A 57,671-nucleotide genomic window follows, 5' to 3' on the forward strand; every position below is an offset into this window, starting at 1 on the left:
TTCCCTTGCTCATCGTAGATGACATGGTCATACTCATGAAATAAGTACCTTTAGAAGAAGCTGGTTTCAGCTTCGCTAAAGTTTGAATTAATTCATTAGCATTCTCAGTAATTTTCTCTTTCGAGAAGGAAGCTTTACCAATACTAGCGTGAATAATCCCGAACTTGTCCACTTTAAAATCAATTTTACCTGATTTTACTTCTTGGACAGCTTTTCCAACATCAAGCGTAACAGTTCCTGATTTTGGATTCGGCATAAGGCCTCTTGGCCCTAGCACTTTACCTAACCGCCCTACTTTTGCCATAACAGTAGGCATGGTTACGATAACATCAATATCTGTCCAACCACCTTCGATTTTTTTGATAAAATCATCTAATCCAACGTAGTCAGCTCCAGCATCTTTAGCTTCCTGCTCTTTGTCAGGAGTAACTAAAGCTAAAACTTTAATATCTTTACCAGTACCATGTGGAAGTGCAACAACACCCCTTACCATTTGATCAGCTTTTCGAGGGTCAACTCCTAATCTTATGTCTAGGTCAACTGAAGCATCAAACTTGGTAGTTGTAATTTCTTTCACTAGAGAAGAAGCCTCAGCTAAAGCATAAGCTTTAGTCGGATCTATTTTCTCAGCTGCAATTTTTTGATTTTTAGTAAGCTTTGCCATTTTACCTATTTTTTAAGATTTCCAAGGAGCAGTTCCTGTAACTTTAATACCCATACTTCTTGCAGTACCTGCAACTTGACGCATGGCTGATTCAATTTTAAATGCATTTAAATCAGTCATCTTGGTTTCAGCGATTTCTTTCACTTGATCCCAAGTTACAGTACCAACCTTAATACGGTTTGGCTCAGCAGAACCTTTTTTCTTTTTAGAAGCATCTAATAAAAGTACCGGAGCTGGAGGAGTTTTAATTACAAAATCAAAAGACTTGTCTTTATAAATTGTAATTACTACTGGCAATACTTGCCCAGCTTTCTCTTGAGTTCTTCCATTAAATTGCTTACAGAACTCCATTATGTTCAGTCCTTTACTACCTAATGCAGGACCAACGGGAGGTGACGGGTTTGCTGCCCCTCCTTTAATCTGTAATTTCAGATATCCACTTATTTCCTTAGCCATCTTGCTATTCTGTTTTTTCTACTTGCATGTAATTCAATTCAACCGGAGTATTTCGTCCAAAGATTTTAACCATAACATTTAGTTTCTTTCTTTCTTCAAAAACCTCCTCTACGGATCCGGTGAAACCACTGAATGGTCCATCCATCACTTTCACTGATTCTCCTATTATATAAGGAGTGCTCAGTTTTTCATCCATCTCTTCAGTTTCATCAACCTTTCCGAGTATACGATTCACTTCATTTTGTCTTAAAGGAACCGGTTCTTTTTCATCACCTTGCCCACCAAGGAAACCAATTACTCCTGGAATACTAGTGATCACGTGATGCGCTTCTCCGTGAGAAATATCAGCTGATACAAAAACATACCCTGGAAAGAAATTCTTTTCCCTGACACGCTTTTTACCATTCCTCATTTCATATACCTTTTCTGTAGGAATGAGAATTTGAGGAATAAATTCTTCTATTTTTTGTCGAGCAATCTCGTTTTCAAGATAAGTTCTAATCTTCTTCTCTTGACCACTAATTACTCTTAAAACGTACCATTTATATTCTGACATTATCTCAATATATCTTAAATGCTAAAATGCATTATAAAACCACTCCATCGCATTATCAAATGCCAAATCAATAACACCAATCAAAAGGGCAAAAATCAAAGCACCAACCAACACCAAAATAGAACTATTTTGAAGTTTACTATAAGGTGGCCATGTTACTTTATATCGCATTTCTGACCACGAATCTTTTATGAATAAGCTTAATTTTTGCATCTTATTATATGTTAAAATTGCACGGGTGGAGGGACTCGAACCCCCAGCCAATGGTTTTGGAGACCACTACTCTACCAATTGAGCTACACCCGTATTTACCAATGCAACTCAAAATGGTCTGCAAAGGTAGATAAAAGTTTTATAAGAAACAAATGCGCTCCCAATATTTCGAGAGCGCATTGTTTAATTTATTACTATATCTTAAGTATTAGTCTAAGATTTCTGTTACCTGACCAGCACCTACTGTTCTACCACCTTCACGAATAGCGAAACGTAAACCTTTTTCACAAGCAACCTTATTGATCAATTTAACTTCGATCGTAACGTTATCACCAGGCATAACCATTTCTACGTTCTCAGGAAGTGTGATTTCACCAGTTACATCAGTAGTTCTCAAATAGAACTGTGGACGGTATCTGTTAAAGAATGGAGTGTGACGTCCACCTTCATCTTTAGAAAGAACGTAAACCTCAGCTTTGAAATGAGCATGTGGAGTTACAGAACCTGGCTTACAGATAATCATACCTCTTTTGATTTGAGCTTTTTCAATACCTCTTAACAAAAGACCAACGTTATCACCAGCTTCACCCCTATCTAATATTTTACGGAACATTTCAACACCAGTCACAGTAGACTTTAAGTTTTCAGCTCCCATACCGATTAAATCAACAGCATCTCCAGTGTTAGTCACACCTCTTTCGATTCTTCCTGTTGCAACAGTACCACGACCAGTAATAGAGAATACATCCTCAACTGGCATCAAGAAATCTTTGTCAGTTAAACGCTCTGGTAATGGAATATAATCATCAACAGCTTGCATTAACTCATCAATTTTAGCAACCCACTCAGCTTCACCGTTAAGTGCACCAAGAGCAGATCCTGAAATTACAGGAAGATCATCACCTGGGAAGTCATAGAAAGAAAGTAATTCTCTTACTTCCATCTCAACTAACTCTAATAACTCTTCATCGTCAACCAAATCTACTTTGTTTAAGAAAGCAACAACAGCAGGAACACCTACCTGACGAGCTAAAAGGATGTGCTCACGAGTTTGAGGCATTGGTCCATCAGTAGCGGCAACCACTAAGATAGCACCATCCATTTGTGCAGCACCAGTAACCATGTTTTTCACATAATCCGCGTGACCTGGACAGTCAACGTGTGCGTAGTGACGGTTAGCAGTAGCATACTCAACGTGAGAAGAGTTAATTGTAATACCCCTTTCTTTTTCTTCAGGAGCGTTATCAATTGATGAGAAGTCTCTCATCTCTGCAAATCCTTTATCAGACAATACTTTACAGATTGCAGCAGTTAATGTAGTTTTACCATGATCCACGTGACCGATAGTTCCGATATTCACGTGTGGTTTCGAACGGTCAAAGGTTTCTTTAGCCATATTTGAAAAATCCTCAGTTTAGTTAAAATTTATAATATATTTATTCAATAACACTGATTGAGCCAACGAGGGGATTTGAACCCCCGACCTCTTCCTTACCAAGGAAGCACTCTACCCCTGAGCTACATCGGCTTGAAATCATTCAGTGCCTTTACAGGCACATCCTAACAAAGGCAGTGACGTTTCCGTTCTGCCTTGATTTATCACCGAAATGCCTATTGTATTATTAGAGCGAGAGACGAGGTTCGAACTCGCGACCTGCAGCTTGGAAGGCTGCCGCTCTACCAACTGAGCTACTCTCGCTTGTTTGACAAAATACTCACTTATTTAAAAGTATTTATTTTAATCAAATGTAATCCTTCGCTAAAGCTTCGGATTACAAAGTGGGGGAAACAGGATTCGAACCTGTGAAGTCGTAGACAGCGGATTTACAGTCCGCCCCAGTTGGCCGCTTTGGTATTCCCCCATTGGTTTCAATAAGCATTTCCTAAATCCTTTTCGTTTTAGGAAGTGCAAAATTATATGGATTTTATATTTTATCAAACTTTACCGACAAAAAAGATTGCTTTTTTTTAATCTTAATTTTCAATCCTTCGCTATCTATTGTAAATCAGTTCTTTACATTTAAAATAAAATCCAGAAAAGTTTTTAAAATCAATCGCATTAGCTACATCGCATCAAACTTTTTAAATTTTGGTTCAATTCTCAGCCTCAAAGGTGAAAAAAAATCTGCGCAGACATACTAATTTTAAAACGAAATGTGTAAAATTTAATATGTGTTCCTATCTTCGTGCTAAATTTTAATTATGTACGAAATAAAATTCAGTCAATCCGATAAAGAATATCGACTGTCCACTAAAGACGGTAATATTTTCATAGACGATAAACAAGTTGATTGGGACATAAGTAAAACCGATCAGCAATCCTTCCACATTATTTATCACAATCAAACATTTAATGCTCATTTAGTAGAAATAGACTACGAAAGTAAAGTCTTTAAATTACAATTGAATGGGAAAATCATTGAGTTGGAATTGAAAGATAAAATGGATTTACTTTTGGAGGAAATGGGCATTAGTGATTTGGATCAAAACCAAATGAATGATGTGAAAGCTCCTATGCCAGGTTTAATCATTGATATTATGGTTGCTCCAGGTGATGAAGTTAAAAAAGGTGATCCTCTTTTAATATTGGAAGCCATGAAGATGGAAAATGTGATTAAGGCAGCGGGTGATGGGACAATCTCAGAAATTAAAGCCAATAAAGGTGACAGCGTAGAGAAAAATCAATTGATCATTCAATTCTAATTATAGAATACATAGAATTGATTTTTAAAATTTATAAATTAGACTTTTAACGGGACAGCAACAATTTAACTTATGAAATTCAAACGCATTCTATTGAAATTAAGTGGTGAGGCTCTTATGGGGGATGAAGGCTACGGTATTGACCCTAAACGACTTGCTCAATATGCAGAAGAAATAAAAAGAATACATGATCAGGGTGTTGAAATAGCTATTGTAATAGGTGGTGGAAATATTTTTAGAGGAATTCAAGCTGAGGGTGCAGGTATTGATAGAGTTCAAGGTGATTATATGGGAATGCTAGCTACTGTTATAAATGGAATGGCTGTTCAAGGTGTTTTAGAAAATCACGGCATGTTTACACGCTTAATGTCTGGGATTAATATGGACCAGGTATGTGAGCCCTTTATCAGAAGAAGAGCAATCAGACATTTAGAAAAAGGAAGAATAGTCATTTTTGGTGCTGGAATAGGAAATCCCTATTTCACTACAGATTCTACTGCAAGTTTAAGAGCTATTGAAATAGAAGCGGATGTTGTTTTAAAGGGCACAAGAGTGGATGGAGTTTATACATCTGACCCAGAGAAAAATGAAGATGCTGTAAGATATTCGAATATCACATTTCAAGAAGTTTATGAAAAAGGATTAAATGTGATGGATATGACAGCTTTCACGCTTTGTCAAGAAAACAATTTACCTATTATTGTATTTGACATGAATAAGGCTGGCAACTTATACGACCTTATAAATGGAGAAAATGTTGGAACATTGATAAATTCTGAAAAATAAAAAGAAATGGAAGAAATAGATTTAGTATTGGATGAAACAAAAGAGCTAATGGACAAAGCCATTCAGCACACGAAAAGTAATTTACAGAAAATTAGAGCAGGTAAAGCTTCCCCTGCAATGCTTGATGGATTAATGGTAGATTATTATAATAATGACACTCCTATTAGCCAAGTAGCTTCAATCAGTACACCAGATGCTCGTTCTATTATTATTAAACCATGGGAAAAGAATATAATTGGCGAAATAGAGCGTGCCATAATCAATAGCGATTTAGGATTCACTCCTCAAAACGATGGTGAAATTGTTAGAATTAACATTCCGCCATTGACTGAAGAAAGAAGAATTGCTTTATCCAAACAAGCAAAAAACGAGGCTGAGGATGGCAAAATTTCTATTCGTAATGCAAGAAAAGATGCTAACGACCAATTAAAGCAATTGCAAAAAGAGGGGATTTCGGAAGATGATGTTAAAAGAGGAGAAGATAAAGTTCAATCCTTAACTAATGATTACACTAAAAAAATTGATGAAATTCTTGAGCATAAAGAGAAAGAGATCATGACAGTATAATTGTCAAAATTTTCTACTTTCTTTAAAAAAAAGCTGTTTTAAAAGAATTATAAAGTGAATAATAGATATTTTTCTATTTTGACTTTTACTTTTGAAACAGCTTTTTTATTATCGGGCACCTAAATAATACCGCAAACTATTGATTCCTTTCAGCTATTGCACTAATTTGCCTTTTGTATGAATATTACCAATCCCAACGCCTTTTGGCTTCTTTTTCTAATCATTATCCCTATCCTGATTCACCTCTTTCAGTTTAGGAAATATAAAAGTTTAAAATTCAGTAACACCTTTTTTTTAAGCGCAGTAAATGAAGAGCAAAAGCGAAGCAGAAAATTAAAACATATCCTTATTTTAATTAGCAGGATTCTATTAATACTATTTCTGGTCTTTAGCATTGCAAAACCTTTTTGGAAAAGTGAGGCCATGAATTCTAATGTGAATTTACTGGTTTTGGATCAATCCGCTTCTAATACAGCTTATGCAGAAGGCAGTTCTAATCCAATAATAGAGGAGAATATGAGCTTCATTAATCAACTTTTTGAAAGCTATCCTCAATCATTGAAAGCAGTGGATCAATCTGGAAGTTCTTTAGAAGCCTACCAAGAAGTTGTGGTCAGAGAAAATGAATCAAAATTGAACTTGGATAGAATAATCAGAAAACACCCAACATCTGAAAAAATATTGTTGCTAAGCGATTTCCAAAAATCAGCCATAGACGAAAACATCTCCATTTTTTCAGACTCTTCCAGAGGATTTATTTTTATGCCTCCTTATCAGCAAAAACCCAACAATGTTTGGGTCGATTCATTATGGGTAGAACAAACAGATGATGGTGCTGGAAACGAACAACTAAAACTACAAATCAGCGCAATAGATGATGTTGATGATGTTAATATCGCATTGGAGAATGATGAGCAATTAATTGGTACGCAACAAATAGTATTAAATGATGGCGGACAAAAATCGGTAAGCTTTCCGATTAAAAGATTTTCATCTGACATGAGTTCTTCATTTCGCATTAATTTGGAAGCCGGGGATTTGGATTTTGATAATACTTTTTACTTTAGCCTACCAGAGCGAAGTAAATTAAAAATCTTATTACTCTCTAAAAACAATACTAACAGTCTTTTAAGCGCAGTATACGAAAATAAAGAGATGTTTGATTTTCGAAAAGAGTCATTGAATAATTTCGCATTTCAGGATCTGGATGAATATGATTTAGTTTTGGTAGAACTTGGGGATCAACTCAATAATTTTGCTGCAGGAGCTTTAAAAACTTATGCTGCATCCGGCAATAATTTAGTGGTAATTCCAACATCAAATTTTGACCAATATTCCTTTTTAGAGGATTTGGGGTTTTCCAATGTCTCTAATATTTCTCAAGCTAATAATAAGACCGTCAAACTTCAAAGCCCTGATTTACAAAACCCCTTTTTCAGGAATGTATTTAATAATATGAATGAGGATATTAGCATGCCTGAAGCCGTCATGTATTTAAAGTGGGAATCCGGACAGAAAATACTATCCTTTATCAATGGCTATCCTTATTTAGGTTTAACTGGAGTAAATGACAACATCTTTGTCTTTGCCTCTCCTTTCGATCAGGATTATACCAATTTCACACAACACGGAATTTTCTTGCCAGTTTTTTATAAAATTGCTTTCAGTGGCAAAAAAGAAAATCAAGCGCAATATTTCTTCTTAAATCAGGATGTAATCGAATTATCCAAAGCTGATATACCAGAAGGCACTGTAGTGAAATTGCAACAAGGAGAACAAGAATTAGTGCCAGACCAAAGAATAAGTGGCAATGAAATGCGCTTAATCTTGCCACAAGAAGATTTAAAATCTGGCTTTTATACTATCATCAATACCAAAACTGAAGAAAACTTGGGCGTATTAGCCTTAAACATCCCTAAAAAAGAAAGCGAAACAGGCTATTATACCACTTCTGAATTGCAATCACTTTTTCAAGATCAGGAAAATGTTGTAGTTTTAGATGAGTATGATTTTTCATCTATCAAAGATTATATTGATGAAACCAAAAACGGTTTTCCTTTGTGGAAATATTTCTTAGTATTAGCTTTGCTGAGTTTATTAGCTGAAGTTTTAATCATCCGCTTGCTTAAATAGATATGCGAACTTACATCAAGGCTGTCAAAATCATTAATCCTGCCTCTCAGTGGCACAATCAGTCCGTTAATTTATTGGTGGATGATGGTGTAATTACAGAAATCAATCCTTCCGAAAAAATAGATGCTGATATCGTTATAGAGGAAAAAGAACTGCATGCTTCCGCTTCATGGCTGGATATGCGCGTTTTTTCTGGGGAACCTGGTGAAGAATATAGAGAAGATTTTGAAAGTTTAGCGAATGTTTTGGAAGCAGGTGGATTTGGAAGTGCTTTATTAATGCCCAATACAAATCCTATCATTCAAAATAAAGCGGATATTAAAACGGTGATGTCCCGAAATAGTGGACAAGTTGTTCAAATTTTACCTTCGGCAGCCGTTACCATTAATTGTGATGGTGAGAATTTAAACGAGATGCTGGATGTTTACCATGCAGGTGCTATTGCCTTTACGGATGGCGCACAGCCTTTATGGAATAGTGATATCTTAGTGAAATCTTTGCAATATCTTCAAAAATTTGATGGTTTACTGATGACCATGCCACAAGATCACAAATTGGCTCTTTTCGGACAAATGAATGAAGGCATCGTCAGCACAGGTTTAGGCTTAAAAGGAATCCCACATTTGGCAGAGGAAATTATTATCCAGCGTGATTTAGAATTGTTGAAATATGCGGGCGGAAAGCTGCACTTTAGCTGTATCAGCAGTGCCAAGAGTGTCGAAATGATCAGGAATGCTAAGGCTGAAGGTTTAAATGTAACTTGCGATGTGAACATTCATCATTTAATACTAGATGATGAAAATTTGGAATCTTTTGACACTCATTATAAAGTTTTGCCTCCTTTAAGAACACAGAAAGATATTGAAGCTTTGATTTTAGGAGTGAATGACGGAACTATTGATGTAATCGTTTCTTCACATCAGCCTTACGATCAAGATCATAAAAAAATGGAGTTTGATTTGGCAGAATTTGGCATCATGGGTGCTCAAATTATGTATCCGATGTATCATAAATTCCTTGCTAATAAAATTGAGCTTTCAACATTTATCAATTGCATAGAAGCTAATCCTAAAAAGATATTGAACCTGCCACAGGCAAAAATAGAAAAAGGAGCTCCGGCCGATTTCACATTATTTTCTAATGATATGAAATGGGAATTTAATACTGAAAGTAATTTTTCTAAAAGTGATAATTCTCCATTTATGGGTCAAAGCTTTACAGCTAAGGCAATAGGGGTTTTTAAACACAGACACCAATATTTAGAATCAAAATTTACAAATTCCTGATATGAATTTATTAGTCAAAAGCCCTTTAAGGTTCAGCTTAATTGCCGCATTTTTTGTGATCCTGATGTTTTTCATCTTGATTATGTTAGATAAAAACCCGGTGATCTATTCCAGTAATATCATTTTTATTGGTCCGCTCCTGAGTTTATTTTTATTCTTTGCTATAAAGGTATTTCGAGATACAAATCCTGATGGATTGAGATTTTGGCAAGGCTTTTCAATAGGAATTTTATACACCTTATTTTTCACCCTATTTTATTCTATTGTATTGTGGTCAGATGCTACATTATTTGAAACTGATCATTTTGATGAATATAGAGCTATGATAATTGAAAAAATAATAGCCGGGAAAGATATGTTAGTGGACAAAATGGGCGAGCAAGGTTATCAGGATTATCTGAAATCAGGTGAATCATCGAATGCACGAATCATTGGTAGCTTAGCAGTTAATAATATTATAATTGGTGCATTAGTGACCCCTTTAATTTCCCTTTTCATGAGAACCAGTGAACCCAAAAGAGTATGAAGTATAATATAAGCATCGTTATACCGGTTTTTAATGAAGAGGAATCATTGCCTGAATTAACCGATTGGATTAATCGAGTGATGGCTATTCATCCATTATTGAGTTATGAAATATTGATGATTGATGATGGAAGTTCAGATGATTCATGGAATATCATTGAGGAGCTTTCTCAAAAACACATTCCGCTTAAAGGAATTAAATTTTCTAGAAATTACGGAAAATCAGCGGCACTTCATACGGGTTTCAAACATGCAAAGGGCGAGGTAGTCATCACTATGGATGCCGACATGCAAGATAGTCCTGAAGAAATCCCAGCTCTTTATGATATGGTGGTTAAAGATGGCTTTGATATTGTTTCCGGCTGGAAAAAGAAAAGACATGACCCTATTAGCAAAACCATCCCTTCTAAATTTTTCAATTTTGTGACCCGTAAAATTTCGGGAATCAAATTGCATGATTTTAATTGTGGTTTAAAAGCTTACCGCAGTAAAGTAGTAAAAAACATAGAAGTCTATGGTGAAATGCATCGTTATATACCTGTGATAGCCAAATGGAATGGCTTTAGGAAGATAGGCGAAAAAGTAGTGCAGCACAGAGCTAGGAAATACGGAGAGACGAAATACGGTTTAGAGCGATTTTTATATGGATTTTTAGATCTGCTATCCATTACATTTGTTTCCAAGTTCAAGAAAAGCCCCATGCATTTCTTTGGTGCTTTTGGAACCTTATCTTTTATAGCAGGATTTTTCATTACTATTTATATCATAGGCAGAAAATTCTATGAGATTCATTATAAATTGCCTGTTAGGGAAGTCACAGATCAGCCCTTGTTCTTTTTGGCTTTAGTGGCTTTAATAGTTGGGGTTCAGTTATTCTTGGCGGGATTTGTAGGGGAAATGATCACCATGAATTCTCCAAGGAAAATAGATTACATAGTGGATGAACAAACCGGATTCTGATGCGATTTTATTCCGTAGTTATCCCCATTTATAATCGTCCTGATGAAATTAAAGAGCTTTTAGAAAGCTTGACCCAGCAAACTTTTACAAATTTTGAGATCATTATAGTGGAAGATGGTTCTCAAATTAAGTGTGAGGAGATCTGCAATTCTTTTAAGGACAAGCTCAATATTCAATATTTCTATAAGGAAAACTCAGGACAAGGTTTTAGTAGAAATTTCGGCTTTGAGAAAGCAAAAGGAGATTACTATATCGTTTTTGATTCCGACTGCATCATTCCTAAAGATTATTTCGAAACAGTAGATCATTTCTTAAATGAAAATCCGCTTGATGCTTTTGGTGGACCTGATGCTGCTTTGGATAGTTTCACCATTGTGCAAAAAGCCATAAGTTATTCCATGACTTCTTTCTTTACCACAGGAGGAATAAGAGGCGGCAATAAGCAATTAGAGAAATTCCGTCCCAGGAGTTTCAATATGGGGATTTCAAAAGAAGTTTTTGAAAAAACCGGTGGCTATAACATCACCCGCATGGGAGAAGATATTGAGTTTAGCATCAGAATAGAAAAAGCAGGATTCAAAACGGGTTTAATTCCCAATGCGAAAGTTTACCATAAAAGAAGAACCAGACTAGATCAGTTTTACAAACAACTATTTTTCTTTGGAAGGGGTAGAATCAACATCTTTAGGTTTTATAAAAGTGAATTGAAAGCCGTTCATCTTTTGCCCGTGGCATTTGTATTAGCTTTATTTTTCTGGTTATCTACTGCCTTATGGCAATGGGAGTTATTTCAATTGGGAGCTGCTGTATTGGCGGTCTATTTTATATTGATAGGAATTGATGCCTTTATGAAAACCAAAAACTTCCTAGTGGCCTGGCTAAGTTTAATCACTTCCTTTATTCAGCTTTTTGCCTATGGAATGGGTTTTCTAAAAGAGAGCTTTGCTTATTTGAGGCAGCCTGAGCCTGAGGGGGTGAAAGCATAAGCTGGAAGCTCGCGCTAGCGAATGGGACAGCCAAAGGCTGTTTTTTTTTACCAACAAGTTTCTCTAAGACTTTCGCAAACGGCACAAAGGAAATAATCGAGATTATTTTACTCACCAGCTAGAGCGAGATCGGAAGCTATTTTCTTTCTCGTTTGCTGCAGTTATTTGTTAATCAATGGATTAGGTGAGGCTTTATACTTGAGTGAGGGTGGTGAGTAAGATGATAATTAATGTAAAAAATATCTTCATGCTATTCTGATATTGATTTATTTTTCCGCTCTTTTATTTTGGCATCTACGAACTCTATCATTTCCTCAATTTCACAAAGCTCTGAACCTGAGAATCCGAAAATTCTTTTTCTACCAGCCTTATCCTTAATATATACTCCTGAACCCCAATTCATAACAGAATCAATATTGATCTTCTCTATTTTAGATATTTCATATTGGTATTCTATAAATGGCAACATGACATTTATCAATATAATCTCTTTTTCATCGTAGGAGAATTTAAAGCATTTGGTAAATGTTAGGAATCTCATGAATAATAAACCAAAAAAAGCCATACCAAATGCGAAAAGTATTGATTTCCCTACATATAACGATATTGCAATACCAATAATGAATGATATAGCAGCTAAGAAATTAGTGCCATTTATTGAAGAATATGGAATGTGCTTCATCACTTTATTTTAAATTTATTGGACAAGAAAATGCCTAATATAAGAACTTTCAATCAAAATCGTTTTTTTACACCAATCCCAACCGCTGGTGCGAGCTTCCCAGCTCGTACCTAATTCCCCCACCAAAAATTTCAATCCCTTAAATCTTTCTTTATTTTTGACGTTATTGTTTTCTAAATCCATAGCCTTATGAAAAAAGTCATTATTGTTGTTTCAGTAATAGTACTGATAATTGCTCTTACTTTTGTCTACTTTTTTTACCTCCAGCCCATTAAGAAAAATAATCCTTTGATGGCTGTTCCGCCTGATGCGAGCATGATTTTTCAACTGGAAAACCCCTTTGAGGAATGGAATGAAATCACCGATAATAAAATCTGGAATTACTTAAAAACCAATCCCTATTTTAAAGAAATCGGACAGGAAATGGACAGCTTGACGGTTGATATGAAAAGCAATTCAAGCTTGTGGGAACTGGTAATGGATCGTCCTATGGTGATGTCTGTCCATAAAACCAGACCGAAAGACTATGATTTCCTTTATGTGATCGATTTACAGCGCGCAACTCAATTCGATTTTATCAAAAACTACATTAATGATTTTAGTGATGACATCGAAAAAGTATATACCAGAACCTATCAAGACCAAGAAATCCTAGAAATCAAATTCATTGACTCCCCTACTACTTATTACCTGTTTATCTATGACAATCTTTTAAGTGTTTCTTCTACTCATATTCTTGTCGAACAATCCATTGACCAGTTGAAAAAGCCCATTTTAATTCGGGATTTTGATTTTATTGATATCACAAAAGCCTTGGGCTCAAATGATATTAATATGTACATCAATTATCCTGCATTTTCTGATTATTTAAAAATATGGATGGATGATTCTGAAGATGAAAGTTCAGATATATTCAGTATTTTGAAATATAGCGGAATGTCGCTAGAAGCCACTGATAAAGTATTATCAGTAGAAGGATATACAAATGTGAAAAAAGACAAGCCAAATCTGCTTACAGCTTTAATGAATTCCGGTGAGGGAGAGATCGGTGTGGGCACCATAGTTCCGGATAATGCTTCCTATTTTATGAGTTTGGGTTTTGATGATGCAAAAGAATTCTACAAGCAAATGGAGGAAGTCTTAAAAATTAGCGAAGAGGGTGATTCCTATATGGAAAGCAAGCAGAAAATTGAAGACTATCTCGATATTTCCATAGAAGATGATTTTCTAAGTTGGATCGATAATGAAATAGCTTTAATTCAGTTGAACTCCAATAGCGATAAAAACAAGGTAGAATTAGCTGTCGCAATTAAACATAAAGATTTTGACGACACCAAAGAGCGATTGGGCTACATTGAACAGCAAATCCGAAAGAAAACTCCTGTGAAATTTAAAGGGATTACCTACAAAGGATATGACATTCAGTTTCTTTCTATTAAAGGATTTTTTAAGCTTATGTTTGGAAGTGCTTTTGAAGGAATTGACAAACCTTATTACACTATAATGGATGATTATGTGGTCTTTAGTAATTCCCCTCGAACTTTGGGCAAAATTATTTCATCAGTCGAAGAAAAAAGCACCTTGGATCACACCAAAGAATATGCTGATTTCATGGAGAATTTCGATTATGAATCCAGTTTATTCATTTACCTCAGTGCTAATGAACTTTTAAGCGATGCCGAAAGAATATTAGATGCCTCATCTTGGAAAGAATTAAAGCCACATCAGCCCTACTTTAAAAGTTTTCCGATGATTGGGATGCAAATTAAAGCGGATGGAGACTTGCTAAATCATCAAATCCAACTGAATTATTTAAACCACGAGCAAATAAGCAATTGGAATGATTTAGTAAAAGAAAGCGAATTTAAAGAAGAGGAAGTAGCTGATTCTACCGAAACGGAAGATGAGGATTTAATTTCAATAGAAAATATTTTACCTGAAGACCTGAATAGCAAAACCTTTATTGAATACTATGAAAATGAGCAGGTTAAATTTGAAGTATCCCTTAAAGATGGCTTAAAACATGGCAGATATTTTCAATATGATAGCCTTGGAAATATGGTGGTGAAAGGTCGCTATAGAAATGATGAGAAATCAGGCACTTGGCGTTTTTATGATAAAGATGGAGATTTAATTCGGAAGGAAAGGTTTTGATTTTTGATATAAACAAGGAATTCAAATACACTAAATAAATCCCAAACAAAACACCCTTTCAGGATATTTAAGGACATAATAATCTCTTTTGCATTAATGAATTCTGTATTATTTGTGTTCTCATGAGTTCTATTCAGGAGAAACTAAAATTCTTTTCTATCTTCAAGCAAAATTTTACGGCTTCATTATGATTTTAAATACCATTGACTGGGTAATCCTCATTGGATTTTTGCTTATTTCTTTAGGAATAGGATTTTGGACTTCCAGAAAAAATAAAAGTGCTTCCGAGTTTTTTGCAGCTGGCGGTAAAATGCCATGGTGGCTTTTAGGGGTTTCCATGGTCGCTACCACTTTTTCTACAGACACACCCAATTTAGTAACCGATATTGTCCGTCAAAATGGTGTTTCCGGAAACTGGGCTTGGTGGGCTTTTTTGCTCACGGGAATGCTTACCGTTTTCGTTTATGCTGGTCTATGGAAAAAATCAGGAGTATTAACCGATGTAGAATTTTATGAATTAAGATATTCTGGCAAAGCTGCACGATTCCTGAGAGGTTTTAGAGCTATTTATTTAGGCTTACTTTTCAATGTGATGATTATGGCTTCCGTGAGTTTAGCTGCTATAAAAATCGGAGGAGTATTATTAGGTTTAAGCCCTGTTCAAACAGTCGTAATAGCAGGAATCATAACCGTTATTTATAGTAGTTTGGGAGGATTAAGAGGTGTTTTATTTACAGACTTTCTGCAATTCTTTCTTTCTTTAGGAGGAGCTTTAGTTGCTGCTTATGTTGCATTAAATCACCCTATGGTGGGAGGATTAGATAATTTATTAACACATGAAAACGTAGTGGATAAGCTATCTTTTTTCCCTTCTTTCTCCAACCATGAAATGTGGGTTATGTTGTTGATTATTCCGCTACTAGTGCAATGGTGGAGCACTTGGTATCCTGGTGCTGAACCAGGCGGTGGTGGATATATTGCTCAGCGGATGTTTGCCGCTAAAAATGCGGATCATTCTATAAAAGCAGTGTTATTTTTCAATGTAGCGCATTACGCCATCCGTCCATGGCCTTGGATAATTGTAGCACTTTGTTCAATTATTGTTTTTCCTGATTTAGATAGTTTTGCAAAAGCTTTTCCAGCTGTAAACTCAGGAGTTGCCACGCATGATATGGGATATCCTGCTATGTTGACTTTTATTCCTGCAGGATTATTAGGCTTGGTGGTCACCTCATTAGTGGCTGCTTATATGAGTACAATTTCCACTCACTTGAATTGGGGTTCTTCTTATTTGGTAAATGATGTTTATAAAAGATTCATCAACCCTAAAGCTACCGAAGGAAAGCAAGTTTTATTGGGAAGGTTATTAACGGTGGTTTTAATGATTTTCAGTATGCTGATGGCACTAGTTTTAGAAAATGCCCTGCAAACCTTTGAAATTCTCTTGCAAATTGGTGCTGGTACTGGCTTAATTTACATTCTTAGATGGTTTTGGTGGAGAGTGAATGCTATAAGTGAAATAGTAGCCATGGTGGTCAGTTTCTTAATTGCGCTCTATTTTGCCTTTGCAGATCAGCCTTTTGGCTTTGAGGAATTATTATCTTGGCAAAAATTAATCATAGGAGTTAGCATTACAACAGTAAGTTGGGTAACAGCTAGTTTTCTGACACAAAAAACTACTGATGAACAATTAGCAAATTTCCTCAATAAAGTAAATCCTGGTGGCCCGGGTTGGAAGAAAATCATAGCAAGATTATCTGCAAAAGGTTTGATTCAGCCGAAAACTCAAAAATGGAAAGTTCCCACTGGTATTATTTGCATGATAGCCGGAAGCATGGGTGTTTATGGCTTTCTATTTAGTACTGGACTTTTTATTTATGGAGAAATATTAAAAGCAAGTGGTTTATTGCTATTTAGTATACTTTGTGGTTTTGTGATATTTAAACTTTATCCGAAAATTATCGCTGAGGATTAATCGGTTGCTTTCCAATTAAAATCTGGAAGAACATCTTAAAATCGGATGCCAAACTCCAAAGTGGATAAGTGAAAGTTGCAGGTTTGTTTTTTTCAAAAAAGAAATGACCTACCCAAGCAAATCCATAGCCCACTACTGGAATCAAGGCTAATCCCCAATAAGTTTGGGTGATTAATGCCCAAGCTAATACTCCAAAAAGCAAAGCAGTTCCTGTGAAATGCAGTTTCCTGCAAGTAGGATCTTGATGTTCACTTAGATAATACGGATAAAATTCTTTAAAGCTTTTGTATTTTCTCTCTGCCATGATTCAAATTATTTGCACATAATTTAGTCAAATAATAGAAATTTTAAAAATCACATATATACTTAAGCTTTTTGACTATCATATAACTAAAGGCTAATCATCCCTTTTAAAAATTCGGTTTAATAACTCCATATACTTTAATAAAAATATCCAAAGGAGTTTATCTTTCTAATATCACTACAGGCAATGTTAGCGGTTTGATCTTATTTTGTTTAAGATATCAGCTGTAATTATTCTATTTGTATAAGAATTAATTGTAAGCCTTACATTTCTTGCAGTATTTGTTATATAAATATTTTTACCAATTTTATGAAATTCTGACTCATCTGTTTCTTTGATGATTTCAAAAATCATTTTTTCAACTTTATCCTTTGACAGTTCTTTGTTGAGTTTCTTGTTAATTCTTTCATAAACAAGGTCAGTATAACAAACTTTAGATAAAATTTCTGCTTTATAATTGTTCACACCTTCTTTTTATTATTATTTATCTGTATTTATAGTTGAATAAATATCAATTTCCGAATTCGGTTTATTCCATTGAAATCTAAAATCATATTTTTCAAAGTGAATAAACCCTACATTCATTTGGTCTTCAATTTTCAAATTTGACTTTTGTAAAATGATTTTATAAATATCGTAAAGCGTTTGTTAAATGATTACTATCCTTTTAAAACTTTAGCCGCTTCTTTAGCAAAATAACTTAAAATCACATCTGCTCCAGCTCTTTTGATGCTCAATAAACTTTCCATCATGGTGGCTTCTCCATCAAGCCAACCTCTTTCTGCTGCTGCTTTTATCATACTGTATTCTCCACTTACATTATAAGCAGCTATTGGTAATTCATTATTTTCTTTAAGCAAATGAATGACATCCAAATAAGCTAAGGCTGGTTTCACCATCAAGAAATCTGCCCCTTCTTGTGCGTCCAGTTCCGCTTCAATTAAAGCTTCATATTTATTGGCAGGATTCATCTGATAGGTTTTCTTATCCCCTGATTTTGGGGCTGAATCCAATGCATCACGGAAAGGGCCATAAAATGCAGAAGCATATTTCGCACAATAGCTCATAATGGAGGTGTTTTCAAATCCATTATCATCCAAAACCTCACGGATATATTCCACTCTGCCATCCATCATATCGGAAGGTCCAATTATATCTATGCCAGTTTCAGCTTGAGCCAATGCCATATCCGCTAAAACATCTAAAGTTTCATCATTGAGGATATTACCATTTTCATCTACAATACCGTCATGCCCATCAGTGCTGTACGGATCCATGGCTACATCTGTCATAATGCAAGCTTCGGGAAATTTGGCTTTAATTTCTTTTAAGGCTTTCAAATAGAAAAAATTCTCGTCTGCACTCTTAGTCGCCATTTTATCTTTATGTTTCTCCTCCACCACAGGGAAAATATCAAAAGCTTTAATGCCTAATTTCAGACACTCTTCAATTTCTTTTAACATTAAATCTACTGTAAAACGATAGATTCCAGGCATACTGCTCACCTCTACTTTTTTATTTTGACCTTCCAGTAAGAATAATGGAAAGATAAAATCTTTGGTAGTTAATGTTGTTTCCTCCACCATTTCACGGATGGCTGCAGACTTACGATTTCTTCTCGGACGTATTAACATAAATATTGCTTTTTATTACCTCAAAGTTACGATTTTATGAAATGGAAATTGGAATCAGATTTGAAAAATCATATGATCACGAATATTTTTAGACAATAAAAAATAAAATCCCCTATATGACAGATTGTTTCTATTTTCCGATTTACCTTCTACTTTTGTGAAAGTTCTAAAAGTGAAAAATATGCGTTCATTAATAATCATCATTTCTGTTATGACAATCAGTGCTTGTCAGCAAATCTCTCAGGAAAAGACTTCAAGTGCTGATGAAAAACTTTCCATGCAATTAGGTAATGCTACGGTATGGTTTCAGCAATCTGCAGAAATGGAAGCTTCATTCCTTCAGGCTTATGACAAAGGCAAAATGCTATTGAAAATTAAAATGGACACACTTTCAAATTCTGGATTAAAGCCTGCAGTGGTTTTAGATTTGGACGAAACTGTTTTGGATAACAGTCCATATGAAGCAAGATTATTTTTAGAAGGTGAAAATTATGGTTCTGAAAGCTGGGAAAACTGGTGCAAGGAAGCCCAAGCTGATGCATTACCAGGTGCTGTAGATTTCCTAAATTTTGCTGATAGTTTAGGATTAAAAATATTTTATATTTCTAATAGAAAAATAGGTGTTTTCGAACCTACTTTGAAGAATTTGAAAATCCTAAAATTGCCTCAAGCTGAAAAAGACCATCTTTTATTACGTACTACTAAAAGTGACAAAACTGAAAGAAGGGTAATGGTAAAAGCTGACCATCAAATCTTATTATATGTAGGCGATAATTTAACAGATTACAGTCAAAAATTTGCAGAAAGAGATTCTGTTTTAGGTAAAGATTTGGTTAAAAAACATCAAAAAGAATTATTGCACAATTTCATTATGCTGCCTAACCCTATGTATGGCGAATGGGAGTCTGCGGTTTATGGAAATGATTTCTCTAAAACAGCAAAGGAAAAATTAGACTTGAGACAAAAAGTTTTGGATACTAAATTATGAATTTAATTTTTTAGAAGTCTAATACTTCTTTTAAAGTAACTAGATATGGTTCTAACAATAAATTCAACCCATATATAAAATAAATTTCTTCAAGTTAAGTAATTTTCATATTTTGTATAAATTTATTTACAAATATGGAGATTCGTTGTACTTTAATCATATTCCTCAACCTACTCTTTGCTATTCCAAGTGAGGCTTTTGCCCAAAATGAAAGCTGGGAAGAAGCAAAAAAGAAAAAAAGTGCCACACTAGATCTTCATTGGTTTGTTTCACAGCCATTTATTTACAAAGACAAATCAGAAAAATTAACAGGGCTAGAAGTGGAAATTTTTCAAGAATTCAAGAAATATGTAAAAGCAACTCATCAAGTAGAAATTAATCTAAATTGGGTAGAATCAAAAAGCTTTGGTAGTATCCTCAATGATATTGAAACCTCAAAAAAACCAAACTGCTTTGGAGTATCAGCCTTTTCTATAACAGAAGAACGCAAACAAAAACTTAAGTTCACGCAAGCCTATTTGTCTGATGTAGCAGTTTTAGTTTCAAGTGAAGGAACTCCAATAGTTCGGACACTGGAAGAAATCAACAATTTGATGAAGGGAATGACTGCTGTTACAATAGAAGGAACAACTTACGAAAAATTCTTATCTGATTTAAAGCAACAATTGAATCTCGATTTTCAAACTAAATATATTAGAAGTGATGAAAATATATTGGATGCCATAAGCAAAGCCGATAACCGTTTTGGCTTTATTGATCTCCCAATATATTTAATGCTAATAAAAAATGGAGGTAATTTAACAAGACAAAACTTCTTTACTGTTAAAGGTAATGGCTATGCTTTTATTATGCCAAAATCATCTGACTGGAATACTATATTTAATGACTTCTTGGGAGACCCTAAAACTAAAGCAAAGCTTGCAGATATAACTGCAAAATATATGGGATTAGAACTTTATAAATTCATGGAAGGAATATATGAAGAAGAAAATTTAAGGGCTTCCATCCTAACTAAGGAAAAAGAATTGCAATTAGAGCAATTGAGGAATACAAATCTTTTATTAGAAAAAGAAAAAAACACACAGCTAACATTTATCATTATTACGGTTATCACTTCCATTCTACTTGCCATCATTTTCATTCTGTTTTACAGGGAACAAAAAATCTCCAATCTCTTAAGTCGAAAGAATAAACAAATTGAGCACCAGCAACGGAGCATCCAAAGTAAAAATGAACAGCTATACAATCGTAATCTGCAGCTTACCAGTCTTAATGAAGAAAAGAATAATTTGGTAAAAATTTTAGCGCATGATCTTAGGTCACCAATCAATCAAATAACTGGCTTACTCGATATTTTAAAATTAAGCCATAAAAATTTTAATAATGAAGATGAAAACATAATTCATCAAGCTCAGGATTCAGCTCAAAGATTAAATCAAATGATAACCAAAATACTAGATTTCGATGCACTAGAAGGAAATCGAATGAAAGTAATGCGGGAAGAAATTGATGTTAGAGACCTTTTTGATAAAGTAGAGAAAGAATTAGAAGTTACTGCAATAAAAAAAGACACTAGAATTTATTATCAACTAAAGGAAAATATTCAATTTGAATCAGATCATTTATTCCTAACCCAGATATTAGAAAACATCATAGTAAATGCAATAAAATTTTCAGACCCTGCAAGCGAAATTTTTGTTTCCGCTGAAAAGAAAAAAGATAGAGTCCTATTTTCTATAAAAGATCAAGGACCAGGTTTAACAGAGGAAGATAAGTCACTTATTTTCAAGAAATTTCAGAAATTAAGTGCTCAACCAACAGCTGGGGAAAATTCAACTGGACTGGGATTATCTATCGTTAAAAAATATGTAGATTTATTGAATGGAGAGGTTTGGGTTGAATCAGAGAAAGGAAAAGGAAGCACTTTTTTTGTAGCGCTTCCTAATAATTAGATTCACACAGCATTATTTCCAAAATCACTTAAATATTTCCTGTGTCTGTATGCTTTGTATAGTTTATTGTCTATGTTCCTCTAGTACAGTTGCTAATTTAATCACCTTCTGCACAACATCATTATTGTCGGTAATTGGTGTGTAAATAGCGTTAAGCCGAACCTTTTTACCAGATGAGGAATACCTATCAAAAATACCTTTATTCAAATGGCCATTCCCTAAGTCCTTCCAAAAATTTTTATAATCTGCGCTTTGAGAATCTTCTTCTGACACAAATATCTTGTGGTGCTGCCCTTCTATACTACTCAAATCATACTCCATAGCTTTCAAGAAATTCTTATTAGCATCAATTATTCTACCTTCAGGAGTAAATTCAATCACCGCCATTAAACTTTGCAAACCTGCCAGCAAAGACTGACTTTCTGCACTTTGCTTCTCAATTTCCTTGCTCTTTCGCATTACCTCTTCTTGAGTGGCTTGCATTTCCTCCATATTTTGACGCATTTCCTCTTCTTGAGCTCTCATTTCCTCTGTCTGTTGCTGAGATTGCTCGTAAAGCTCAGTAGTTTTCTGATTGACTTTGGCAGTATTTAATGCAACCGCTATACTCTCTCCAGCTTTTTCCAAGAATTCTCTTTCATATTCCTTTAATATCCTAAAACTGGCCAATTCCATTATTCCTTCAATATACTCATCTCGTTTTACGGGCGTAATGACAATTGATCTAGGATTTGCGTCTCCTAATCCTGACTTAATATTGATATAATTTTCAGGTACTTCAGTTAAATAAATACTATCTTTTTCCTGATAAGATTGTCCTACTAAGCCTTCTCCGGGTTGAATTCTCTTATTGATCTTTTTTCTTCTATCGTAAGCATAACATCCTTCCAACTCCAAGAAAATATCATCTCCTTCTTCTTTTACTATGAAAAATCCACCTTGATTGAGTTTCATATACTTTACTAAAAACTCAATGACCTCGTAGGTTAAATCCTTCAAATTATTCCCATTATCTCTAATAATATTAGACAATTCTGCTAGTCCTTTATTGGTAAAACGTTCTTGTTCTTCACGTATAGCGCTTTTCTTTAAGCTTTCCTTCATATCTAATAAAGCACTACTTAGGGGATCGTTTTCATTTAATTCAAATTCTTTTTCATAATTGTTATTCGCAATTTCCTTGGCGAATAAAATGTTAGTCTGAGTGATTTTGGCTTGCTCTTCACTTTCTATTAACTTTTGAAATAGAAATTTCGAACGATTCCTACTGTAAACAGAATAGGAAGCAGCAATTAATACAGCTATTGCCACAAGACCAGCATGGAAAATAAAGGTTTGCAAATCCATATAATCAAGCTGGGTGAAATAAATGGTTTGGTAAACTTCATTATTATTTACAAATCCCAAATATTGGATATAAGCAAAAATTCCATGATGAATCACAATGAAGAGTGTTGCAGGAATAAAGACTTTAAAATTCTGATATGCCATTAAGACTATGACAGCAACAAAGGCAGTAAAGTGCATTTCAAATAAACCATGCATTTGATAAATAAATTGTGCCATGAAAATTGCCAAGACTAAACTACCAATATAATGGTGTACATAAGATCCTTTCAATAGAACCTTTATTCCAAAGTATAAGATCAAAGAAAGAGAACCTACTCCTAGCCCCACTAACCATGTATCATAAAAAAAGGCTAAGAACAAGCCAAATAGATAGTATCCACCAATCGTAATTTCTGTTACCATATCCGCCCTTTTATAAATTTCGTCAAAATAGGGCGTAAATTTCCCCTTAGAAATAGCTGTCATAAACTTAATAAGTTAAAAAATTTATCAATTCTTGTATTGGTATTACCATTGGCAGGCAATTCACATCCATATGCTATAGTAGCCAATTCAGGAAAGACTGGAGCCTCCTTACCTTCCACCATTGCAGAAAGAGCTAAACTTGCAAACTTTGTATTTTGAGTAGTGCAAAACCGTGCTTTGTTGTAATTACCGCTAAAGTATATTTGTTGGTTTTTGATTAATACTGCTTGAGGTGTGCTGTAAACACCTAATTGTTCTGCAATTGTGCCTTGTTTATCTAAGTGGATGTCAATTCCTAAATCATACTTCTCTCTAAAAGTTCGGATTTCACTTTCTTTTTTATCAATTGTTTCCAGAATTGCTAAAAATTTAACCTCTGACTCATATTGGATAACAAGATTCTGAAATTCCTTTATATTAAATCTTGAGCAAGGACAATCAAAATTGTAGAAATGAATGAAGAGTTGTTCATCAGCTTTAATTCCTAAAGAGGACAATAAATCAATTGATAAAGAATCTCCACTTTCAATATTAATATAATTTTTCGGGACTGGTGTTGGTTTTGAAAATCGCCATTCCTGATGCCAAAAAATAAACCCTATCCCTGTTAAAATGGATAAGATAAAGATAATCGAAAAAAATATTCTCATGTAATACTCCCCTATAATTTCCTAAACTAATACTTTTACGTCAATATTGTTTTAGAAAATACGAAATAAAATGAGGAATTGGATTTCAGAAAAGTTAATTAATATTTCTTTTTTGCATATGACATAAAAAAACTGTCAGGATTTAAATATTACCTATTTAAATCCTGACAGTTTAATCTCTTAAATTCTAAGTGTATTTTAGTAATTAATATTTATCAGGTCTTCCCTGTTGTCTGTCTTTAACTTTTTCTTTGGCTTTTCTCACATGCCTTTTGGCCACTTCATAGCAATCTTGTCCAGCTGATACAAAACTATCGCCTTCACCGGAAACAAAAATATCATTTCCTGGCAAAAAGACTTTTGCATCTACAGTTTTTTCTCCGTTTTCATTATTTGCATTTGATTTAAGATATAAATCTATGCCTACGATTTGGTCATTGTATTTTGACAGCTTACTGAACATCTCACGCATGTGGTCATTCAAATCTTGACTTATATTAAAATCTACGGGTTCTAAAGTAATATCCATTATGATAAGTTATTTTGGTACAAATCTGAAGTTTCAATGGTTTCGGCAATTTGTCTTAAATCAGGTAACAAATTAAAAACCTGTTGTTGACCAGTTTCTGCCTCTTGATTATAACGTGCATTACGGAATGCAACCAAAGGCTCAAGATTGATTTCGCCTGGCAGTTTTTGATTATTAGACAACTCCCGAGCGGCCTGCCCTATTTCCTGAAGATATTCAAAAACCGTTTCTTTTACAGGCTCATTTTTTCTGAAATCTTCATAGGTCATACCATCTGTCTGGGCATTAACTTGCGCTATATTATCTACTATCCTATTTAAATGTTGTATGGTTTCTTGTAATTGCATCATACTATATTAATCGATTACAAGTGGGTTTTGTTGCGGATTTATTAAATTAAGGTCGCTTCTGAGGAGCATTGTTTCGCTTTTTTGTTAGTTAATTACCATAATTTGACCCTTCTGGTGCCAAGGTAAAGCCAACTGTCAAGGTATTTACTGATTGTTAAATGATATTTATTGTCACTAATTATCTCAATTCTGAATAAAAGTTAAAATTTAAGACCTTTTAAATCCCATCGGGATGAACTTATGGTAACTCTAATAAAGTTCACTCTCAAGTTCCGTAGGAACGACCTTATGATTTCTTGAGAAGGTCTAATTCAATATGAATGGACAGAAGCTAGTTGGAAACACTTTACTATATTATTGATCTTCAAGTTGCTTTAATAATGCCATTGACTTCAAAATCAACCCTTCACAACTTCTTTTCTTTTCAAATTTTCGCAATTTTCAATAGTGCAATCTCCATAAAAAACCAAAGAGTGGTGCTTGATATCTGAGCCTAATGACTTTCCCACTCTCTTTTTAATATCTTCAATACTGGGGTCTAAAAACTCTTTGATTTTAAGGCAATTATTGCAAACCAAGTGATCATGATGCTCATAGGTTAATGCCGGTTCGTAAAGTGCGTTTTTATCCTTAAAATTATGCTTAACCACTAAGCCACATTCTACCAATAAATCAATAGAATTATAAACCGTGGCTCGAGAAATTGTATACTCCTTATTTCTCATCCTCAAGAAAAGGGTCTCTACATCTATATGTTCATCCTGAGGCAAATAATAAAGCTCCTCCAAAACCGAATAACGCTCTGCTGTTTTCCTTAAATGTTGGTCATTTAAATATTCATCTAATATATTTTTTGCACGCTGCAAAATTTCCTTCATCACCGGTGTAGACTTTGACATCCTATAGTTCTTTAAATAATAAAATCTAAGTTAAGTTTTGAATATGAAGTTTAAAATACAAAAGCTGTATTTTATTAAAGTTTAAAGCAATTCTAAACAAGAATTCCAGAATTAACTTGTAGGCTATTTACAAAAGTTCTTAAAATTTACTAGATTGACGAATGATTAATCTCAAGACGGTTCCTGACTTAGGTCATGTTTTTGGAGCTAGATAGCTATTACTTTTGAAAAATAAAATTAGCACTTAATGAGAATATCTACAGTAAAAGAACAAGACATAGATTGTCGCCATTGCGGAGAAAAATGTGACCAAGAACTTATTGAAAGTCACGGTCAAAATTTCTGTTGCGAGGGTTGCCGTATGGTCTATGAAATTTTACTGGAAAATGACCTTGATAATTTTTATTGTGTTGCTGAATCTCCTGGCATCAGTTCCAAAAAGAAAAAAACTCATGATTTCGAGTTTCTCAAAGATGAAGCATTTGCTAATAGCCTATTAGATTTCAAAAATGAAGAAATCAGTAAGATTAGATTTTACATTCCGGCCATTCACTGCAGTGCTTGTATTTGGCTGCTTGAGAAACTTTATAAACTTCATTCCGGTATTATCAGTAGTCGAGTAGATTTCAATAAGAAAACTGTCATTATCTCTTTCAAGCATCAGGAAATTTCATTGCTTGAATTAGTAAAATTATTAGATTCTATTGCTTATACACCTGATATTCAATTAGAAAATAAAAAATCCACTTCTTCTCCCTATAGAAGAATATGGTTGCAAATTGGAATCGCAGGCTTTGTTTTTGGAAATAGCATGCTGTTCAGTTTGCCAGAATATTTTGGACTAAATCTGTTCGATGATGACATTATTTCTAAAATATTCCCTTTTCTAAATGCTTTATTAGCACTGCCCATAGTGTTTTTTGCTGCACAAGATTATTTTAAATCTGCATGGGGTGCGATCAAACAGAAACAAATCAATATGGATGTCCCTATCAGCATTGGGATCTTCACATTATTCACCTATAGTTATTATATCATTTTTTTCCAGTCAGGCTTGGGTTATATCGACTCGCTTTCCGGACTGGTTTTTTTCCTACTACTAGGGAAATATTATCAGCAGAAAACTTTTGACCACTTAAGGTTTGATAGAGATATTCAATCTTTCTTCCCTTTATCAGTAACCAAAATAAAAGGACAGCATGAGGAACAAGTGCTGCTCAATAGCATTATCCCTTCCGATATTTTAAAAATCAGAAATGAAGAAATCATTCCTGCTGATAGTCTTTTGATTTCGGATGAAGCTTCTATCGATTATAGTTTTGTAACGGGCGAATCTTTACCTGAGAGCAAGCAAAAGGAAGAATTGATATATGCTGGCGGAAGATTAAAAGGTACTGCAATTTTAGTACAGGTTAAGAAAAGTCCTTCTCAAAGCTATTTAGCCCAATTATGGGATGATGAATCCATTCAACAAGGTGCAAAAGCACAGGTTCAAAGCACAGCGGATAAAATCAGTAAATATTTCACAGCCGTGGTTTTAGGCATTGCTTTCATTGCACTTGGTAGTTGGCTCTATATGGGAGATTTCGAAAGTGGTATCCGAGCTTTTACCACCGTGCTTATAGTCGCTTGTCCGTGTGCGTTAGCTTTGGCGACTCCAGTAACCTTAGGTTACGCCATGAGAGTGTTGAGCAAAGCCGGCTTTTTCGTAAAAAGCACTCAATCTGTTGAGGATTTATCCAAAATTGACTCTATTGTTTTTGATAAAACAGGAACCTTAACTTATTCAGATAAAGCTGAGGTGGTTTTTGAAGGAAATATGCCAGAACATAAAGTATTAGCTGCTGTAAAAACACTATTTAATCAATCCAAGCATCCATTATCGCAAATCATTTACAACTGGCTACCCTTTTATCCATCTCAAGAAATTGAAGATTATAAGGAAATCAGCGGACAAGGAATTAGTGCTAGAGTAAACGGACAAATCATCAAATTAGGCAAGAAGCAATTTGTGGATAGCCAAGCAACAGATTTTGATAAAAAAGCCAACAGTTCTCAAGTTTTTATTAATGTAGATGGTCTGACTTATGGCTGCTTCAATGTAAAGCATGTTTTCAGAGAAAATATTGGTGATCTATTCAACAGCCTAAAGACTGATTACAAATTGAATTTATTATCAGGTGACCAAGCTGCAGAGAAAGAATATTTATCCCAATGGTTAGCAGAAGAAAACATGTTTTTCGAACAATTGCCAGGAGATAAGAAAGAATTTATTACCAAATGGCAAGATGCTCAGCAAAAAGTTATGATGGCAGGCGATGGATTAAATGATTCAGCTGCATTACGCAAAAGTGATTTTGGATTGGCCATCACTGAATCTACGCGTCAGTTTAGTCCTGCTTGTGACGGCATCCTTTTAGGCGAGAATTTGAAACAATTACCTAATATTATGAAATTTTCAAAAGCCGCTTTCAAATTAGTGATTGCAGGCTTTGTATTATCATTTTTATATAATGTGGTGGGCTTAAGTTTTGCAGTTCAAGCACTTTTATCACCCGTAATCGCAGCTATTTTAATGCCGATAAGTTCCTTTTCAGTGGTACTTTTAGCAACTCTGGGAACACGCTATTTAGCAAATAAATATTTATTGGAGACTGAAAATAGCAGGGATTTATGAACATACTGGTCATATTAATAATCGTGAGTTTGATAGTGGCAGGCGGCTTTTTAGTCGCTTTTATTTGGGCTGTTCGATCTGGACAGTTCGATGATGCCTCCACGCCTTCCTACAGGATGTTGTGGGATGATGCCACTACCAAAAAAGAAGACAAAAAGAGTAATCAATCAACTAATCATAAACAAGAATCACATGGAAATTGAAAAGTTTCATTATGACAACAAAGTCGTCAAATACTTTGCTATAGCAACAGTAGTTTGGGGCGCCATCGGGATGTTGGTAGGGCTTTTGGCCGCCACTCAGCTATTTGCACCGGAGGCTAATTTAGGTTCGGAATATACTACCTTTGGTAGGATAAGGCCTTTACACACTAATGCGGTAATTTTTGCATTTGTGGGTAACGCCATCTTTGCCGGAGTTTATTATTCCATGCAAAGGCTACTTAAAACCCGAATGTTTAATGATGCCCTTTCTTGGATAAACTTCTGGGGTTGGCAGCTCATCATTCTTTCGGCTGTGATTACCCTTCCAATGGGTTTCACTTCTTCAAAAGAATATGCTGAATTAGAGTGGCCAATTGATATTGCCATTGCTCTAATCTGGGTAGTGTTTGGTATCAATATGATTGGTACCATTATCAAAAGAAGGGAAAAGCACATGTATGTGGCCATCTGGTTCTACATTGCCTCTTTTGTAACCGTAGCCGTTTTGCATATCGTGAATTCATTTGCATTGCCGGTGAATTTTATGAAAAGTTATTCAGCTTTTGCGGGTGTTCAAGATGCACTAGTTCAATGGTGGTATGGTCATAATGCGGTGGCATTCTTTTTAACTACCCCCTATTTGGGCTTGATGTACTACTTTTTGCCTAAAGCAGCCAATCGACCAATTTATTCTTATAAATTATCGATTGTCCACTTCTGGGCTTTAATATTCTTATACATCTGGGCAGGTCCTCACCACCTATTGTATACTTCATTACCTGAATGGGCTCAAGCATTGGGTACTGCCTTCTCCATCATGTTGATCGCTCCATCTTGGGGTGGTATGGTGAATGGATTGTTAACCCTTAGAGGTGCTTGGGATAAAGTAAAAGAAGATCCAATCTTGAAATTTATGGTGGTAGCGATTACTGCTTATGGTATGGCGGTTTTCGAAGGCCCAATGTTATCCTTAAAAAGTGTGAACGCTATTGCACACTATACTGATTGGATTGTAGCTCATGTACATATTGGAGCATTAGGATGGAATGGATTCTTGACTTTTGGTATGTTATACTGGATGATCCCACAAATGTGGAAAACGAAATTATTCTCTAGAAAATTAGCGAATACTCACTTCTGGTTAGGAACATTAGGTATTATATTCTACGCCTTGCCTATGTATGTATCCGCTTTTACACAATGGTTAATGTGGAAAGAATTTACTCCAGAAGGTATTTTACAATACCCTAACTTCTTGTCTACTACCCTACAAATTATTCCAATGCATATGTTAAGAGCATTCGGTGGTTTACTCTACTTGCTTGGTGTATTTGTGATGGTATATAACTTAATCAAAACTGCAAAAGCAGGAAATTTTGTAGCTAATGAAGCAGCTGAAGCTCCAGCATTGGAAAAAGTTGTAAGCAAAGGAAAAGAGTACTGGCACAGAGTATGGGAAAGAAAGCCTATTTTCTTCACCCTCTTAACTACAGTAGCCATTTTAATTGGTGGAATATTCGAATTGATTCCATCTTTTATGATGAAAGATAATGAAGCTACTAAAATTGAAGCCGTGAAGCCTTATACACCTCTTGAATTGGAAGGTCGTGATATTTATATCAGCGAAGGTTGTGTGGGTTGTCACTCGCAAATGATTCGACCATTCCGATATGAAACGGAGCGTTATGGCGAATACTCTAAAGCAGGGGAATTTGTTTATGACCATCCATTCTTATGGGGATCAAAAAGAACAGGCCCTGATTTGCATAGAGTGGGAGAAAAATATCCTGACTCCTGGCATTTCAATCATATGTATGATCCAAGGTCTATGTCACCAGGTTCTACCATGCCGCCATATCCGTGGTTGTTGGAACAGCCTTATGATTTAGAAGGGCTTCCTGATAAAATCACGGTGATGAGAAAATTAGGCGTTCCTTATGAAGAAGGCTTTGAAGAAGAGGTTCAAGCTAATGCAATGGCTCAAGCTGAGGGGATTGTGAAAAGACTTGAGGCTGATGGAATTGAGACTGTTCCTGAAGCTAAGATTGTAGCCTTAATTGCCTACTTGCAAAGATTAGGTACAGATATAAAAGTTGCTGATAAATAAAATTGAAAAGACATGTTTAAGCACTATTTCGAAACAATTGATAATGTGGAAATTTTCCCCATCATCTCGCTGAGTATATTCTTTATTTTCTTTGTCGGCCTGATTTGGTGGGTGATAAGAGCAGATAAGAATTATATCAATAAAATGAAATCCTTACCCATGGAAGAGGATAATGTTACATACAAAAATGATTCTAAGGATGAAAAAAGTCACTAAAATGATATGGAGCAGCCTTTTCCTTTTAGGATTAGGTCTAAACCCACTTTTTGCACAGGTAGAAGAAACTGTGCAAGAGCTGGAAATTGAAAAAGTTAGCATGTGGGAGCAACTCATGCAATCAGAGCAAGGACGCCTATTACTATTAATAGGCGGACTTCTGCTTGTTTTAATTGTTTTAATGATTATTCTGGCAGTATTAATGTTAAAAACTGCTGAAATCATATTGAATAAAAAAGCTGCTGAAAAAGGTGAAGTTCGCATTTCTTTCTATAAGCAATTCAAACAAAAATGGATCACCGGTAAGTTTAAACCTGTTGACAAGCAAGGTGATATGATGCTGGATCATGATTATGATGGCATCAGGGAAATGGATTATGGAATGCCACCTTGGTTAAAATACATTTTTATTGGAACCTTTATTTTCGCAGTCTTTTATGTGCCCGCCTTTTTAATTTTTGATATTATTCCAGATCAACAAACGGAATATCAAGCATCTATTGAAGAAGCAGCACTAAGAGCAGAGGCTCGTACAAAAGCGGGTATGGTGCAAATAACAGCTGAAACTGCTGAATTGCAAACTGACGAAGAAGTTATGAAAGCAGGTAAGGTACTGTATAAAAAGAACTGTGCCGTATGCCATGCTGATGATGGTGGCGGTGGAGTTGGTCCTAACTTAACGGATGATTATTGGATCCATGGAAATGATATCAAAGGCGTATTTACCACAATTTCTGAAGGTGTTCCAGCTAAAGGCATGATTCCATGGAAAGGAAATCTGAGTCCTAAGCAAATTCAGGATGTATCCAACTATGTTTTAAGCTTAGTGGGTACAACACCAGCAAATGCTAAGGAGCCACAAGGTGAAATCAAAAAGCAAGAAAATGCAGAAGAACGCATAGAAGAAAATGTGGATGAATTGCCTGAGGTTGAAGAAGTGGAAGAATAGAGCCATTGCTAATGGTCGGTGTGCCACCAACCTGAATCTTGACTACATTTGAATCAGAAAAAAAGCAAGAACTAGCTCACTCATTTCAGTGTTTTCACTAAAATTTTCAGGGCAATAATTATAATTAGACCTGTCAGGTTTTCAAAACCTGACAGGTCTCAAATAATAGTATAGTAAAATGGATAATTTAGACCAAGAGCAATTTAGAGGGCAGCTAGCCACAGTGGGCGAGCAGGGGAAACGGAATTGGATCTATCCCAAAAAACCAAAAGGAATATTTCATAACTATAGAAGAGTTTTGGCTTGGTTGCTCTTGATTTTATTCTTCGCTGGCCCCTTCATTAAAATTGGAGGTCATCCTTTATTGTTGTTCAATATTTTTGATCGTCAGTTTATAATTTTGGGAAGTGTTTTCTGGCCACAGGACACACATTTACTTATATTTCTTTTACTGATATTTGTGGTCTTCATTTTACTTTTTACTGTGGTCTTTGGCAGGGTCTGGTGTGGCTGGGCATGTCCGCAAACCGTATTTATGGAAATGGTTTTCCGTAAAATTGAATACTGGATTGAAGGAGATGCTAACCAACAAAGAAAACTGGCTAAAGCACCGTGGACATGGAATAAAATCTGGAAGAAAACCACCAAGCAAGGTGTATTTCTCCTCATCTCCTTTTGGGTTTCCCATACATTTATGGCTTATCTGATCGGAATAGGCGAAATGTCAGAGGTGATTCAAGCAGGACCACAAGCTAACTGGAGTGCTTTTACTGGGTTATTGGTATTTACAGGGATATTCTATTTTGTGTTTTCCTATTTCAGGGAACAAGCTTGTACAGTTGTTTGCCCTTATGGGAGGTTGCAAGGTGTTTTCCTTGATAAAAAATCCATAGTGGTAATTTATGATTGGTTGAGAGGTGAACCTAGAGGAAAGTTGAAAAAGAATGAACCACAAGCAGATAAAGGCGATTGTGTAGATTGTAGTTTATGTGTGCAAGTTTGTCCAACAGGAATTGACATAAGAAATGGAACACAAATGGAGTGTGTAAACTGCACTGCCTGCATTGATGCCTGCGATGAGGTAATGCTCAAAGTCAATAAACCTAAAGGATTGATTCGATTTGACTCTGAAGAAGGCGTAGAGAAAAAGAAGAAAAAATTAATTACTCCTAGGGTAATGGCTTACTCGGCTGTCTTAGTGGTTTTGGTAGTAGCAATGGGATTTTTATTAGTAGGCAGAGCACCAATTGAAGTCACTTTAACCCGAACTCCAGGTTCTATTTATCAGATTAAGAATGATTCCATTATCAGTAATATGTATCAAATGGAAATGATCAATAAATCTTTTGATCCAATGAATCTGACTTATAAGGTAAAGCCAACGTCAGCCAATTTATTTTTTCCTTCTGGACCAATTGAAGTTTTAGAAGGACAAGAAAAAGACGAGGTTTATGTTTTCGTAGAAATGTCGAGAAATGAGTTCGCCAGAATAGATGAAAAAATTCAAGTTGAAATTTACCGAGATGATGAATTGATCCAAACTATTGATTCGAGATTCCCGGGACCAAACACATTTAGTAAAGCAAAATAATTATGCATTGGGGAAATAAAATAACTTTAGTATTTATCGGTTTTGTGATTTTGATCGTTTCCATGGTCATTTTCAGTACGCAGCAAGAGTTCGACATGGTGGAGGAAAATTACTATGAGGAAGAAATAGCCTATCAAGGTAAAATGGATGAAATCAAAAATGGAAATGAGTGGAATGGAACCGTTTCCGTGAAGCAAGAAAGCAATAACTTAGCATTGCTTTTTGAAGGCGCAGATAAAGTAAAGGGGAAGGTTAAATTTTTCCGTGCCTCAGACGCTAATTTAGATTTCTTTATCCCTATCTCTGAGGAAGTAAATATCCCTGTAGAAAAATTCAAAGCTGGTAATTGGAAAGTTTCCTTTAGTTGGGAAGCTGAAGGCAAAAAGTACTTTAAAGAAGAGCAGATTTTTATTCAGCGATAAGGATGATTTGGGCAGCACTAAGCATTGGTTTATTGGGCGGAATACATTGCACTTTTATGTGTGCCCCTTTGATGCTGGGCGTTTTCCGTAATCAATCCATGGCATGGGGATTTGCTGCTTACCAAACTGGTAGGATTATCACTTACATACTTCTAGGTTTAGCCTTAGCTTTTGTAGGAGAAAGTTTATCCATTTTAGGCTGGCAAAATAGCCTTTCCATTATCATGGCCATCTTCATAGTTTATTTTTATGTATTGCCAGCTCGTTTTCGATTTTTGAAATTCATCAACAAAATAGAATCCGTTCCTTATCAAAAAGTAAAAGATGGATTCAAAAAATTTATCGGCAAACAGGATATCCTATCTAGATTTTCAATCGGTTTGCTTAATGGACTTTTACCATGCGGACTAGTTTATTTAGCGCTTTTAAGTTCATTTGCTACCGAAACCATTATGGATTCTGTGGTATTTATGGCTGTTTTCGGGTTGGGTACCTTACCGTGGCTCATCGGTAGTGTCTGGGCTGGAAAAATAACCTTTAGAAAATTAAATGGCCTTACTCAGAAATTAAGACCAGTATTGGCGTTAACATTAGCTTTGTTTCTTTTCTTACGAGGACTGGAAGTACAATTTATTCATATTCCGCTTCCTGATTTAGGACAGACACAAACAACAATGGATATTCCTATTTGTGGGGAGAGGTAAGAATCTATTTTTATAACTTCCTACAACCCCTTCCAAAATCCCATATTTTCCATACTTTTGCTTATCAGGAAATTTAAGACAATAATTGAGTTACTATGGAATTGAAGAAAGTAGCAATAAACCACATTCACGAGCAATTAGGAGCTAAAATGGTACCTTTTGCCGGATATAATATGCCTGTTTCTTATTCAGGTTTAATTGAAGAACATAATACCGTCCGCAATGCAGTAGGGATATTTGATGTCTCTCATATGGGAGAATTTCTCATCTCAGGACCAAAGGCTTTGGATTTGATTCAAAAAGTTTTTAGTAATGATGCCTCTACTTTAGTTGTAGGTAAAGCGCAATATGGGTATTTGCCAAATGATAAAGGCGGAATTGTAGATGATTTATTGATTTACCGAATAGGTGAAGAAGAATATATGTTGGTGGTGAATGCCTCTAATATTGAAAAAGACTGGGAATGGATAGCTAAGCAAAATGAGGACTTCGGAGCTATTATGAAAAACATTTCTGATGATTTCTCTCTCTTTGCCGTACAAGGTCCAAAAGCTGAGGACACTTTGCAAAAATTGACCACTGCTATGGATTTATCTGCTATCAAGCCCTTTCACTTTCAAGTAGCTCCATTTGCTGATACTAAGTATGTGATTATGTCCAATACAGGTTATACTGGTGCCGGTGGCTTTGAAATTTATTTGCACAATAAAGATGCGGAAAGTGTATGGCGCAAAATCATAGATGCTGGTGAAGAATTCGGTATCAAGCCTATCGGATTAGGTGCTAGAGACACCTTAAGAATGGAAATGGGCTTTTGTTTATATGGAAATGATATAGATGATACCACTTCTCCAATAGAAGCAAAACTGGGCTGGGCAACCAAATTCACTAAAGATTTTATCAATGCTGACAATCTTAAAAAACAAAAAGAAGAGGGTGTTGAACGTAAATTAATCGCCTTTCATATGCTGGATAGAGGAATTCCAAGAAAAGGCTATGAAATTTTAGATATGGAAGGAAACGCTATTGGTTTAGTTACCTCCGGAACACAATCCCCTACTTTAGGTCATGGAATCGGAATGGGCTATGTGAAAACAGAATTTTCTAAGCCAGAAACAGAAATTCAAATTGCTGTTAGAAAAAATAAATTGAAGGCGCAGGTAAAGAAATTACCTTTAATTTAAGTTCTATACTTATTAATCTTAAAACCATTAACCATAAAAATCGAAAATCTCAATTACGGTTTTTATGGTTAATTCCTCTTTTTATTATTGACCTACCTCTTCTTATTTAAGCTAAATTTTCAAATTGGATTGTCAGAATAAGGTTAGAAAAGCATTACCATTTACATTTTGATACCAAAACAACCAATCTCTTAATCAATTATTAAAATATTATATAATATTTTAATACTTATGTAGTTGATAATGGGTGATCTTTTTTAATTAGTTTAATTGTGTAATGAAAAACCTTTTTTGTCTCATCTTAATGACACTAAGCTACAAGACAATTTATGCTCAAAATATCAAGGGGATAATTCTCTCCTCAAAAGACAACTTTGGCGTTGAAGGAGCACATATAATTAACATCACAAAGAAAAACATCGCAATATCTTCAGAACTAGGTTACTTTAACATTAAAGGAGAAATTGGAGATACTCTAGTGGTAAGCAATATTAATTTTGATACTAAACAATTTATTGTTAACGCCAAAACTCACCTATCTATAGTATTAAATCCAGCAAATATTCAATTAGATGAGGTTTTAGTAAGTAACCTCCCTACCACTGCCGAAGACTTTCGCAAAAAATTAATTACAATGCCTATGCAGGATAATGGTAAATTTTTACCCTTCGGCATGAAACCCGCAAAACCAAGGTCTGAAATCCCACCTCTTTACAACCGAAGTCTGAACAGCGGTTTAGGATATGTAGTAATGAACCCCTTAAAAAGCATCACAAGAAAATTGAATAGTGAATTTCAAGAAAAAGTAAAGTATTATGCACTTAAAGCGGATGAGAATGACAAAATCATAAGAGACAAAAAATTTAATAGATCATTAGTAGCCTCTTTAACTGAACTGGAGGGTGATGAATTAACTGACTTTATCCATTTCTTGGATTTTGCAGATTCATTTATTGCTAGTGCTTCAGCATATGAAATTGCAGAGAAAATTAAAGAAGAATTCAAAAAATTTGAAAAGTTGGTTGAAGAAGACAAATAATATTAACCATGAAAATCGAAGAGCTCATTTTCGGTTTCCATGGTAAACTCTATCTCTTAATCGGTAAACTAAACCACCAAATCCAACAGATACTGCTTGTCATTCAAATAATCCCCATAAAAGCCCAGACGCTTCATGTTTTTCAATAATTGAGGAAAATCAGCTGAATTTTTCAATTCTATTCCCACTACTGCCGAACCCGTTTCCCGAGAATTCTTTTTAGTATATTCGAAATGACTAATGTCATCATCTGGTCCTAAAACCTCCACTACAAATTGCTTCAAAGCTCCTGCCCTTTGCGGAAATTTCACCACAAAATAATGTTTTAAACCTTTGTAGAGCAGCGCTCTTTCTTTAATCTCCTCGGTTCTTGTAATATCATTATTACTCCCACTAAGTACGCAAACTACATTTTTGCCATTGATTTCCTCAGCATATTGATCCAAAGCCGCAATGGATAATGCCCCAGCCGGTTCTGCAACTATCGCATCTTTATTATATAATTGCAAAATCACATCGCAGACTTTTCCTTCCTCCACAGTGATGACTTCCGTTAAATTCTGTTGGCAGATTTCGAAATTCAAATCTCCCACTTTTTTTACGGCTGCACCATCCACAAATTTTTCTATATGTTTCAAAGCGGTATTCCCTCCTTTTTCAATGGAGGTTTTCATGGCTGGTGCACCTGCTGGTTCTACTCCTATAATTTTGGTTTGGGGTGAAAGTGCCTTAAAAACACTGCTCACCCCTGCTGATAGTCCACCTCCGCCAATAGGCAAAAAGAGATAATCAATCGGATTTTCGGATTGTTGTAAAATTTCCAGTCCGACTGTTCCTTGTCCTTCAATTACTTTAGGATCATCAAAAGGGTGAATAAACACTGCACCAGACTTTACTTGATATTCTTGTGCGGCATGAAAAGCATCATCGAAAGTATCTCCTACCAATTCTATCTCTACAAAATCCTCTCCGAACATTTCAACCTGAGCAATTTTCTGCTTTGGAGTAGGCGCTGGCATAAAAATCCTGCCTTTTACTTTCAATTTTTTACATGAAAAAGCCACTCCCTGAGCATGATTCCCTGCACTGGCGCATACAATTCCTTTATCCAATTCTTCACGACTCAAGCTGCTAATCTTATTGTAGGAACCTCTGATTTTATAGGAACGCACAGGTTGCAAGTCTTCTCGTTTGAATTGAATATTGGAAGCAAACTCTTTCGACAATCCCAAATTGGGCGTTAAAGGAGTTAAAAGTGCCACACCTTTTAACTTTTGCGCGGCACTTTGTATGGCTTCTATTTTTGGGTAGTATGCTTTTAGGGTTTCAGACATTTTTCTGATATAAATTGCTAAATGAACTAATATTTACTTTTTGTTACAATTGACACATCCCCCCTCAAACCGGGTGATTTTTACACCTGTATAAGACTTCAATAAGGAATTCAAATCTCTATTGAAAAAGCCTAGAAGCATTTGTTCAATAATTCACGAACAAATAACTTTTTCAGTTGTATTATTCAGCGCCAGAGGCGCTAGTAATCATCACCATCCAGAGGATGGCGATAGAAAAAAATAATTTCCTTCCGCTTGCGTCTCGCTAGTGGAAACTACTACCGCCTCTGGCGGATTCTATATATTTTATTGTAACAACCTATTAAACTACTATGTTAGGCATTAGTAAAGATCACTAAAATAAATAGTACCCTTCCTGATAGCTAATGACATAGAAGAAAAAGAAATTATCAATCTTTAAATATTTTATGCATTTTCCGGTCTTAACTTTCTTACTGCAGCCCCAGCTTGCCACATTTCAGAATTTTTCAATTCATCTAATTCTTTTTCTAATTCTACTCTGTAATCAGCTTTTTCATTGGCAGTAATGGTCAGCTTTGCTTCATTTCCAGTTTCCACAGAATCATATAATTCTTCAAAAACTGGTTTTACAGCATCTCTGAATTTTTTCCACCAATCTAAAGCACCTCTTTGCGCTGTAGTAGAGCAATTGGCATACATCCAGTCCATGCCGTTTTCAGCCACCAAAGGATATAAAGATTGGGTAGCTTCCTCCACTGTCTCGTTAAAAGCTTCTGATGGAGAATGTCCCTTTTTACGCAATAAATCATATTGAGCAGCAAATAAGCCTTGAATTGCCCCCATCAAACTACCTCTTTCTCCTGTCAAATCACTATAAACTTCTTTTCGGAAATCGGTTTGAAATAAGTAACCTGAACCTACTCCTATTCCTAAGGCTACACATCTTTCCCAAGCTTTTCCAGTTGCATCCTGATGAATGGCAAAGCTGGAATTCAAGCCTCTGCCTTCCACAAATAATCTCCTCAAACTGGTACCCGATCCTTTTGGAGCTACCAAGATTACATCCACATCCTTTGGGGGAACGATGCCGGTTTGGTCTTTATAAGTTACCCCAAAACCATGAGAAAAATATAAAGCTTTACCTGGGGTCAAATGCTTTTTCACCATCTCCCACTGCGCAATTTGCCCTGCATCTGATAATAAATATTGCAAGATTGTGCCTTTTTCAGCAGCTTCTTCTAGTTCAAAAAGTGTCTTGCCTGGCTCCCAGCCATCGGCTACTGCTTTATCCCAGCTTTTAGAGCCTTTTCGTTGTCCGACAATCACATTAAAGCCATTATCTTTCAAATTTAATGCTTGCCCCGGACCTTGTACTCCATAGCCCAAAACTGCTATGGTTTCATCTTTTAATACTTCCTGCGCCTTCGCTAAAGGAAATTCCTGTCGCGTAACAACTTCTTCTTCTACTGTTCCAAATTTTAGTTTTGCCATTATTTTAGATTTTAGAGTCTAGATTTTAGAACCTAGATGGTTTATATTTCTGATTTTTATTAATTGTGATTATTTACTATTGGGCCTTTTCTGGTCTGACCTTCGGTACTGACCCAATTATTAATTACATTCTAGAAGCTTCCTCCACTTCGGTGAAATATTCCTGAAATTCTTTCATAGGTTTGGAAATTGAAATCCTGCCCGAGCGAACAAATTCCAGAATACCATGTGGCTTCAGCTGTTCAAAAAGCTCTTGCGTTTCCTCCTTGAAACCAGTCTTTTCAATAATGGTGAAATCTGGTTCCACTGCTAGCAAACGAGCATGATGCTTTCGTACGATATATTCTACCTCTTTCGTCTGGGATAATAACTTAGTCGGCATTTTATATAAAGCCATTTCCTGATATACTATCCCATCATTTTTATGATAAAAAGCTTTAAAAACATCCACTTGCTTTTCAATCTGCTTCACGATTTTCTTGATTTTATCTTCCGTTGAGCTTACCACAATCGTATAGCGATGAATATCCTTTACCTCACTTTCTGAAGCGGTAATACTTTCAATATTGATATGCCTTCGTGTAAAAATCGTAGTCACCCTGTGCAAAATTCCTATCAGGTTTTCAGTGTATATTGATAATGTGAATTGCTCTTTCATATTTTAGATTTTTAGATACTAGAATCTAGAACCTAGACTCTATTCATTTCTTATACTACATCAGGTCTGACCTTCGGTACTGACCTAAGTGCCACTCAACGGCCTACTCCAGCCTAATTTCTGATACCGAAGCACCTGTTGGAATCATAGGAAAAATATTATTCTCTTTTCCGACCATTACTTCCAGCAAATAGCTTCCTTCGTGGTTTAAAAATCTATGAATGCTATCTTCCAACTTCTCTCTTTCTGTTACTTTTTCGGATGCAATACCATAGCCTTTGGCTATCATTTGAAAATCAGGATTAACCATATCCACTGAGGAATAGCGCTTTTCAAAAAACATATCCTGCCATTGCCTTACCATTCCAAGAAACTCATTATTTAAAAGTAGAATTTTTACATCCACTTTAGTTTCGAATATCACGCCCAATTCTTGTATGGTCATTTGAAAACCACCATCGCCAATCACAGCAATTACTTGTCGGTGAGGGGCTGCGAATTTTGCTCCAATAGCTGCTGGAAGGGCAAAGCCCATAGTTCCTAATCCGCCAGAGGTGACATTGCTTTTCCAATTGGCATATTTATAATAGCGCTGAGCCACCATCTGATGCTGTCCCACATCAGTCACAATAATCGCATTACCTCGTGAGATATTTGAGATATGCTTGATCACCTCCCCCATACTCATCGGCTCATCCGCTTGAGGATTTAATTCATTTTTAATTACTTTTTCTTCCTCCTGCGCATTTAATTCTTTAAATCGAGTCAGCCATTCATCATGCTTCTTTTTATTTACTTTATTCAATAATGCAGCAAGTGATTCTTTGCAATTACCCAAAACAGGAACATCCGCTTCCACATTTTTATTAATTTCAGCTGGATCAATCTCTAAATGTATCACCTTCGCTTGCTTCGCATATCGGCTTACATCTCCTGTTACCCTGTCATCAAAACGCATCCCAACCGCTATCAAAACATCACATTCATTGGTTAAAATATTAGGTGCATAATTTCCATGCATCCCTAACATTCCTACATTCAAAGGATGAGAAGTTGGAAGTGCTGATAAGCCCATGATAGTCCAGGCTGCGGGGATGCCTGTTTTTTCGACAAATTCCTGAAACTCCTTTTTGGCATTAGATAAAAGCACTCCATGCCCAAATAGAATCAATGGCTTTTTAGCTGAATTGATCAACTTAGCTGCATCATCCAATGCTTTTTCACTTAATTTAGGATTAGGCACATAGCTTCTGATCTGATCGCAAGTTTCGTATTCCTCAAAATCAGCCACTTCAAATTGAGCATCTTTGGTTATATCCACCAATACCGGCCCCGGCTTTCCACTGCGAGCTATGAAAAATGCTTTTGCTACTGCATTGGGGATATCTTTAGCTTTGGTCACCTGAATATTCCATTTCGTTACTGCCATGGAAATACTCACAATATCGGTTTCCTGAAAAGCATCTGAACCAATCATTTTGCCTGGTACTTGCCCAGTTATGCAAACCATAGGTGTAGAATCCAATTGAGCATCTGCCAAGCCAGTTATTAAATTAGTAGCTCCCGGACCAGAAGTAGCCAAACAAACGCCCACTTTACCTGAAACTCTGGCAAATCCTTGAGCAGCATGAGTTGCACCCTGCTCATGACGGGTCATGATGTGTTTTATTTTATCCTTTTGATCAAATAAAGCATCATAAACCGGCATTATTGCCCCACCAGGATAACCGAAAAGTGTTTCCACTCCCTCACGGATAAGGCAATTCACCAAGGCGGCTGCACCACTCATGGTAGTTTTCGCTTTCGTTTTCTGTGATTTAGTGGCTACTTCTTCCATATTATAAATCCGTTATGCATCCTAATGATGCTGATGATACCAATTTGCTGTACTTCTTTAAACTTCCGCTTACATTTCTTGCCGGCTTTGTTGGAGTTTTTGTTTTACGCTTTTCCCACTCCTCTTCTTCCATCAAAACACTAATTGAATTTTCTACTGCATCAATCCTGATGCGGTCTCCATTCTCCACATAAGCCAAAGGGCCATTGTCAAAAGCTTCCGGTGAGATATGTCCAACTACAAAACCGTGGGTTCCTCCAGAAAATCTTCCATCTGTAATGAGGGCTACTTTCTTACCTAAACCAGCTCCCATGATGGCAGCAGTAGGTTTTAGCATTTCGGGCATTCCAGGACCTCCTTTTGGACCCTCATATCGAATCACCACAACATCTCCTTCTTTTATCTCGCCTCTTGCAATGCCGTCATTAGCCAGAAATTCACCATCGTAAACCCTTGCGGTTCCTTCGAAAATTTCTCCTTCTTTTCCAGTGATTTTTGCTACTGCTCCTTCAGGCGCTAAATTGCCTTTCAGAATTCGCAGGTGACCTGAGCTTTTGATTGGGTTTTTCACAGAATGAATGATATCTTGCTTTTCGTCTAAACCTGTAACATCTTGATAATTCTCAGCTAAAGTTTTACCGGTTATGGTCATACAATTGCCATGTAAAAGCCCTTCTTCCAGCATCATTTTCATTACGGCAGGAATTCCTCCATTTTTATGTAAATCCTCCATTAAATATTTACCAGATGGCTTTAAATCAGCCAGATAAGGGGTTTCGGCACTGATTCGAGCGAAATCTTCCAATGTTAAATCGATTTCAAAAGCATTGGCTACTGCTAATAAATGTAAAACAGCATTGGTAGATCCGCCCAAAACTGTAATCAACCGAATGGCATTTTCAAATGATTTTTTAGTAACTATATCTCGAGGTTTCAGATCATTTTCGATCAATTTTTTAACCGCTAAACCAGCCTCAGCACATTCTTTCCTTTTATCCTCACTTTGAGCAGGATTTGACGCCCCATATGGCAAACACAATCCCAAAGCTTCAATAGCTGAAGCCATGGTGTTAGCAGTGTACATTCCACCGCAGGCTCCAGGACCTGGGCAGGCATTCGCTACAACTCCTTTAAAATCTTCTTCAGAAATAGTGTTGGCTTGCTTTTTACCCAAGGCTTCAAAAGCAGAAACCACATCCAGTTTTTCGCCATTATGACAACCTGGAGCAATAGTCCCTCCATAAATAATCAGAGAAGGGCGATTTAATCTTCCCATAGCCAGTAATGCACCCGGCATATTTTTATCACATCCTGTAATGGCAATCATGGCATCATAAGCCTGTGCATTCACCACCGTTTCCATGGAATCGGCTATAATATCTCGAGATGGCAAGGAATAACGCATTCCGTTGGTGCCCATAGAAATGCCATCGCTAACTCCAATGGTATTGAAAATCAAGCCCACCCACTCATAAGATTTGATGCTTTTTTTGACCTCCACAGCCAAATCATTCAAATGCATATTGCAAGGATTGCCCTCAAAACCAGTGCTGGCAATGCCAATTTGTGGTTTTTCCAAATCCTTATCGGACAAACCTATCGCATGCAACATGGCCTGAGCGGCAGGCTGGGTTGGGTCTTGCGTAACTGCTTTACTGTATGGATTTAATTCCTTCGCCATTATATGATGGTTTGATTTTGCAAATCGTTGAATAATACTTTCTGCCTGTATATATGATAAATGCTCTGTCCAATAGAATCTTCCCAATTAAGTGGAAAAACGGTATCATTCACCTGTGCGATTGGCGCAATTTCCGCTGCAGTCCCAGTGAAGAAAGCTGCATCAGCTTCCAATAATTGGGCTTTAGAAATAGGCTTTTCGGTAACCTTAATTCCGTGTTCTTTGCAAATTTCCAGTACAGTTTGGCGAGTAATTCCTGGCAAAATATTACCTCGTGATGGAGTATACAATTCCCCATTTTTCTCTATGAAAATATTGGCACCAGAACCTTCAGAAACATGCTGAGTATAGTCCAATAAAATAGCTTCATCATAACCCAATTTCTTAGCTTCAGTCGTTGCTAGAATTGAATTGGTATAATGCCCCACAACTTTGGCTTCCACATGCTGAGATGCAGGATGGATACGCTGATAAGATGATATTTTAGCCTTGATTGGATCATGACCTAAATATTTTTCCCATTTCCAGGCGCAAATAAATACATTAACTTCATCAGTAGGTTGCAAAGCCATATTGGCTCCCAAATAAACCAATGGACGGATGTATGCATCTGTCAAATTGTTTCTGTCCAGCAATTCATAGCTGATACTTACTAATTCTTCCACTGAATAAGGTATTTCAATATGCATTAAATCAGCGGATTTGTGCAAACGTTCAAAGTGATCATGAGCTTTGAAAATATTGAAGCCCACATCATTTTTATAAGCACGAATTCCTTCAAAAACACCATTTCCATAGTGCAAGGTTTGACTGTACAAACTAGTTTGGGCATCTTCGGCATATTGCCAATCGCCATTAAGGAATACTAGGGTTTTGTTGTTGTAATACATAGCCGTTTGGGTTATAAAATTGTGTATAATTAAAAAGCCATCCTGTTTTGGCAAGATGGCTTTATATCATTTCATTTTTGATAAAAGCTCATCCTGCCATTTTGAAAAAAATGACTATAGTGTTAATAATGACAACATTTTTGATTTCAAATTTTCTCATCACGCATTGACTGTTACCAGTTTTTTTATTTGTTCCACTACAAAGTCACCTACTTCTTTGGTGCTTTTTGGATTTTCTTTTTGGATGTCTTCAGTAGCAAATCCCGCTTCTAATGATTTTGCTACAGCATCTTTTATAATTTGACTTTCTTCTTTTAAATCAAAGGCGTATTCCAACAGCATGGCGGCTGATAGAATTGCTCCTAGAGGATTTGCAACTCCCTTACCTGCCGCTTGAGGATATGAACCATGAATAGGCTCAAATAAACTACTTTTGGTTCCAAGCGAGGCTGAAGGTAATAGACCCAATGAACCGGAAATAACAGAAGCTTCATCCGTAATGATATCCCCAAACATATTTTCAGTCAGCACCACATCAAAATCTTTCGGGTTCTGAATGATTTTCATGGCGGCATTATCCACAAACATAAAGTCCAATTCTACCTCAGGATATTGCTTTGATAATTCTTTTACGGTTTCCCTCCACAGACGAGATGTAGCTAAAACATTAGCTTTATCCACCAAAGTGAGTTTCTTTCTTCTGCTCTGTGCAGCTTTAAAAGCCAAATGTGATATTCTTTCAATTTCATTTTTTGAATATACACAGCTATCAAAAGCGGTATTTCCATCTTCGGATCTACCTCTTGGTTCACCAAAATAAATTCCTCCAGTTAATTCCCTGAAAACCACGAAATCAGTTCCTTTGATGATGTGTTCCTTCAATGGAGATATAGGCAAAAGGGCATCATAACTACTTACAGGACGTACATTAGCAAAAAGCCCTAGATTTTTACGCATTTTCAACAATCCTTGTTCAGGGCGTACTTTTGCATTAGGGTCATTATCATATTTTGGGTCACCTATAGCACCAAACAAAATAGCATCTGCTGATTTACAGCTCTCTTCTGTTGCTTCCGGAAAAGGATTCCCAGTGGCATCAATTGCAGCTGCCCCAATTAATGCTTCGCTGTATTGAAATTGATGACCGAAAGTTTCAGCTACAGCATCGAGGGCTTTCACTGCCTCGGCTGTTACTTCAGGACCGATTCCATCTCCGGCTAATATTGCTATGTTTTTGTTCATATCTTAAATTCACTTTTTCTCATAACGGTCAGACGCTGACCCTAAATAAATTATCCTTCTATATTGATCTTAATGAAGTAATTAGTCTTATCCGCATTTATAAAGTTAAGCGTCAGACCATAATCTCATTCCGCTAGAGACTGCTCGTAAGCTTCAATTTCATTCTTTTTGTTCAACAGAAAATCTATATCATCAAAACCATTTTGCAGACAGTATTTTTTATAAGAGTTAATTTCAAAGCTTTCGGTTAACGCTGAACCAACTAAGCTGATTTCTTGCTCATTTAAATCAATCTGCAATTTGGCATCCGGTCTATTTTTTAAAATTTGAAAAACCTGCGCCAAGAAATCATCCGTTACCTGAACTGGCAAGAGACCATTATTCAAAGCATTATTTTTAAATATATCTGCAAAAAAGCTAGAAACTACTGCCTTAAAGCCATAATCAACCAATGCCCAGGCAGCATGCTCGCGACTAGATCCGCAACCAAAATTTCTTCCTGCCACCAGGATCTCGCCTTTATTCCCTTCCTGATTCAATACAAATTCAGGATTGGGTGATCCATCTTCAAAATACCGCCAGTCACGGAAGAGGTTCTCACCGAACCCCTCCCGGCTGACGGATTTCAGGAAACGAGCGGGTATAATCTGATCTGTATCTACATCCTCGAAAGGAAGCAGTACAGCCTGACTATTTAATGTGTTAAACTTTTCCATACTATCTTATGCTTCTAATTTCATTAATTCCCTCACATCAGAAATTTTACCGGAAAGTGCAGACGCTGCTGCAGTCAAAGGACTCGCCAATAAAGTTCTGGCACCTTGCCCTTGTCTTCCTTCAAAATTCCTATTGGATGTGCTCACACAATATTTTCCTTTTGGCACTTTATCCTCATTCATACCTAAGCATGCCGAACAACCTGGTTGACGTAATTCAAAACCAGCTTCCTCCAATATTTTATCTAAGCCTTCTGCTCTAGCTTGTTTTTCTACTTGTCTGGAGCCAGGTACAATCATGGCTTGCACATGATCAGCTTTCTTTTTACCCTTTACCAATTCGGCTACCAAACGCAAATCTTCAATTCGGCTGTTGGTGCAGCTTCCTATGAAAACATAATCCACATGGTGACCGAGCAATTGTTTTCCGCCTTCCAAATCCATGTATTTCAATGATTTCTCAAGGCCAGAAGTGGTTTTTCCATTTGGGAGCGGTATATCTTGAGTGATTCCAATTCCCATTCCCGGGTTAGTACCATAAGTGATCATCGGCTCAATTTCTTCGGCATTGAAATAATATTCCAAATCAAATTGAGCATCATCATCAGTTTTCAAAGCTTTCCATTCCTCCACCTTTCTTTTCCATTTTTCACCTTTAGGAACAAAAGGCTTTGATTTAAGATATTCAAAAGTGGTTTCATCGGGAGCAATTAATCCACCTCTGGCTCCCATTTCAATACTCATATTGCAAATCGTCATACGAGCTTCCATTGATAAACTTTCAATAGTGGAGCCACAGAATTCAATAAAATGGCCTGTCCCGCCTGCTGCGGTTAGCTTTGAGATGATATGCAAAACAATATCCTTTGAAACAACTCCTGGATTTAATTCTCCGTCAACCTGAATTTTTAATGTTTTCGGTTTTTTCTGTAGTACACATTGGGTAGCCATTACTTGCTCCACTTCACTGGTTCCAATTCCAAAAGCTATATTTCCGAAAGCACCATGAGTTGAAGTGTGGCTATCTCCACAAACAATGGTCATGCCCGGCTGAGTAATGCCTAATTCAGGGCCTATCACATGCACTATCCCTTGATAAGGGTGACCTAAACCGTATAATTCCACCCCAAATTCATCGCAATTTTTAATTAATGTTTCTACCTGATGGCGGGATAATGCATCCTTGATAGGTAAATGCTGATTTTCAGTAGGTACATTGTGGTCGGCAGTGGCAATGGTTTGCTCTGGTCTGAAAACTGGAATCCCCCTTGCCTTTAAACCCGAAAATGCCTGCGGACTGGTCACTTCATGGATGAAATGCCTATCGATATATAAGACTTGCGGACCATCCTCCACTGAATGAACTACATGTTTATCCCAAATTTTATCAAATAATGTTTTTGCTGACATTGCTTTAGCTGAAATTTACTTTACTATTACTTCATGGTTTTTCACCAAATACTTTAAATCTTTATCTTCCACCACATTAATACGATCCGCCATTTCCAAAAACTCTTGATAAGTTTCTTCTAATTCTTCTTTTCCTAAATGGACTCCCAATTCAATTAATCTGAAATTCAAGGCAGCTCTTCCACTTCTAGCAGTCAAAATGATGCTGGATTTATTGACTCCAACCTCGTAAGGATCTATGATTTCGTAATTATCTCTATTCTTAATCACACCGTCTTGATGAATGCCAGATGAATGAGAAAAGGCATTGGAACCGACCACTGCCTTATTAGCCTGAACAGGCATGCACATAGTTTGCGAAACCATTTGACTTATCGGGAAAAGAAGTTGTGTATTAATTCCAGTTTCCAGCGCTAACTCTGGGTGTTTCTTTATCACCATAACGACTTCCTCCAAAGAAGTATTTCCAGCTCTTTCTCCAATTCCATTGATAGTACACTCAATCTGACCTGCTCCATTTTTAATGGCAGCTATACTATTGGCGGTTGCCAAACCCAAATCATTATGACAATGAGCGGAAATGACAGCATTTTCTATGCCTTTTACATTATCGATTAGATATTTGATTTTCGCTCCATATTCTTCAGGCAAACAAAAACCAGTGGTATCTGGAATATTGACCACTTTTGCACCAGCGGCAACGGCAACTTCTATCACTTGAGCTAAAAATTCATTGGAAGTTCTTCCTGCATCTTCAGCATAAAATTCTACTTCATCTACAAAAGAACGGGCATGTGTAACGCATTCATGCGCTTTTTCCAAAACTTGCTCTCTGGTGAAATTCAGTTTTGTAAAAACATGCTGGTCAGAAGTTCCCAATCCAGTATGGATTCTTGGTCTTACCGCTCCTTCCAAAGCTCTTGCAGCAGTTTCAATATCATTTTTCACTGCACGGGATAAGGCACATATTGATGAATTTTTGATTTCTTTTGATAAGAGTCGAACCGACTCAAAATCGCCAGGTGAAGAAATGGGAAAGCCAGATTCAATTACGTCTACCCCTAAAGCTTCAAGCTCCTTGGCAATCTTAAGCTTTTCATTCTTACTTAAGCCACATCCCGGCACTTGCTCTCCGTCTCTTAAAGTAGTGTCAAAAATTGCTATCCTACGTGCCATACATCAATTTTTTTATGGTTTATATGTTTTGAAGAAACTAATGTAGGAGTATGAAATAGCGCATGTAATGCCAAATATTTTTGTAATTACGATTTCTATTCTTCACATTTATATTCAAATTGATCAAAAAACATCATAAAGTGATTATTAATTACGATGTCTAAGCAATCATCTGACCATTTATTTGATTTAATAAAATCGCTCACTAAAAGTGAAAAGCGCTATTTCCGCTTGCTTTCTCAACAACAGAGTGAGAGCAAAGCCAAATACATGCAGCTTTTTGATTTTCTGGAACAAAAAGAAAATTATTCAGCAGCTGATTTGGAGGGAATTTCTTTTATAAAAGGCAATCAGATTTCTAATATGAAGGCGCATTTAATGCAAAAGATTCTGCAGGCATTAAGACAATTTGAAAGTGCGAAAAATAGTGAAATCCACATTCGTGAGATGATCGATTATGTACAAATATTATACAACAGAGGGCTTTTTCGACAAGCTTTTGACATCTTAAAAAAAGCTTATAAAAAAGTAGCTAAAACGGGAAATCTAGAATTAAAGCTTGAGCTGTTAAAATGGGAAAAGAACCTATTGAACCAAAGTGTAGGCAGCCAGTATAGCCAGAATGTTCAGCGAGTGATTTCAGAGGTAGAAGATGCCAACAGTAAAATTAATCTGATAAATCAGTTTACCAATTTAGCTGTAAAACTCAATGCAATCTATGTTAAAACAGGATACATAAGAAATGATGAACATCTAAAGGAAGTCCAGAAGTTGTTTTATGAAGGATTACCCCAGCACGAGGAAGAGAAATTATCCATACATGAAAAATTAAGCCTATACAGACTATATGTCAACTACTACTATTTCTTGGAAGATATGGAAGTGGGTTATAAATACGCCTTGAAATGGCTGCAACTATATGACCAACATCCTGATTTAAAAAATAGCCAGTTAAATGATTATTTAAGCGCTGTTAATCAGGTGATGATAGCTGAATATAAATTATTCTATTACCAAAATTTTCTTAAATCACGTCAGCGGCTGCATGATTTGAATGAGCAGATGCAAAATTCTGTCAATGAGAATATTCGAAATAGGCTCATAAAATATGTTTATGTGCATGAATTTAATAGGATATTCATGTTGGGGAAATTTAATTTGGGCGTAAAATTACTAAAAAAGCTAAACCCAGATTTAGAGGCCTTTATTCAGCGTTCGGATGAGCATTCCCGCATAATTTTGTTCTACAAAATTGCTTGTCTATATTTTGGAAATAGCCAATACCACAAAGCTTTAGAATGGCTAAACCGCGTTCAACAGGATGAAAAGACAGATTTACGAGAGGACATACATTCTTTTGCCAAAATTTTGAGTTTGATCGCTCACTATGAATTGGGAAATATGGAAGTGATTGATTATTACATCCGATCCACCTATCGTTTTCTTTTAAAGAAGGGTGAACTGCATCTATTTCAGAAATACATCCTGCGGTTTTTAAGAAAATTAGCTGGGGAATTTAGAGAAGAAGAATTGATTCCTGAATTTAAAAAGCTGTTAAGTAATCTTGAGCCATTGCAGGATATAAGATACGAAAAGCGGTCATTTATTTATTTTGATATTATTGCTTGGCTGGAGAGTAAAATTATGGATGAAAGTGTCCAGGAAAGGATACAGGAACGTGCTAGGGAGAAGATGAGGTGAGATTGACTTTTACTTAATAAAAGTTATAATAATTCTAGTATTTACTCCCTTAAACAATTTATCCATTCTTATTATTACTCTTAAATAAAACTTAATTCGAGACAAGAAACTTTGATAACAGATAAAATAATACAAAACCATCTAAAGCTGGAAACTTAACCACAAAAGATATGGAAGAAAACAAAAGACAGCCAAAGGCTGTTTGGTCTTGCACACCCCAAAATATGTATCAAGGATATCTTGTTATTTCCATTTATGTCTCAATCAGAAAATGAAATGTTATTATATCTAAAAATAATCTTGATTATTTTCTTTGTGTTCTTTGTGACTTTGTGGTTAAAATTAATCAGCCTTTGGCTGTAAAAAATTTTGGCAAAGCCAAAATAATCAAATTCAGAAAAGTACTATAACATTTACCTCACTCAAACTCATAAAAGTACTTTTCAAAAGTTTTTCCGCTGTGTTCTCCGTCTTTGAGGACTTTATAAACCATCCAAACTAGGGCTACAGGTAGAATTCCAAACAATCCAGCTACAATTGGGTATGGGAAATTGAATCCTACTGCCACTACATAGAAGATGGCGATAAATGTAACTAGGCTTATGGGAAATATCAGCTTATCCATACTTAATAAACTGATATTCAGAGGTGATTGTTTTACTTGATCATATTTAAAAGAAATCAACAAAACAATTACATTTTGTTGATTAAATATCATTTACCCTCAAGCCGGGAGGGCTTTTACTTTTTCATTGAGAAAAAGTAAACAAAAATCTAGGGCTGTATTTATTTCTTAACGTGATTTTGATTTCACAGGAGGGAAATAAAAAAAACTCAACCTCCCTATGGGAGGTGTCAAACATTTTTATTTCTAATCCTCCTTTTGAAAACAAAATCTCTAAAATAAATAATGCCCGTCCTTAGGTTCAAGCTATTTCAATATGAAAAAATGCAATTGTTTAGCTTCTTGCCTCTTCCATTTTGAAAAGCATTAATCTCCCAATTGTGCTTGCTCTGTTTTTGGCTTCTTTGGCGGTTGCTCCTTCAAAAAGCTCATCTACAGTCTCAAACCATAATTCCAGCCATCTATCGAAATGCTGTTTTTGTAATGGCTCTTTTTCATTTAAAGCAAAATGCTTGTCCATGGGATTGCGCTTATAGGCAGTAGTTCCCAATAAAACGGATGACCAAAAATCGTACATAATAGGCATATGTGCTGGAACGTCCAGTTTGGCGACCTCAGTGAAAATGTAGCCGATAGTTTCGTCTTTCAGTACTTTTTCATAAAAGCTATCGACTAATAATTGAATGTCTTCTTTTTGGGTGATGTCTTTTTTAGGCATAAAATTCTTTTTGAGAATAGACGGATAAAATTGTCCGTTCGTTTATGATATTTAAACCTTTAATTGAAATATTAAAGAACCAAGTAACAGGCTATTCAAGCTTAATATAGTATATAAAGAATAAAACTGATGTAATTAATTCAAAGAGAAAACATTCAGCTCTTACTAAACGAAAAAATCCGTGCGTCATCCTCGCGAAGGCGGGGATCTATTGATTTTAATCTTGATTAAAATATCTAACCAAAGCCCGAGTTATCTCTTATTGATAGAAACTTCGGATTTATTTCTTCTCTGACAATATTATTGAAACTTCGTTTCAATAAGACAAGATCCCTGCCTACGCAGGGATGACGCACAGATGATAATAAGTAGGTAAATGAACAAAAATTACTTCCCTATAATTAAACAATATCAAATACTCTGGCTAAACTGTGGCTTATCGGATTTCTGCTTTAGTTTTGGATCGAAAAGACTACAAATATTTCTAACAAATAGCATTCCTTCTTCTGTTACTTTTAATGCGTAATCTCCCATTTCCAATAAACCATCTTTTTGCATTTCGGCAAGCTCATCTTGAGCATCTCCCCATAATTGCATTGCTAAAGTACTTCTTTTAAAATCAACTGAGCCATTGCAGATAATCTGATTTATCAATTTAGCAGAAATCTGCTCCTCTTCTGTTAAATAATGTCCAATTATTAAGGGTAATTCATTATTCAGAACTGCCGTTTGGTACTTTTCTACCACTTTTTCGTTTTGAACAAATGCAGTTCCTGTAGCACTAATAGCAGAACAACCCAAACCAATCATCATTTGGTTTTGATCGGTGGTATACCCCATAAAATTTCGGTTCAAATAGCCTTTTTCTTTGGCAATGGTCAACTCATCTTGTGGCAATGCGTAATGATCCATCCCAATATTTTCATAACCCATTTCATTTAACATCTGCTTTGCTCGAAGATACATGGCTAATTTTTCTTCCGGCTTTGGCAAATCATTATCTCCATAACCTCTTTGTGCTTTACTTTTCCATGGCACATGCGCATAGCTATAGAGCGCAATTCTTTCAGGTTTAAACTCTCTCACCTTTTCAATATTCTCTTCAATATTTTCTAAAGTCTGAAAAGGCAATCCGTAAATCAAATCATAGTTTACAGAATGATAGCCCAATTCTCTTGCCCACTCTGTGGTTTTCCGAACATTTTCAATAGGTTGAATTCTATGAATGGCTTTTTGTACTTTGATATTAAAATCTTGCACACCATAAGAAACTCTGTCAAAACCAAGGTCAGCTAAAATTTTTAATTGCTCATAAGTCGTATTGTTAGGATGCCCCTCAAAACTAAAAGCTTTTTGAGGATGTATTTCTGAAGTTTCTAAAATAGAAAATAAAAGTTTATTAAGATTTTCAGAGGAGAAAAAAGTAGGGGTTCCTCCACCGAGGTGGATATTTCGAATGATAGGCTTTTCCCCCAAAGCACCCACATAAATATTCCATTCTGACAACACTGACTCAATATATTGCTCCTCTACACTATGATTTTTTGTGATTCTTTTATTGCATCCGCAGTATGTACATAAGCTTTCGCAAAATGGTAAATGAATATAAAGACTGATGCTTTTATCCTTTTGTGAAAAATATACATTCCGCACTTCCTTTAACCATTCAGCTTGATCAGGATTTTGCAATTTCCAATGTGGAACAGTTGGATAACTAGTATATCTTGGAATAGCTTTATTGTATTTGATACTTAAATCTGCCATAAGACTCATTTTAATTATATCTCAAAATTAAAATGATATAACTCTAATTTCACTGATGTAAGTCATGTTTTGAATTGAGTTTTAACCGAAGGCCAATTTTCTATCTTCTTGAATTTTTCAAATATTCGAAAAATCCATCAAATAAAACAACATCGAACAATGTATTGATTTAAAGGCTATTAAATAATATGTTATAACATGTAACAATTATCTAAAACATTACTTTTTATATTATTTTAATTTCACTTAATTACTTAAAATTTACTACTATGGAACAAGAAGCAATAAAAACTCAGACACTATTAGATGAAAGTTATGCGGTTGTAACCTATTTTCCAGATCAAGAAATGGCACGGGTTAAGTGGAAAGGAAATGTAAATGTTGATCAATACAGGAATGCTTTTGAGATAGTTTACAAGCATGCGCTATCTGGAAATTTAGTTAAAAGATTTTATTCTGACACTAGAGAACAAGGAGTGGTTGGACCGGAAAACCGAAAATGGTTTGAAAAAGAAATGCTGCCAAAAGCAATTGAGGCAGGAATGGAAAGAGCTGGAACGATCTCGGATGCTAATATATTTAAGCGTTACTATCTTAACATGATTCTAAAAAGTATCAATAAATTTAACCTACCATTCAAGCTTTGTGGTTCTGAAGAAGAGGTTATTGAATTTCTTATGCAGGAATAATTTAGAGAAATCAAACAAAACTACTTTCAGATTGCGGTATCTTAATCTCTTCTTTATATTTTTGCAGCAAACGAATTGAATAAAAATGGGAAGAGCATTTGAATACCGAAGAGCGGCAAAAGAAAAAAGATGGGATAAGATGTCCCGTTTGTTTCCAAGATTAGGGAAAACCATCACCATGGCGGCTAAAGAAGGTGGACCTGACCCTGAAATGAATGCTTCCTTAAGGACTGCCATTCAAAACGCCAAGGCTCAGAATATGCCGAAAGATAACATTGAGGCAGCTATAAAAAGAGCTACAAGTTCGGAAGCCGAAAATTATGTTGAAGTTACTTTTGAAGGTAAAGGACCTCATGGTGTGTTGATTTTCATAGAATGTGCTACAGATAATAATAATCGTACTGTTGCCAATATTAAATCTTATTTTAATAAAGATAAAGTTGGTGCCAATTTAGTTCCAAATGGCTCATTGGAATTTATGTTTTCCAGAACTGCTGTATTTGAATTTGAAAAAACAGAGGATATGGACATTGAAGAACTAGAATTGGAACTGATTGATGCCGGAATGGAAGAAATTGAGGAAAATGAAGGAATGCTTTATGTTTATGGAGATTATAAAGAATTTGGCAACCTATCTAAAAAATTAGAAGAACTTAACATTGATGTGAAAAATGCTTCTTTGAAGCGATTTGCAAATGACTCAGTAGAATTTTCTGAAGAACAATTAGCCGATATTGAAAAGCTGATTGATAAGATTGAAGAAGATGATGATGTTCAAGCTGTTTATACTAATATAGCCTAAAAACCTTGACCTCAATAGAAACAAAAAGAGCCATTGAACTAAATTCCATGACTCTTTTTGTTAAGAATATTTAATTCTTACAATGGCATTATCAATCTATCAATTTTGTAAATAATAACATCGCTCGTTTCTTCATGTTTCTCTTGAACGACAGCATTTTCAATTTTCAAATCTTCCCCTTTGAAAATTTTAACTGACTGATTTTGCAGTGTCTCTAAATTATCGGCTCTATTTAAGTCATCGAAGTTTACTTTCTCTGGAATCACATGATAATTCAATAATTTTACGAGATCTTCTTTATTATCTTCGTCCATAAAATTTTCCCAAACATCTTCAGGCAATAATCTAAAAGCTTTATTACTTGGAATCATCAAAGTCATTTTATCTAACTTTGCTATTTCCTTTGATAATTCAGCCTCCTCAATTGCATTGTAGAATATAGAAAACTCAGGATTATTTTTAATAGTCTTGATAATCCTCTCTACCTCCTCAGCTCCAATCTCTTCAGAAGAATGCTTTCTCAAAGGTTCTGCAAATGTTTTCGTTCCTATAATTGATGCTACTATAATCCCTACAAATAATATTACGTCTCTTCTTTTCATCACTCTTTATTTATTATTACCGTGTCAATAAAAATTAATTGGTGTATTAACATGGAACAATAACTTTTGTTTAACAAATTAATTATTTTTGTTAAACAAAGTGATTAATTGTATTCAGAGCGTTTTTCCGGGTCATATTTTACGAAGAGATTTATGTAAGCTGATCTTGATAATCGGAAAGTAATCGGAATCAGAAGTAAGGATAAGGAAACTGATAAAGTAATGATTAGCCAAAGTTCAGCAAAGCCTAAGACATTTAAGGCTACAAAGACCGTAATAATCAATGCCACTTGCATGGCGTAACTAATATACATGGCACCATCAAAAAATGAAGGTTCTGACATATAGCGTAAGCCACAATGAGAACAATGCTTTGGCATCTTCTGGAAGTTTTTTAAATCATAGGCTTTAGATTTAAACAACTCACCTTCATGACATCTTGGACATTTAAATTTAAATATGCTATATAATTTATTTCCCTTTTCCATGAATTCTTTTAACTAAAATCTAGCTTCTTAAATTAAAGAGTGCAAATAAAGAACTATTATTTTATATCCTTTGTGACTTAAGTTTCAATTACGTATTTAGCCATCTCCAAAATTTACCCAAAACAGTTTTGGGTTTAGGTTTTTGCTTAACTTCTGTTTCTTCCACTTCAGACTTCCTCTTCTTAGGCTTATATTTTTGTTCGATTTGTTTCGGCTTTAAAATTTTCTCCTTATAGAATTGCTCACGCTTTCTCTTTTTCTCTTTTTCAATTTGTTCACGTTTCCTCGCCTCTTTTTGTTCTTCGCGTTTTCTAATCTCAGAAGGGCTTAACTCACGCTTTTCTTTTCTTCTACTTCTAGGAGAATTATTTTCTCTGTTCTTTGAATACGATTTTTTGGTTTTAACTTTCGATTCTTCTTTTTGCTCAGGCTCCGGTTTAGGCTTTGGCTCAGGAAGATCAATTTTACCTAACACATTTAAACCCTTCAATTCTACTTTTGCAGGCTTTATCACTAAATCCTCCTCCGAATCCTCTCCCTGAGATTCTATTAACTCATCGACTGTTTTAAACGATTTTTTTAAGGGCTTTTCTTCTGCAATTATTTCTTCGGGCTTTCCTTCTTCCTCCTTTACTTCTTGGCTTAATACAGTCTCTGCTTTCTGATCCTCTATATCTGTTATTTCCTGATCTGTTGTATCTGCTATTTCCTGATTTTCCTCCTTTATTTCTTCAGCTTCAAATTCCTCTTGAGGGATTGTTTCTTCTGGTTTACTTTCCTCTTCAATTTCAAAATACCTATAGAGCAACTGAACAGCTTCTTCTTCTAATTTTGTATTGGAATCCTTTTCAATAGTAATCCCTCTGATTTCAAGGAAATCAACTATATCTTCTGTGGTGATGGAAAGCTTTCTCGCTGCTTGGGCAAGTCTCATGGTTGTTATTGGTTATTAGCTGGTTAGTTGCAAATATATCATTTTAAGAGGATATATGAATACTTTATCAAC

General features: G+C 35.6%; 55 protein-coding genes, 4 tRNA genes and 1 pseudogene (1 of these 60 cut by a window edge). 26 read left to right on the top strand and 34 right to left on the bottom strand.

Annotated features, from left to right (window positions below; all coding sequences use genetic code 11):
* From rplA to QYS49_RS18700, 9 genes are all read right to left on the bottom strand, one after another.
* A protein-coding gene (gene rplA / locus QYS49_RS18660; RefSeq protein WP_308349498.1) for a 50S ribosomal protein L1 crosses the window boundary here: on the bottom strand, positions 1–664 show its 5' portion. 35 nt of this gene lie to the left of the window's left edge; 664 of the gene's 699 nt are visible here — the first part of the coding sequence; it begins with the start codon at positions 662–664; the stop codon falls past the left edge of the window.
* 12 nt (positions 665–676) lie between these two features.
* Positions 677–1,120, bottom strand: a complete 444-nt coding sequence (gene rplK / locus QYS49_RS18665; RefSeq protein ID WP_296618355.1) for a 50S ribosomal protein L11 — start codon at positions 1,118–1,120, stop codon at positions 677–679.
* Positions 1,121–1,124: 4 nt separating this feature from the next.
* Positions 1,125–1,676: a transcription termination/antitermination protein NusG gene (gene nusG / locus QYS49_RS18670; RefSeq protein ID WP_308349500.1), complete on the bottom strand. Its 552-nt coding sequence runs from the start codon at positions 1,674–1,676 to the stop codon at positions 1,125–1,127.
* A gap of 21 nt (positions 1,677–1,697) precedes the next feature.
* A complete protein-coding gene (secE, locus tag QYS49_RS18675) occupies positions 1,698–1,889 on the bottom strand; it encodes a preprotein translocase subunit SecE (protein WP_308349501.1) in 192 nt (63 codons plus the stop codon).
* A 20-nt stretch (positions 1,890–1,909) separates the two neighbouring features.
* Positions 1,910–1,982 (bottom strand) — tRNA-Trp (locus tag QYS49_RS18680).
* A 115-nt stretch (positions 1,983–2,097) separates the two neighbouring features.
* Positions 2,098–3,285: an elongation factor Tu gene (gene tuf, locus QYS49_RS18685; RefSeq protein WP_308349502.1), complete on the bottom strand. Its 1,188-nt coding sequence runs from the start codon at positions 3,283–3,285 to the stop codon at positions 2,098–2,100.
* 60 nt (positions 3,286–3,345) lie between these two features.
* A tRNA-Thr gene (locus tag QYS49_RS18690) sits at positions 3,346–3,417 on the bottom strand.
* Between the two features lie 98 nt (positions 3,418–3,515).
* Positions 3,516–3,588, bottom strand: a tRNA-Gly gene (locus QYS49_RS18695).
* An 81-nt stretch (positions 3,589–3,669) separates the two neighbouring features.
* Positions 3,670–3,751 (bottom strand) — tRNA-Tyr (locus QYS49_RS18700).
* Between the two features lie 340 nt (positions 3,752–4,091).
* Here QYS49_RS18700 and QYS49_RS18705 point away from each other — a divergent pair.
* The 9 genes and pseudogenes from QYS49_RS18705 to QYS49_RS18740 all read left to right on the top strand — a co-directional run bounded on the left by QYS49_RS18705 (position 4,092) and on the right by QYS49_RS18740 (position 11,835).
* Positions 4,092–4,592 carry an acyl-CoA carboxylase biotin carboxyl carrier protein subunit gene (locus QYS49_RS18705; RefSeq protein ID WP_308349503.1) on the top strand — a complete coding sequence of 167 codons (501 nt, stop codon included), beginning with the start codon at positions 4,092–4,094 and terminating at the stop codon, positions 4,590–4,592.
* Between the two features lie 72 nt (positions 4,593–4,664).
* Positions 4,665–5,378, top strand: coding sequence for a UMP kinase (gene pyrH, locus QYS49_RS18710; RefSeq protein WP_308349504.1), 714 nt, complete (start codon positions 4,665–4,667; stop codon positions 5,376–5,378).
* A gap of 6 nt (positions 5,379–5,384) precedes the next feature.
* Positions 5,385–5,945 carry a ribosome recycling factor gene (gene frr, locus QYS49_RS18715; RefSeq protein WP_308349506.1) on the top strand — a complete coding sequence of 187 codons (561 nt, stop codon included), beginning with the start codon at positions 5,385–5,387 and terminating at the stop codon, positions 5,943–5,945.
* A 177-nt stretch (positions 5,946–6,122) separates the two neighbouring features.
* Positions 6,123–6,353: pseudogene (locus tag QYS49_RS19075) on the top strand (BatA domain-containing protein); the annotation flags it as partial.
* A gap of 15 nt (positions 6,354–6,368) precedes the next feature.
* Complete coding sequence (locus tag QYS49_RS18720; RefSeq protein WP_308349507.1) at positions 6,369–8,078, top strand: hypothetical protein; 1,710 nt, start codon at positions 6,369–6,371, stop codon at positions 8,076–8,078.
* 2 nt (positions 8,079–8,080) lie between these two features.
* A complete protein-coding gene (locus QYS49_RS18725) occupies positions 8,081–9,364 on the top strand; it encodes a dihydroorotase (protein ID WP_308349508.1) in 1,284 nt (427 codons plus the stop codon).
* A 1-nt stretch (position 9,365) separates the two neighbouring features.
* The gene (locus QYS49_RS18730; protein WP_308349509.1) at positions 9,366–9,890 is read left to right on the top strand and encodes a DUF4199 domain-containing protein; all 525 of its coding nucleotides are present in this window, start codon (positions 9,366–9,368) and stop codon (positions 9,888–9,890) included.
* Positions 9,887–10,849 (top strand): glycosyltransferase family 2 protein, encoded by a 963-nt coding sequence (locus QYS49_RS18735; RefSeq protein WP_308349510.1) that lies wholly within the window; start codon positions 9,887–9,889, stop codon positions 10,847–10,849. Before QYS49_RS18730 ends, QYS49_RS18735 begins: the two co-directional genes overlap by 4 nt.
* Entirely contained in the window at positions 10,849–11,835 is a 987-nt protein-coding gene (locus tag QYS49_RS18740) for a glycosyltransferase family 2 protein (RefSeq protein ID WP_308349511.1), read from the top strand. Before QYS49_RS18735 ends, QYS49_RS18740 begins: the two co-directional genes overlap by 1 nt.
* A 250-nt stretch (positions 11,836–12,085) precedes the next feature.
* Here QYS49_RS18740 and QYS49_RS18745 read toward each other — a convergent pair whose 3' ends face one another.
* Positions 12,086–12,517: a hypothetical protein gene (locus QYS49_RS18745; protein ID WP_308349512.1), complete on the bottom strand. Its 432-nt coding sequence runs from the start codon at positions 12,515–12,517 to the stop codon at positions 12,086–12,088.
* 189 nt (positions 12,518–12,706) lie between these two features.
* Between QYS49_RS18745 and QYS49_RS18750 the strand changes: the two genes are divergently transcribed.
* Positions 12,707–14,671 (top strand): DUF3352 domain-containing protein, encoded by a 1,965-nt coding sequence (locus QYS49_RS18750; RefSeq protein ID WP_308349513.1) that lies wholly within the window; start codon positions 12,707–12,709, stop codon positions 14,669–14,671.
* A gap of 187 nt (positions 14,672–14,858) precedes the next feature.
* Entirely contained in the window at positions 14,859–16,646 is a 1,788-nt protein-coding gene (locus QYS49_RS18755; RefSeq protein WP_308349514.1) for a sodium:solute symporter family protein, read from the top strand.
* Here QYS49_RS18755 and QYS49_RS18760 read toward each other — a convergent pair.
* The 3 genes from QYS49_RS18760 to hemB all read right to left on the bottom strand — a co-directional run bounded on the left by QYS49_RS18760 (position 16,630) and on the right by hemB (position 18,584).
* Positions 16,630–16,950 carry an Mpo1-like protein gene (locus QYS49_RS18760; protein WP_308349515.1) on the bottom strand — a complete coding sequence of 107 codons (321 nt, stop codon included), beginning with the start codon at positions 16,948–16,950 and terminating at the stop codon, positions 16,630–16,632. The genes QYS49_RS18755 and QYS49_RS18760 overlap by 17 nt on opposite strands.
* 189 nt (positions 16,951–17,139) lie before the next feature.
* A complete protein-coding gene (locus QYS49_RS18765; protein ID WP_308349516.1) occupies positions 17,140–17,415 on the bottom strand; it encodes a DUF3781 domain-containing protein in 276 nt (91 codons plus the stop codon).
* Positions 17,416–17,609: 194 nt separating this feature from the next.
* Positions 17,610–18,584 carry a porphobilinogen synthase gene (gene hemB / locus QYS49_RS18770; RefSeq protein ID WP_308349517.1) on the bottom strand — a complete coding sequence of 325 codons (975 nt, stop codon included), beginning with the start codon at positions 18,582–18,584 and terminating at the stop codon, positions 17,610–17,612.
* 181 nt (positions 18,585–18,765) lie between these two features.
* Here hemB and QYS49_RS18775 point away from each other — a divergent pair, with 181 nt between their 5' ends.
* Both QYS49_RS18775 and QYS49_RS18780 read left to right on the top strand, forming a co-directional pair.
* Complete coding sequence (locus QYS49_RS18775) at positions 18,766–19,572, top strand: 5'-nucleotidase, lipoprotein e(P4) family (protein WP_308349518.1); 807 nt, start codon at positions 18,766–18,768, stop codon at positions 19,570–19,572.
* A gap of 134 nt (positions 19,573–19,706) precedes the next feature.
* Positions 19,707–21,524 (top strand): ATP-binding protein, encoded by a 1,818-nt coding sequence (locus tag QYS49_RS18780; protein WP_308349519.1) that lies wholly within the window; start codon positions 19,707–19,709, stop codon positions 21,522–21,524.
* A 63-nt stretch (positions 21,525–21,587) separates the two neighbouring features.
* Here the strand turns inward: QYS49_RS18780 and QYS49_RS18785 are convergent, their stop codons facing one another.
* From QYS49_RS18785 to QYS49_RS18805, 5 genes are all read right to left on the bottom strand, one after another.
* Positions 21,588–23,339 carry a GAF domain-containing protein gene (locus QYS49_RS18785; protein ID WP_308349520.1) on the bottom strand — a complete coding sequence of 584 codons (1,752 nt, stop codon included), beginning with the start codon at positions 23,337–23,339 and terminating at the stop codon, positions 21,588–21,590.
* Positions 23,336–23,989 carry a TlpA family protein disulfide reductase gene (locus QYS49_RS18790; protein ID WP_308349521.1) on the bottom strand — a complete coding sequence of 218 codons (654 nt, stop codon included), beginning with the start codon at positions 23,987–23,989 and terminating at the stop codon, positions 23,336–23,338. The genes QYS49_RS18785 and QYS49_RS18790 overlap by 4 nt, the downstream gene beginning before the upstream one ends.
* A 205-nt stretch (positions 23,990–24,194) precedes the next feature.
* Positions 24,195–24,518, bottom strand: a complete 324-nt coding sequence (gene hpf / locus QYS49_RS18795; protein ID WP_308349522.1) for a ribosome hibernation-promoting factor, HPF/YfiA family — start codon at positions 24,516–24,518, stop codon at positions 24,195–24,197.
* Positions 24,518–24,865 carry a hypothetical protein gene (locus QYS49_RS18800; protein ID WP_308349524.1) on the bottom strand — a complete coding sequence of 116 codons (348 nt, stop codon included), beginning with the start codon at positions 24,863–24,865 and terminating at the stop codon, positions 24,518–24,520. The genes hpf and QYS49_RS18800 overlap by 1 nt, the downstream gene beginning before the upstream one ends.
* Positions 24,866–25,266: 401 nt before the next feature.
* Positions 25,267–25,767 carry a Fur family transcriptional regulator gene (locus QYS49_RS18805; RefSeq protein WP_308349525.1) on the bottom strand — a complete coding sequence of 167 codons (501 nt, stop codon included), beginning with the start codon at positions 25,765–25,767 and terminating at the stop codon, positions 25,267–25,269.
* Positions 25,768–26,014: 247 nt separating this feature from the next.
* Between QYS49_RS18805 and QYS49_RS18810 the strand changes: the two genes are divergently transcribed.
* The 10 genes from QYS49_RS18810 (at position 26,015) to QYS49_RS18855 (ending at position 36,859) form a co-directional block, all read left to right on the top strand.
* On the top strand, positions 26,015–28,444 hold the full coding sequence (locus QYS49_RS18810; protein WP_308349526.1) for a heavy metal translocating P-type ATPase: 2,430 nt from the start codon (positions 26,015–26,017) through the stop codon (positions 28,442–28,444).
* Positions 28,441–28,647, top strand: coding sequence for a cbb3-type cytochrome oxidase assembly protein CcoS (ccoS, locus tag QYS49_RS18815; protein ID WP_308349527.1), 207 nt, complete (start codon positions 28,441–28,443; stop codon positions 28,645–28,647). The genes QYS49_RS18810 and ccoS overlap by 4 nt, the downstream gene beginning before the upstream one ends.
* Positions 28,637–30,754: a cytochrome-c oxidase, cbb3-type subunit I gene (gene ccoN / locus QYS49_RS18820; RefSeq protein WP_308349528.1), complete on the top strand. Its 2,118-nt coding sequence runs from the start codon at positions 28,637–28,639 to the stop codon at positions 30,752–30,754. The genes ccoS and ccoN overlap by 11 nt, the downstream gene beginning before the upstream one ends.
* Positions 30,755–30,766: 12 nt before the next feature.
* Positions 30,767–30,970: a cytochrome C oxidase Cbb3 gene (locus QYS49_RS18825; protein WP_308349529.1), complete on the top strand. Its 204-nt coding sequence runs from the start codon at positions 30,767–30,769 to the stop codon at positions 30,968–30,970.
* The gene (locus QYS49_RS18830; protein ID WP_308349531.1) at positions 30,954–31,919 is read left to right on the top strand and encodes a c-type cytochrome; all 966 of its coding nucleotides are present in this window, start codon (positions 30,954–30,956) and stop codon (positions 31,917–31,919) included. The genes QYS49_RS18825 and QYS49_RS18830 overlap by 17 nt, the downstream gene beginning before the upstream one ends.
* A 178-nt stretch (positions 31,920–32,097) precedes the next feature.
* A complete protein-coding gene (ccoG, locus tag QYS49_RS18835; protein WP_308349533.1) occupies positions 32,098–33,510 on the top strand; it encodes a cytochrome c oxidase accessory protein CcoG in 1,413 nt (470 codons plus the stop codon).
* A gap of 2 nt (positions 33,511–33,512) precedes the next feature.
* Positions 33,513–33,932: a FixH family protein gene (locus QYS49_RS18840; protein WP_308349534.1), complete on the top strand. Its 420-nt coding sequence runs from the start codon at positions 33,513–33,515 to the stop codon at positions 33,930–33,932.
* A gap of 2 nt (positions 33,933–33,934) precedes the next feature.
* Positions 33,935–34,636 carry a sulfite exporter TauE/SafE family protein gene (locus tag QYS49_RS18845; protein WP_308349535.1) on the top strand — a complete coding sequence of 234 codons (702 nt, stop codon included), beginning with the start codon at positions 33,935–33,937 and terminating at the stop codon, positions 34,634–34,636.
* Between the two features lie 95 nt (positions 34,637–34,731).
* Positions 34,732–35,820: a glycine cleavage system aminomethyltransferase GcvT gene (gene gcvT, locus QYS49_RS18850; RefSeq protein WP_308349536.1), complete on the top strand. Its 1,089-nt coding sequence runs from the start codon at positions 34,732–34,734 to the stop codon at positions 35,818–35,820.
* 277 nt (positions 35,821–36,097) lie between these two features.
* Positions 36,098–36,859 carry a peptidase associated/transthyretin-like domain-containing protein gene (locus QYS49_RS18855; protein WP_308349537.1) on the top strand — a complete coding sequence of 254 codons (762 nt, stop codon included), beginning with the start codon at positions 36,098–36,100 and terminating at the stop codon, positions 36,857–36,859.
* Positions 36,860–36,927: 68 nt separating this feature from the next.
* Here QYS49_RS18855 and ilvA read toward each other — a convergent pair whose 3' ends face one another.
* From ilvA to QYS49_RS18905, 10 genes are all read right to left on the bottom strand, one after another.
* The gene (ilvA, locus tag QYS49_RS18860) at positions 36,928–38,193 is read right to left on the bottom strand and encodes a threonine ammonia-lyase IlvA (RefSeq protein ID WP_308349538.1); all 1,266 of its coding nucleotides are present in this window, start codon (positions 38,191–38,193) and stop codon (positions 36,928–36,930) included.
* A 426-nt stretch (positions 38,194–38,619) separates the two neighbouring features.
* Positions 38,620–39,666: a ketol-acid reductoisomerase gene (gene ilvC, locus QYS49_RS18865; protein ID WP_308349539.1), complete on the bottom strand. Its 1,047-nt coding sequence runs from the start codon at positions 39,664–39,666 to the stop codon at positions 38,620–38,622.
* Positions 39,667–39,790: 124 nt separating this feature from the next.
* On the bottom strand, positions 39,791–40,324 hold the full coding sequence (ilvN, locus tag QYS49_RS18870; protein WP_308349540.1) for an acetolactate synthase small subunit: 534 nt from the start codon (positions 40,322–40,324) through the stop codon (positions 39,791–39,793).
* 103 nt (positions 40,325–40,427) lie between these two features.
* Positions 40,428–42,161, bottom strand: a complete 1,734-nt coding sequence (ilvB, locus tag QYS49_RS18875) for a biosynthetic-type acetolactate synthase large subunit (RefSeq protein ID WP_308349541.1) — start codon at positions 42,159–42,161, stop codon at positions 40,428–40,430.
* A gap of 1 nt (position 42,162) precedes the next feature.
* The gene (ilvD, locus tag QYS49_RS18880) at positions 42,163–43,842 is read right to left on the bottom strand and encodes a dihydroxy-acid dehydratase (RefSeq protein WP_308349542.1); all 1,680 of its coding nucleotides are present in this window, start codon (positions 43,840–43,842) and stop codon (positions 42,163–42,165) included.
* On the bottom strand, positions 43,842–44,732 hold the full coding sequence (locus QYS49_RS18885) for a branched-chain amino acid transaminase (RefSeq protein WP_308349543.1): 891 nt from the start codon (positions 44,730–44,732) through the stop codon (positions 43,842–43,844). The genes ilvD and QYS49_RS18885 overlap by 1 nt, the downstream gene beginning before the upstream one ends.
* A gap of 159 nt (positions 44,733–44,891) precedes the next feature.
* Positions 44,892–45,974: a 3-isopropylmalate dehydrogenase gene (leuB, locus tag QYS49_RS18890; protein ID WP_308349544.1), complete on the bottom strand. Its 1,083-nt coding sequence runs from the start codon at positions 45,972–45,974 to the stop codon at positions 44,892–44,894.
* Positions 45,975–46,099: 125 nt separating this feature from the next.
* Positions 46,100–46,690, bottom strand: a complete 591-nt coding sequence (gene leuD, locus QYS49_RS18895; RefSeq protein ID WP_308349546.1) for a 3-isopropylmalate dehydratase small subunit — start codon at positions 46,688–46,690, stop codon at positions 46,100–46,102.
* 6 nt (positions 46,691–46,696) lie between these two features.
* Entirely contained in the window at positions 46,697–48,100 is a 1,404-nt protein-coding gene (gene leuC, locus QYS49_RS18900) for a 3-isopropylmalate dehydratase large subunit (protein ID WP_308349547.1), read from the bottom strand.
* A 15-nt stretch (positions 48,101–48,115) separates the two neighbouring features.
* Positions 48,116–49,276, bottom strand: coding sequence for a 2-isopropylmalate synthase (locus QYS49_RS18905; protein WP_308349548.1), 1,161 nt, complete (start codon positions 49,274–49,276; stop codon positions 48,116–48,118).
* 156 nt (positions 49,277–49,432) lie between these two features.
* Between QYS49_RS18905 and QYS49_RS18910 the strand changes: the two genes are divergently transcribed.
* Entirely contained in the window at positions 49,433–50,977 is a 1,545-nt protein-coding gene (locus QYS49_RS18910) for a hypothetical protein (protein ID WP_308349549.1), read from the top strand.
* Between the two features lie 418 nt (positions 50,978–51,395).
* On the opposite strand, the gene QYS49_RS18915 is transcribed toward QYS49_RS18910, so the two are convergent.
* The 3 genes from QYS49_RS18915 to hemN form a co-directional block, all read right to left on the bottom strand.
* Positions 51,396–51,602: a hypothetical protein gene (locus QYS49_RS18915; protein ID WP_308349550.1), complete on the bottom strand. Its 207-nt coding sequence runs from the start codon at positions 51,600–51,602 to the stop codon at positions 51,396–51,398.
* 334 nt (positions 51,603–51,936) lie between these two features.
* Entirely contained in the window at positions 51,937–52,320 is a 384-nt protein-coding gene (locus QYS49_RS18920) for a group III truncated hemoglobin (RefSeq protein ID WP_308349551.1), read from the bottom strand.
* 411 nt (positions 52,321–52,731) lie between these two features.
* Complete coding sequence (hemN, locus tag QYS49_RS18925; protein WP_308349552.1) at positions 52,732–54,084, bottom strand: oxygen-independent coproporphyrinogen III oxidase; 1,353 nt, start codon at positions 54,082–54,084, stop codon at positions 52,732–52,734.
* A gap of 269 nt (positions 54,085–54,353) precedes the next feature.
* Here hemN and QYS49_RS18930 point away from each other — a divergent pair, with 269 nt between their 5' ends.
* Both QYS49_RS18930 and QYS49_RS18935 read left to right on the top strand, forming a co-directional pair.
* Positions 54,354–54,773, top strand: a complete 420-nt coding sequence (locus QYS49_RS18930) for a hypothetical protein (RefSeq protein ID WP_308349553.1) — start codon at positions 54,354–54,356, stop codon at positions 54,771–54,773.
* A gap of 85 nt (positions 54,774–54,858) precedes the next feature.
* On the top strand, positions 54,859–55,575 hold the full coding sequence (locus QYS49_RS18935) for a YebC/PmpR family DNA-binding transcriptional regulator (protein WP_308349554.1): 717 nt from the start codon (positions 54,859–54,861) through the stop codon (positions 55,573–55,575).
* A 77-nt stretch (positions 55,576–55,652) separates the two neighbouring features.
* Here the strand turns inward: QYS49_RS18935 and QYS49_RS18940 are convergent, their stop codons facing one another.
* From QYS49_RS18940 to QYS49_RS18950, 3 genes are all read right to left on the bottom strand, one after another.
* Positions 55,653–56,177, bottom strand: coding sequence for a fasciclin domain-containing protein (locus QYS49_RS18940; RefSeq protein WP_308349555.1), 525 nt, complete (start codon positions 56,175–56,177; stop codon positions 55,653–55,655).
* Positions 56,178–56,281: 104 nt separating this feature from the next.
* Positions 56,282–56,665 (bottom strand): DUF983 domain-containing protein, encoded by a 384-nt coding sequence (locus QYS49_RS18945; RefSeq protein ID WP_308349556.1) that lies wholly within the window; start codon positions 56,663–56,665, stop codon positions 56,282–56,284.
* 88 nt (positions 56,666–56,753) lie between these two features.
* Entirely contained in the window at positions 56,754–57,599 is an 846-nt protein-coding gene (locus tag QYS49_RS18950) for a hypothetical protein (RefSeq protein WP_308349557.1), read from the bottom strand.
* Between the last annotated feature and the right edge of the window lie 72 nt (positions 57,600–57,671).

The organism is Marivirga salinae (assembly GCF_030503855.1).
Classification (GTDB): Bacteria; Bacteroidota; Bacteroidia; order Cytophagales; family Cyclobacteriaceae; genus Marivirga; species Marivirga salinarum.

Excerpts from the sequence above, each read along its gene's own strand:
- rplK (WP_296618355.1), bottom strand. The coding sequence starts at position 1,120 with ATGGCTAAGGAAATAAGTGGATATCTGAAATTACAGATTAAAGGAGGG.
- nusG (WP_308349500.1), bottom strand. The coding sequence starts at position 1,676 with ATGTCAGAATATAAATGGTACGTTTTAAGAGTAATTAGTGGTCAAGAG.
- secE (WP_308349501.1), bottom strand. The coding sequence starts at position 1,889 with ATGCAAAAATTAAGCTTATTCATAAAAGATTCGTGGTCAGAAATGCGA.
- tuf (WP_308349502.1), bottom strand. The coding sequence starts at position 3,285 with ATGGCTAAAGAAACCTTTGACCGTTCGAAACCACACGTGAATATCGGA.
- QYS49_RS18705 (WP_308349503.1), top strand. The coding sequence starts at position 4,092 with ATGTACGAAATAAAATTCAGTCAATCCGATAAAGAATATCGACTGTCC.
- pyrH (WP_308349504.1), top strand. The coding sequence starts at position 4,665 with ATGAAATTCAAACGCATTCTATTGAAATTAAGTGGTGAGGCTCTTATG.
- frr (WP_308349506.1), top strand. The coding sequence starts at position 5,385 with ATGGAAGAAATAGATTTAGTATTGGATGAAACAAAAGAGCTAATGGAC.
- QYS49_RS18720 (WP_308349507.1), top strand. The coding sequence starts at position 6,369 with ATGAATTCTAATGTGAATTTACTGGTTTTGGATCAATCCGCTTCTAAT.
- QYS49_RS18725 (WP_308349508.1), top strand. The coding sequence starts at position 8,081 with ATGCGAACTTACATCAAGGCTGTCAAAATCATTAATCCTGCCTCTCAG.
- QYS49_RS18730 (WP_308349509.1), top strand. The coding sequence starts at position 9,366 with ATGAATTTATTAGTCAAAAGCCCTTTAAGGTTCAGCTTAATTGCCGCA.
- QYS49_RS18735 (WP_308349510.1), top strand. The coding sequence starts at position 9,887 with ATGAAGTATAATATAAGCATCGTTATACCGGTTTTTAATGAAGAGGAA.
- QYS49_RS18740 (WP_308349511.1), top strand. The coding sequence starts at position 10,849 with ATGCGATTTTATTCCGTAGTTATCCCCATTTATAATCGTCCTGATGAA.
- QYS49_RS18745 (WP_308349512.1), bottom strand. The coding sequence starts at position 12,517 with ATGAAGCACATTCCATATTCTTCAATAAATGGCACTAATTTCTTAGCT.
- QYS49_RS18750 (WP_308349513.1), top strand. The coding sequence starts at position 12,707 with ATGAAAAAAGTCATTATTGTTGTTTCAGTAATAGTACTGATAATTGCT.
- QYS49_RS18755 (WP_308349514.1), top strand. The coding sequence starts at position 14,859 with ATGATTTTAAATACCATTGACTGGGTAATCCTCATTGGATTTTTGCTT.
- QYS49_RS18760 (WP_308349515.1), bottom strand. The coding sequence starts at position 16,950 with ATGGCAGAGAGAAAATACAAAAGCTTTAAAGAATTTTATCCGTATTAT.
- hemB (WP_308349517.1), bottom strand. The coding sequence starts at position 18,584 with ATGTTAATACGTCCGAGAAGAAATCGTAAGTCTGCAGCCATCCGTGAA.
- QYS49_RS18775 (WP_308349518.1), top strand. The coding sequence starts at position 18,766 with ATGCGTTCATTAATAATCATCATTTCTGTTATGACAATCAGTGCTTGT.
- QYS49_RS18780 (WP_308349519.1), top strand. The coding sequence starts at position 19,707 with ATGGAGATTCGTTGTACTTTAATCATATTCCTCAACCTACTCTTTGCT.
- QYS49_RS18785 (WP_308349520.1), bottom strand. The coding sequence starts at position 23,339 with ATGACAGCTATTTCTAAGGGGAAATTTACGCCCTATTTTGACGAAATT.
- QYS49_RS18790 (WP_308349521.1), bottom strand. The coding sequence starts at position 23,989 with ATGAGAATATTTTTTTCGATTATCTTTATCTTATCCATTTTAACAGGG.
- hpf (WP_308349522.1), bottom strand. The coding sequence starts at position 24,518 with ATGGATATTACTTTAGAACCCGTAGATTTTAATATAAGTCAAGATTTG.
- QYS49_RS18800 (WP_308349524.1), bottom strand. The coding sequence starts at position 24,865 with ATGCAATTACAAGAAACCATACAACATTTAAATAGGATAGTAGATAAT.
- QYS49_RS18805 (WP_308349525.1), bottom strand. The coding sequence starts at position 25,767 with ATGTCAAAGTCTACACCGGTGATGAAGGAAATTTTGCAGCGTGCAAAA.
- QYS49_RS18810 (WP_308349526.1), top strand. The coding sequence starts at position 26,015 with ATGAGAATATCTACAGTAAAAGAACAAGACATAGATTGTCGCCATTGC.
- ccoS (WP_308349527.1), top strand. The coding sequence starts at position 28,441 with ATGAACATACTGGTCATATTAATAATCGTGAGTTTGATAGTGGCAGGC.
- ccoN (WP_308349528.1), top strand. The coding sequence starts at position 28,637 with ATGGAAATTGAAAAGTTTCATTATGACAACAAAGTCGTCAAATACTTT.
- QYS49_RS18825 (WP_308349529.1), top strand. The coding sequence starts at position 30,767 with ATGTTTAAGCACTATTTCGAAACAATTGATAATGTGGAAATTTTCCCC.
- QYS49_RS18830 (WP_308349531.1), top strand. The coding sequence starts at position 30,954 with ATGAAAAAAGTCACTAAAATGATATGGAGCAGCCTTTTCCTTTTAGGA.
- ccoG (WP_308349533.1), top strand. The coding sequence starts at position 32,098 with ATGGATAATTTAGACCAAGAGCAATTTAGAGGGCAGCTAGCCACAGTG.
- QYS49_RS18840 (WP_308349534.1), top strand. The coding sequence starts at position 33,513 with ATGCATTGGGGAAATAAAATAACTTTAGTATTTATCGGTTTTGTGATT.
- QYS49_RS18845 (WP_308349535.1), top strand. The coding sequence starts at position 33,935 with ATGATTTGGGCAGCACTAAGCATTGGTTTATTGGGCGGAATACATTGC.
- gcvT (WP_308349536.1), top strand. The coding sequence starts at position 34,732 with ATGGAATTGAAGAAAGTAGCAATAAACCACATTCACGAGCAATTAGGA.
- QYS49_RS18855 (WP_308349537.1), top strand. The coding sequence starts at position 36,098 with ATGAAAAACCTTTTTTGTCTCATCTTAATGACACTAAGCTACAAGACA.
- ilvA (WP_308349538.1), bottom strand. The coding sequence starts at position 38,193 with ATGTCTGAAACCCTAAAAGCATACTACCCAAAAATAGAAGCCATACAA.
- ilvC (WP_308349539.1), bottom strand. The coding sequence starts at position 39,666 with ATGGCAAAACTAAAATTTGGAACAGTAGAAGAAGAAGTTGTTACGCGA.
- ilvN (WP_308349540.1), bottom strand. The coding sequence starts at position 40,324 with ATGAAAGAGCAATTCACATTATCAATATACACTGAAAACCTGATAGGA.
- ilvB (WP_308349541.1), bottom strand. The coding sequence starts at position 42,161 with ATGGAAGAAGTAGCCACTAAATCACAGAAAACGAAAGCGAAAACTACC.
- ilvD (WP_308349542.1), bottom strand. The coding sequence starts at position 43,842 with ATGGCGAAGGAATTAAATCCATACAGTAAAGCAGTTACGCAAGACCCA.
- QYS49_RS18885 (WP_308349543.1), bottom strand. The coding sequence starts at position 44,732 with ATGTATTACAACAACAAAACCCTAGTATTCCTTAATGGCGATTGGCAA.
- leuB (WP_308349544.1), bottom strand. The coding sequence starts at position 45,974 with ATGAACAAAAACATAGCAATATTAGCCGGAGATGGAATCGGTCCTGAA.
- leuD (WP_308349546.1), bottom strand. The coding sequence starts at position 46,690 with ATGGAAAAGTTTAACACATTAAATAGTCAGGCTGTACTGCTTCCTTTC.
- leuC (WP_308349547.1), bottom strand. The coding sequence starts at position 48,100 with ATGTCAGCAAAAACATTATTTGATAAAATTTGGGATAAACATGTAGTT.
- QYS49_RS18905 (WP_308349548.1), bottom strand. The coding sequence starts at position 49,276 with ATGGCACGTAGGATAGCAATTTTTGACACTACTTTAAGAGACGGAGAG.
- QYS49_RS18910 (WP_308349549.1), top strand. The coding sequence starts at position 49,433 with ATGTCTAAGCAATCATCTGACCATTTATTTGATTTAATAAAATCGCTC.
- QYS49_RS18915 (WP_308349550.1), bottom strand. The coding sequence starts at position 51,602 with ATGGATAAGCTGATATTTCCCATAAGCCTAGTTACATTTATCGCCATC.
- QYS49_RS18920 (WP_308349551.1), bottom strand. The coding sequence starts at position 52,320 with ATGCCTAAAAAAGACATCACCCAAAAAGAAGACATTCAATTATTAGTC.
- hemN (WP_308349552.1), bottom strand. The coding sequence starts at position 54,084 with ATGGCAGATTTAAGTATCAAATACAATAAAGCTATTCCAAGATATACT.
- QYS49_RS18930 (WP_308349553.1), top strand. The coding sequence starts at position 54,354 with ATGGAACAAGAAGCAATAAAAACTCAGACACTATTAGATGAAAGTTAT.
- QYS49_RS18935 (WP_308349554.1), top strand. The coding sequence starts at position 54,859 with ATGGGAAGAGCATTTGAATACCGAAGAGCGGCAAAAGAAAAAAGATGG.
- QYS49_RS18940 (WP_308349555.1), bottom strand. The coding sequence starts at position 56,177 with ATGAAAAGAAGAGACGTAATATTATTTGTAGGGATTATAGTAGCATCA.
- QYS49_RS18945 (WP_308349556.1), bottom strand. The coding sequence starts at position 56,665 with ATGGAAAAGGGAAATAAATTATATAGCATATTTAAATTTAAATGTCCA.
- QYS49_RS18950 (WP_308349557.1), bottom strand. The coding sequence starts at position 57,599 with ATGAGACTTGCCCAAGCAGCGAGAAAGCTTTCCATCACCACAGAAGAT.